54 protein-coding genes, 1 pseudogene and 1 riboswitch (2 of these 56 cut by a window edge) are annotated in these 57,671 nt (G+C 36.6%); of the genes and pseudogenes, 10 read left to right on the top strand and 45 right to left on the bottom strand.

The window, feature by feature from the left end; all coding sequences use genetic code 11:
* The 11 genes from GXK58_RS20380 to GXK58_RS20330 all read right to left on the bottom strand — a co-directional run.
* On the bottom strand, window positions 1-700 hold the 5' portion of the coding sequence (locus GXK58_RS20380) for a hypothetical protein (RefSeq protein ID WP_160725013.1). The gene continues 353 nt to the left of window position 1, outside the view; the window shows 700 of its 1,053 coding nt (coding positions 1-700); it begins with the start codon at window positions 698-700; the stop codon falls past the left edge of the window.
* 569 nt (window positions 701-1,269) lie between these two features.
* Window positions 1,270-2,163, bottom strand: coding sequence for an FRG domain-containing protein (locus tag GXK58_RS20375; RefSeq protein ID WP_160725012.1), 894 nt, complete (start codon window positions 2,161-2,163; stop codon window positions 1,270-1,272).
* Between the two features lie 591 nt (window positions 2,164-2,754).
* The gene (locus GXK58_RS20370; RefSeq protein ID WP_160725011.1) at window positions 2,755-3,675 is read right to left on the bottom strand and encodes a CBASS oligonucleotide cyclase; all 921 of its coding nucleotides are present in this window, start codon (window positions 3,673-3,675) and stop codon (window positions 2,755-2,757) included.
* Window positions 3,676-3,688: 13 nt separating this feature from the next.
* On the bottom strand, window positions 3,689-4,666 hold the full coding sequence (locus GXK58_RS20365; RefSeq protein ID WP_160725010.1) for a hypothetical protein: 978 nt from the start codon (window positions 4,664-4,666) through the stop codon (window positions 3,689-3,691).
* Window positions 4,617-5,225 (bottom strand): 7-cyano-7-deazaguanine synthase, encoded by a 609-nt coding sequence (locus tag GXK58_RS20360; RefSeq protein WP_160725009.1) that lies wholly within the window; start codon window positions 5,223-5,225, stop codon window positions 4,617-4,619. Before GXK58_RS20360 ends, GXK58_RS20365 begins: the two co-directional genes overlap by 50 nt.
* Window positions 5,218-5,835 carry a hypothetical protein gene (locus tag GXK58_RS20355; RefSeq protein ID WP_160725008.1) on the bottom strand — a complete coding sequence of 206 codons (618 nt, stop codon included), beginning with the start codon at window positions 5,833-5,835 and terminating at the stop codon, window positions 5,218-5,220. The genes GXK58_RS20360 and GXK58_RS20355 overlap by 8 nt, the downstream gene beginning before the upstream one ends.
* 259 nt (window positions 5,836-6,094) lie before the next feature.
* A complete protein-coding gene (locus tag GXK58_RS20350) occupies window positions 6,095-7,939 on the bottom strand; it encodes a DUF2075 domain-containing protein (RefSeq protein WP_160725007.1) in 1,845 nt (614 codons plus the stop codon).
* On the bottom strand, window positions 7,936-8,250 hold the full coding sequence (locus GXK58_RS20345; protein WP_160725006.1) for a nucleotide pyrophosphohydrolase: 315 nt from the start codon (window positions 8,248-8,250) through the stop codon (window positions 7,936-7,938). Before GXK58_RS20345 ends, GXK58_RS20350 begins: the two co-directional genes overlap by 4 nt.
* Before the next feature lie 152 nt (window positions 8,251-8,402).
* Window positions 8,403-8,654, bottom strand: coding sequence for a DUF3502 domain-containing protein (locus GXK58_RS20340; RefSeq protein WP_160725005.1), 252 nt, complete (start codon window positions 8,652-8,654; stop codon window positions 8,403-8,405).
* Window positions 8,655-9,121: 467 nt separating this feature from the next.
* Window positions 9,122-9,652 (bottom strand): cell envelope integrity protein TolA, encoded by a 531-nt coding sequence (gene tolA, locus GXK58_RS27575; protein ID WP_160725026.1) that lies wholly within the window; start codon window positions 9,650-9,652, stop codon window positions 9,122-9,124.
* Window positions 9,653-9,762: 110 nt separating this feature from the next.
* The gene (locus GXK58_RS20330) at window positions 9,763-10,074 is read right to left on the bottom strand and encodes a hypothetical protein (RefSeq protein WP_160725004.1); all 312 of its coding nucleotides are present in this window, start codon (window positions 10,072-10,074) and stop codon (window positions 9,763-9,765) included.
* A 218-nt stretch (window positions 10,075-10,292) separates the two neighbouring features.
* Window positions 10,293-10,394, top strand: a riboswitch (purine riboswitch).
* A 154-nt stretch (window positions 10,395-10,548) separates the two neighbouring features.
* Here GXK58_RS20330 and GXK58_RS20325 point away from each other — a divergent pair.
* The 4 genes from GXK58_RS20325 to GXK58_RS20310 all read left to right on the top strand — a co-directional run bounded on the left by GXK58_RS20325 (window position 10,549) and on the right by GXK58_RS20310 (window position 14,096).
* Window positions 10,549-11,412, top strand: a complete 864-nt coding sequence (locus tag GXK58_RS20325; protein WP_160725003.1) for a DUF3100 domain-containing protein — start codon at window positions 10,549-10,551, stop codon at window positions 11,410-11,412.
* Between the two features lies 1 nt (window position 11,413).
* On the top strand, window positions 11,414-11,872 hold the full coding sequence (locus GXK58_RS20320; RefSeq protein ID WP_160725002.1) for a hypothetical protein: 459 nt from the start codon (window positions 11,414-11,416) through the stop codon (window positions 11,870-11,872).
* Between the two features lie 67 nt (window positions 11,873-11,939).
* Window positions 11,940-13,289 carry an amidohydrolase gene (locus tag GXK58_RS20315; protein ID WP_160725001.1) on the top strand — a complete coding sequence of 450 codons (1,350 nt, stop codon included), beginning with the start codon at window positions 11,940-11,942 and terminating at the stop codon, window positions 13,287-13,289.
* Window positions 13,290-13,331: 42 nt separating this feature from the next.
* Window positions 13,332-14,096 (top strand): sulfite exporter TauE/SafE family protein, encoded by a 765-nt coding sequence (locus tag GXK58_RS20310; RefSeq protein ID WP_160725000.1) that lies wholly within the window; start codon window positions 13,332-13,334, stop codon window positions 14,094-14,096.
* 146 nt (window positions 14,097-14,242) lie between these two features.
* On the opposite strand, the gene GXK58_RS20305 is transcribed toward GXK58_RS20310, so the two are convergent.
* The 5 genes from GXK58_RS20305 to GXK58_RS20285 form a co-directional block, all read right to left on the bottom strand.
* Complete coding sequence (locus GXK58_RS20305; protein ID WP_160724999.1) at window positions 14,243-15,730, bottom strand: ABC transporter substrate-binding protein; 1,488 nt, start codon at window positions 15,728-15,730, stop codon at window positions 14,243-14,245.
* A 265-nt stretch (window positions 15,731-15,995) separates the two neighbouring features.
* A complete protein-coding gene (locus GXK58_RS20300) occupies window positions 15,996-16,415 on the bottom strand; it encodes a hypothetical protein (protein ID WP_160724998.1) in 420 nt (139 codons plus the stop codon).
* Window positions 16,416-16,481: 66 nt separating this feature from the next.
* A complete protein-coding gene (locus GXK58_RS20295; protein WP_160724997.1) occupies window positions 16,482-17,744 on the bottom strand; it encodes a replicative DNA helicase in 1,263 nt (420 codons plus the stop codon).
* A complete protein-coding gene (locus tag GXK58_RS20290; protein ID WP_442862493.1) occupies window positions 17,744-18,739 on the bottom strand; it encodes a DnaD domain protein in 996 nt (331 codons plus the stop codon). Before GXK58_RS20290 ends, GXK58_RS20295 begins: the two co-directional genes overlap by 1 nt.
* Window positions 18,740-19,220: 481 nt before the next feature.
* Window positions 19,221-20,018, bottom strand: a complete 798-nt coding sequence (locus tag GXK58_RS20285; protein WP_160724996.1) for a fumarylacetoacetate hydrolase family protein — start codon at window positions 20,016-20,018, stop codon at window positions 19,221-19,223.
* A gap of 420 nt (window positions 20,019-20,438) precedes the next feature.
* Between GXK58_RS20285 and GXK58_RS20280 the strand changes: the two genes are divergently transcribed.
* Window positions 20,439-21,323 carry a LysR family transcriptional regulator gene (locus GXK58_RS20280; RefSeq protein WP_160724995.1) on the top strand — a complete coding sequence of 295 codons (885 nt, stop codon included), beginning with the start codon at window positions 20,439-20,441 and terminating at the stop codon, window positions 21,321-21,323.
* Window positions 21,324-21,601: 278 nt separating this feature from the next.
* On the opposite strand, the gene GXK58_RS20275 is transcribed toward GXK58_RS20280, so the two are convergent.
* Together GXK58_RS20275 and GXK58_RS20270 are read right to left on the bottom strand one after the other, a co-directional pair.
* Complete coding sequence (locus GXK58_RS20275) at window positions 21,602-22,306, bottom strand: response regulator (RefSeq protein WP_160724994.1); 705 nt, start codon at window positions 22,304-22,306, stop codon at window positions 21,602-21,604.
* Window positions 22,307-22,322: 16 nt separating this feature from the next.
* Window positions 22,323-23,915 carry an ATP-binding protein gene (locus GXK58_RS20270; protein WP_237389725.1) on the bottom strand — a complete coding sequence of 531 codons (1,593 nt, stop codon included), beginning with the start codon at window positions 23,913-23,915 and terminating at the stop codon, window positions 22,323-22,325.
* A gap of 347 nt (window positions 23,916-24,262) precedes the next feature.
* Here GXK58_RS20270 and GXK58_RS20265 point away from each other — a divergent pair, with 347 nt between their 5' ends.
* Window positions 24,263-25,564 carry a CitMHS family transporter gene (locus tag GXK58_RS20265; protein ID WP_160724993.1) on the top strand — a complete coding sequence of 434 codons (1,302 nt, stop codon included), beginning with the start codon at window positions 24,263-24,265 and terminating at the stop codon, window positions 25,562-25,564.
* 498 nt (window positions 25,565-26,062) lie between these two features.
* On the opposite strand, the gene GXK58_RS20260 is transcribed toward GXK58_RS20265, so the two are convergent.
* The 8 genes and pseudogenes from GXK58_RS20260 to GXK58_RS20230 all read right to left on the bottom strand — a co-directional run bounded on the left by GXK58_RS20260 (window position 26,063) and on the right by GXK58_RS20230 (window position 32,638).
* Window positions 26,063-26,269 carry a hypothetical protein gene (locus GXK58_RS20260; protein WP_160724992.1) on the bottom strand — a complete coding sequence of 69 codons (207 nt, stop codon included), beginning with the start codon at window positions 26,267-26,269 and terminating at the stop codon, window positions 26,063-26,065.
* A 37-nt stretch (window positions 26,270-26,306) separates the two neighbouring features.
* Window positions 26,307-26,582, bottom strand: coding sequence for a hypothetical protein (locus tag GXK58_RS20255; protein WP_160724991.1), 276 nt, complete (start codon window positions 26,580-26,582; stop codon window positions 26,307-26,309).
* A gap of 203 nt (window positions 26,583-26,785) precedes the next feature.
* Window positions 26,786-26,893: pseudogene (locus tag GXK58_RS20250) on the bottom strand (sulfite oxidase-like oxidoreductase); the annotation flags it as partial.
* A 25-nt stretch (window positions 26,894-26,918) separates the two neighbouring features.
* Window positions 26,919-27,458: a CBO0543 family protein gene (locus tag GXK58_RS27750; protein WP_442862491.1), complete on the bottom strand. Its 540-nt coding sequence runs from the start codon at window positions 27,456-27,458 to the stop codon at window positions 26,919-26,921.
* Window positions 27,459-27,615: 157 nt separating this feature from the next.
* Window positions 27,616-28,728: a lactonase family protein gene (locus tag GXK58_RS20245; RefSeq protein WP_160724990.1), complete on the bottom strand. Its 1,113-nt coding sequence runs from the start codon at window positions 28,726-28,728 to the stop codon at window positions 27,616-27,618.
* Between the two features lie 279 nt (window positions 28,729-29,007).
* A complete protein-coding gene (locus GXK58_RS20240; RefSeq protein WP_160724989.1) occupies window positions 29,008-30,183 on the bottom strand; it encodes a M20 family metallopeptidase in 1,176 nt (391 codons plus the stop codon).
* Window positions 30,180-31,415: a Zn-dependent hydrolase gene (locus GXK58_RS20235; protein ID WP_160724988.1), complete on the bottom strand. Its 1,236-nt coding sequence runs from the start codon at window positions 31,413-31,415 to the stop codon at window positions 30,180-30,182. The genes GXK58_RS20240 and GXK58_RS20235 overlap by 4 nt, the downstream gene beginning before the upstream one ends.
* A gap of 20 nt (window positions 31,416-31,435) precedes the next feature.
* Window positions 31,436-32,638, bottom strand: a complete 1,203-nt coding sequence (locus GXK58_RS20230) for a hypothetical protein (protein ID WP_160724987.1) — start codon at window positions 32,636-32,638, stop codon at window positions 31,436-31,438.
* A 520-nt stretch (window positions 32,639-33,158) separates the two neighbouring features.
* Here GXK58_RS20230 and GXK58_RS20225 point away from each other — a divergent pair.
* Window positions 33,159-33,779, top strand: a complete 621-nt coding sequence (locus GXK58_RS20225) for an NAD(P)-dependent oxidoreductase (RefSeq protein WP_160724986.1) — start codon at window positions 33,159-33,161, stop codon at window positions 33,777-33,779.
* A 234-nt stretch (window positions 33,780-34,013) separates the two neighbouring features.
* Here GXK58_RS20225 and GXK58_RS20220 read toward each other — a convergent pair whose 3' ends face one another.
* From GXK58_RS20220 to GXK58_RS20205, 4 genes are all read right to left on the bottom strand, one after another.
* Window positions 34,014-34,697: a DsbA family protein gene (locus GXK58_RS20220; protein WP_160724985.1), complete on the bottom strand. Its 684-nt coding sequence runs from the start codon at window positions 34,695-34,697 to the stop codon at window positions 34,014-34,016.
* Between the two features lie 24 nt (window positions 34,698-34,721).
* On the bottom strand, window positions 34,722-35,126 hold the full coding sequence (locus GXK58_RS20215) for a DoxX family protein (protein WP_237389724.1): 405 nt from the start codon (window positions 35,124-35,126) through the stop codon (window positions 34,722-34,724).
* Window positions 35,127-35,341: 215 nt separating this feature from the next.
* Window positions 35,342-36,199 (bottom strand): M56 family metallopeptidase, encoded by an 858-nt coding sequence (locus GXK58_RS20210; RefSeq protein WP_160724983.1) that lies wholly within the window; start codon window positions 36,197-36,199, stop codon window positions 35,342-35,344.
* Window positions 36,200-36,616: a BlaI/MecI/CopY family transcriptional regulator gene (locus tag GXK58_RS20205; protein WP_160724982.1), complete on the bottom strand. Its 417-nt coding sequence runs from the start codon at window positions 36,614-36,616 to the stop codon at window positions 36,200-36,202.
* A 286-nt stretch (window positions 36,617-36,902) separates the two neighbouring features.
* Here GXK58_RS20205 and GXK58_RS20200 point away from each other — a divergent pair, with 286 nt between their 5' ends.
* Window positions 36,903-37,397: a DUF1259 domain-containing protein gene (locus tag GXK58_RS20200; RefSeq protein WP_337248202.1), complete on the top strand. Its 495-nt coding sequence runs from the start codon at window positions 36,903-36,905 to the stop codon at window positions 37,395-37,397.
* A 317-nt stretch (window positions 37,398-37,714) separates the two neighbouring features.
* Here the strand turns inward: GXK58_RS20200 and GXK58_RS20195 are convergent, their stop codons facing one another.
* On the bottom strand, window positions 37,715-38,284 hold the full coding sequence (locus tag GXK58_RS20195; protein ID WP_272928170.1) for a glycoside hydrolase family 2 TIM barrel-domain containing protein: 570 nt from the start codon (window positions 38,282-38,284) through the stop codon (window positions 37,715-37,717).
* A gap of 45 nt (window positions 38,285-38,329) precedes the next feature.
* Between GXK58_RS20195 and GXK58_RS20190 the strand changes: the two genes are divergently transcribed.
* Complete coding sequence (locus tag GXK58_RS20190; RefSeq protein WP_160724981.1) at window positions 38,330-38,491, top strand: hypothetical protein; 162 nt, start codon at window positions 38,330-38,332, stop codon at window positions 38,489-38,491.
* Between the two features lie 109 nt (window positions 38,492-38,600).
* Here the strand turns inward: GXK58_RS20190 and GXK58_RS20185 are convergent, their stop codons facing one another.
* The 12 genes from GXK58_RS20185 to GXK58_RS20130 form a co-directional block, all read right to left on the bottom strand.
* Window positions 38,601-40,799 (bottom strand): glycoside hydrolase family 3 protein, encoded by a 2,199-nt coding sequence (locus tag GXK58_RS20185; RefSeq protein ID WP_160724980.1) that lies wholly within the window; start codon window positions 40,797-40,799, stop codon window positions 38,601-38,603.
* Between the two features lie 171 nt (window positions 40,800-40,970).
* Window positions 40,971-41,711 (bottom strand): response regulator transcription factor, encoded by a 741-nt coding sequence (locus GXK58_RS20180; protein WP_160724979.1) that lies wholly within the window; start codon window positions 41,709-41,711, stop codon window positions 40,971-40,973.
* Window positions 41,712-41,905: 194 nt separating this feature from the next.
* Window positions 41,906-44,167 carry a glycoside hydrolase family 2 protein gene (locus tag GXK58_RS20175; RefSeq protein WP_160724978.1) on the bottom strand — a complete coding sequence of 754 codons (2,262 nt, stop codon included), beginning with the start codon at window positions 44,165-44,167 and terminating at the stop codon, window positions 41,906-41,908.
* A 357-nt stretch (window positions 44,168-44,524) separates the two neighbouring features.
* Entirely contained in the window at window positions 44,525-45,919 is a 1,395-nt protein-coding gene (locus tag GXK58_RS20170) for an MFS transporter (RefSeq protein WP_202171409.1), read from the bottom strand.
* A 359-nt stretch (window positions 45,920-46,278) separates the two neighbouring features.
* Complete coding sequence (locus tag GXK58_RS20165) at window positions 46,279-47,340, bottom strand: AraC family transcriptional regulator (protein WP_160724977.1); 1,062 nt, start codon at window positions 47,338-47,340, stop codon at window positions 46,279-46,281.
* Window positions 47,341-47,418: 78 nt separating this feature from the next.
* Window positions 47,419-47,742, bottom strand: a complete 324-nt coding sequence (locus GXK58_RS20160) for a cupin domain-containing protein (protein WP_237389723.1) — start codon at window positions 47,740-47,742, stop codon at window positions 47,419-47,421.
* A 102-nt stretch (window positions 47,743-47,844) separates the two neighbouring features.
* Window positions 47,845-48,594 carry a response regulator transcription factor gene (locus GXK58_RS20155; protein ID WP_160724976.1) on the bottom strand — a complete coding sequence of 250 codons (750 nt, stop codon included), beginning with the start codon at window positions 48,592-48,594 and terminating at the stop codon, window positions 47,845-47,847.
* Between the two features lie 57 nt (window positions 48,595-48,651).
* Entirely contained in the window at window positions 48,652-50,499 is a 1,848-nt protein-coding gene (locus GXK58_RS20150; RefSeq protein ID WP_160724975.1) for a cache domain-containing sensor histidine kinase, read from the bottom strand.
* A 110-nt stretch (window positions 50,500-50,609) separates the two neighbouring features.
* Entirely contained in the window at window positions 50,610-51,647 is a 1,038-nt protein-coding gene (locus GXK58_RS20145) for a TRAP transporter substrate-binding protein (protein ID WP_160724974.1), read from the bottom strand.
* A gap of 57 nt (window positions 51,648-51,704) precedes the next feature.
* Window positions 51,705-53,000 carry a TRAP transporter large permease gene (locus tag GXK58_RS20140; protein WP_160724973.1) on the bottom strand — a complete coding sequence of 432 codons (1,296 nt, stop codon included), beginning with the start codon at window positions 52,998-53,000 and terminating at the stop codon, window positions 51,705-51,707.
* Between the two features lie 2 nt (window positions 53,001-53,002).
* Entirely contained in the window at window positions 53,003-53,500 is a 498-nt protein-coding gene (locus GXK58_RS20135; protein WP_160724972.1) for a TRAP transporter small permease, read from the bottom strand.
* A 190-nt stretch (window positions 53,501-53,690) separates the two neighbouring features.
* Window positions 53,691-53,984, bottom strand: a complete 294-nt coding sequence (locus tag GXK58_RS20130; protein WP_160724971.1) for a hypothetical protein — start codon at window positions 53,982-53,984, stop codon at window positions 53,691-53,693.
* A 451-nt stretch (window positions 53,985-54,435) separates the two neighbouring features.
* Here GXK58_RS20130 and GXK58_RS20125 point away from each other — a divergent pair, with 451 nt between their 5' ends.
* Window positions 54,436-56,232, top strand: a complete 1,797-nt coding sequence (locus tag GXK58_RS20125) for a glycosyl hydrolase family 28 protein (protein WP_160724970.1) — start codon at window positions 54,436-54,438, stop codon at window positions 56,230-56,232.
* 711 nt (window positions 56,233-56,943) lie between these two features.
* Here the strand turns inward: GXK58_RS20125 and GXK58_RS20120 are convergent.
* On the bottom strand, window positions 56,944-57,546 hold the full coding sequence (locus GXK58_RS20120; RefSeq protein ID WP_160724969.1) for an NAD(P)H-dependent oxidoreductase: 603 nt from the start codon (window positions 57,544-57,546) through the stop codon (window positions 56,944-56,946).
* Window positions 57,547-57,649: 103 nt separating this feature from the next.
* Window positions 57,650-57,671: the final stretch of an NAD(P)-dependent oxidoreductase gene (locus GXK58_RS20115; protein ID WP_160724968.1), read on the bottom strand. Its footprint extends 617 nt past the window's final position; the window shows 22 of its 639 coding nt (coding positions 618-639); its start codon lies beyond the right edge, outside the window — the gene reads right to left on this strand; it ends in the stop codon at window positions 57,650-57,652.

Here is a 57,671-nt window from a genome sequence, read left to right as displayed (position 1 = left end):
TATTATAATTTTCATGATCGTTTAATATCAAGTTTCTCCACTGAAGTTCTCTTATTTTTTTATCATCAAAAGTGTCAAATATATTTGTGGAAGTTTGAAAGAAGCTTTCATTATTTAATATAAAGTTTCTTACTTCAGCAAGTTTATCAATTTCCCTATTTTTTGTAGGACTTAAATAAGAATATAAACTATTGAACCCTGTCCATAGTCTATCATAACACTCTCCAGGTTGTTGAGCTGTAACAGCCTTTATCCAATAGGAAATTGCTATAAGAATAGTAAATGATTTCTTACTACCATCAAAAAGAACGTCTAAGGTATCTTTATTAAATAACAATTCTTTTTGAATCTGTTTTGGAACTGGTTGGTTAATGCTTACGTGCTCATAAGAATCTTTAAATATCCCCCTATCATATTTTTTTATTACTATACTTTCAATGGTAGTTATCTCTTCATTTATCGCAGATAGAAACGATATTGCTTTAGACAATTGAATATTTATTGTACTGTTATAGTCTGTAAGTATTTTAGATAATTCTTTTTCACTACTCCGTTCACATATTAATTGAATTTTCTTATTAGTAATTGATATGTCATCGGATTTCCCGTTTTCGTTGAAAGATGTTCCTTCATATAATATTTTTTCTGGTTGTTTTGAATCAATTAAATTTATGTCGATTTGATACTTGAATCTCCCCATATATAACTCCTTTTCACAATTTTTTAAATCTAAATTCTTATTCAGAATTCTTTAAAGAACCATTCCAGAAAATACAGACAAAAAACTTACTGTTTTTGGTATAGTATTATGAAATAAATGGGTCTATATAGTTCTGTATTGAAAATATTTGTTACTAAAGTCTCCCCTCAGTAAGTATTTTTAAAAATTTTCTATATATTAAATATATTAGCATTTTTATGTACATGTTTATAGTAATTTATATCTAGAAATTTAAAAAATCATTTGTGGCAACCAACTTTTACGAACTAAAAAACCCTCAGAAAAGAGGGCTTTCAGTGAATCCTTTTATTATCCTTCCCTTTCTGATAATGTGATGATGCAATTCAAAACGTTTAAAATATACATCTCTTCTCTTCTCATACTCCATGTCGAGCCATTCTAAGCAATCCACCTGCGGTCATGTGTAAGGAATATGATGGGTTACTACTTTTTAACCAACTTTAGTACCTTTCTCTTATTACATTTTGAAAGAATTGCATAAATATTTGGCTTTATTTAAGAAGTATAATACCTAAAAAATATTTTAATCAATTACTCAAATGATATTTATCTTTTATAAATTCTGCAACTTTATATAACTCAGGATGTAATGTTGCTTTAGTTATTCCAAAAATCGACAGTTGATTAATTATTGATTTCTTATATTCTTTTCCAACAATTATTTTGTAAGATTTATGATTATGCTGCGGAGAAAACGGGTCTTTGATTTCTATTTCTCTATCTTTTAACCCGAATATTATAAAAGCTCCGCTTTGCCTAATAATACGTGCATTAACTTTGCGCGGAAGAAAAAAATAATTAGTCAATATGTCCTCCGGATTAATAATATTTTCAAAGGCAGGCTTTTCTTTTTTTATTTCATGCAAAAGCCTTTTTATAATTTTATTCTCATTAAACTTTTTAATGGTTTCATCAGCTGAATTCATTTGACTTTCTAATTGTGCACTTATTGCCAAATCCAATATTGCTTCCTTTTCCTCATATTTAAATCTTGGGAGAGAAGATATTATAGATATCGCATCGCTATCATACTGTTTTATTTTTGAATTATCCGTTTTAATTACAAATACAGCACCATCTTCATCCTCATTTCTCTCACAGGCAAAATATAAAGCCACTAAAGCATTCGTTGTTACATCAAGTAATCGTGTCGGCACACCATAATGTTGCATCTTAGATAATTTTTCATTATGAAGAATACAATCTTCAAATTCATGTGCACATTCCGTCATAATCTGTGTATATATATTTTGCTCCTCCTGCCATAAACCATCTCTAAATACAGAAGGGGTTAAATTATAGGAAACCCTACTTTGCCCCCTATAGAAGATATTGCCTTTTAGCTTTTCATTCAACTCTGGTAGCTGATGTAGATATGTTTCGATACTTGTAACCTTTTCACACTCAAAATTCAATTTCATGTCTCCTTCTCCATTAACATATAATATCTTTAGTAATCAAATACTTATTCTAATGATAAAATATTGTTTACATAACTACTAGCGTTTTAATGGAGGTTTCATTAAAACAACCGTAGGAATTTTTTAATCGTATTTATATTATTATTCTTAAGTACTAATTTATTAAAGTTACAATTACTATAGCAAAATACACTTAACCTTTAAAATCCAAACAATAAAAATACCTATTCAAACGAACAGTCATACAAAAACGGTATAATAGTTCCTTTTATTGAATATTTCTTTATATCTTGCACATACTTGAACAAGAGCATGAATCACGATCTATCTTTAGAATAAAAGTAACTTTTTGTAAATCTATGAGCAACATTATTTCTAATTTATCCTCTTGAGATTGGCTCAAAACTAGGTATAATTAAACAAACATAAGGTATCTTACGACCACTAGAGTAACCAAGAAAGGACGGAACTTTAAGTATGTAGCAATGGCATTGTTAACAGAAAAACCCTCTATCAATCAGAAACTAAGGCTTATTGACAATATGACAATACTTTATAATTTTTGTTATATAAAATATTATTTCTTCTTATTCACTTTCTGCCAAGAATTTCTTTCCATGTATCCAAAGAGTTTGCTTGATTCATTTTTTTTAGTAATTGTTTAAATGTATTACTTGCACGTTGACGTTCAGTGCTGTTTGCTTTACCTAGGTATGTATCTACATGTACAGATTGACCGGTGCTATCAGTAATTGGTTTTAAGACGGCACTTTCAGCATGACGACAAAAATGCTCAATCATTCCTTTAAATGTTCTTGGAGAATTAGCTGGATTATTAAAAGCATCTATTGCAAGAGACTCCAAGTGATATCCGGATAATTGTCTTTGTTTAGGTAAAGTAGCATTAATATTTTTTATTAACTTGATAATTGGCACTACCTTATTTCCATTAGATTTATTAACATTTGTTAATTTCTCGGCAAATTTACTTGGTTTTATTACATTACTCCATTTGTTCTCTCCAGGTAGTGGTATCCTATAGCCTGTTTCAGTTTTGATGCTTGGAAGCAATTGAATTTCATGGCCAGATGCGAACTTAACAGTTACAGCTAGTTTTCCAATTTTTACATCTGTTTTAGGTAATCTCCTATGTAACTGTTCTTTAAATCGCTGTAAAGCCTCAATTGGATTTGCTGTTGCTAAATCACTATTATTAATTTGGACCAACATATCAACATCACTTATTCCTGTTGAATAGGTATTTTTAGTTATTGAACCCCCAAATTTCAGGTCAACAAAACCCTCCATATCTTTTTCGAGAGCACTTTTAATTGTTTCCAAATGGCGATTGATTACTTCAACATCACGATCATTTATCTCTTGAAATAACCCTTTAATAAGCTGATTTATATCTGATTCAAGTTTTTCTTGGTTTATCCTTTCTTGTTTTTCTTTTTCTAATTGACTAAGTGTTTTAGATGGAATAGTATAACCACCACCACTACCTCCCATTTAATTGCCTCCTTTATTCATAGATATATGTAATCCTTGCAAGAATACGTTTAATCTCTTTAATTCCTCTTGATTCTAAATGTAGAACTTCCCAATCAGAGGATTGAGCAAATGCAATTAATTGTTTTTTTAACTGAGATAGCACTTCTAGATTTTCTAAATATCCAATTATCTTTACCTCATTATCTGGCCTATCCCAGAGCCCATAATTTATTGCATGGTGATTTAGATATGTTGGACTACCTTCCTTAAAAGAGAACCGTAACCAAGATAAGCCATCAAAAATATCAGCACCACATAAAAAATATAATACGATTGACAAAGGATCAATACATCCAAAAATATGTATAGGTGTATCTAACCCTGCTTCCGTTAAAGCCTTGCGGATTCTATAAATACTTGACGCACGTTCATATATCGAATTTCCAAGTTCCTTTTCTGTAAACCCAATAACATCAAAATAAGAAAGAAGATTAATATTTAGGATTAAATTATCTACATTTATAAAGAATTCATTATTTGAAGTAGGTTTGCACAAAAAATCAGATGCAAAATCAGGATATTTCTCAAAATGTATTTGTGCCAATTGAACCTGCTCTTTAAGTGGATATGCTTCTTGATAATCATAATTAACCAATAATATATCTGTAACAGGGTGTACCGTACTAACCTGATTATCATACAAATTTACATTCCATTCCTTTGCTAAATATAAAGAATTGTAAATATCAGAAATGTCATGATCTTGATTTCTCTCATACCCCCCACTGTCTACAATTAAAATATCAGATTCATAAATTTGGTCGGGGTCTAAGTAACCATAATACATGTCATATGTACTTATAAGGGATGCCTCAGTTAGTTTTCCTTTTAGGTAACTATGTAACTGTTTAACTTGGGGGAATCCTTTACTTGAAAATGATGGTACGAGAATAGGTGTATTATAATCTATTTTTTTTATGATTCGAATTTTCGCATAACTTTGATTCACATAATAACCTCCTATCAATACATGAAGGACATCGTCCACAGGGGTAGACTTGTCCTGATTCGCAGCTATAAGTTAACTGAAAAGGAACTTGATTTTGAATAGCATACTCATAAACCTGACTTTTAGAATAATCAAGAAATGGAGCTATTAATCTTGTTATTCCCCCAAAATAACCATCAAGAATAGTCTGGGTGTTTCTAATAAAAGACGGAGAAGAATCATAGAAAGGGGAACCTGAATGTATACCAATTGAAATTAGTGATGTAGGTTTTTTTAAAAAACTACATCCAGCTAAAACGAGAAGACCGTTACGACAATAATATTCACCATTGTTATCACAAAGTTTAAACCCTAGTTCTTTATGATGTAGCTTTATATCGTAATAATCACTTATGTTTTTGGCAGATAAAAACTCTTGTTTACAGCTTTTTTGTCCGTAATCAAAAAAGACAGCTTCAACTTTTTCTCCTTGAGAAATGTGATATTGTACTAATGCTGTAGAATCGATTCCTCCACTCAGTAATATTAATACTGAACAATCAGAGTTTTCTTTAGTCATTTTGATTCTCCCTATTTCGATTTTGAGTATCGTCTGATGAAAAAAGTTGTTTTAATTTCATTTTAATAAGGTATAGGCGTATTGACATATGGGGAGTTTGTTCAAGTTTTTTACTGATATCAATTTTTATATATAGACGTTGTTTTTCTCTGAGGAACACTCTTTCCGGAATTATAGGTGCACTTTCATTTATTGAGCTATATTCACCTACTGCCTGATCTAAATCAGTTTGCGAAAGAGTATTATAAGTTTCAAGGTTACTAGCTGTTCGAATAAATGTTGTTAGTTGTTTTCCAATACTTTCGTGAATTGCAGATTTTTGTCCTAATCCAAGATACTCCTCTAAGATGGTGATTGTAAAAATTAAACCAGCAAAAAGACCAATAATTAATTTATAATTTTCATCAGTTAACCACGGGAACCAAGGGATAAAAGTACTGAATTCTGCAAAAGTAAGGATAGCTGTGATTGAAGAACCAATTAAAGCTACGGTATGGAGGGATTTGTGTAGCATATTTGTTGTTTTGCTAATACTGAAATGCATTTGCCGATTTTGTTCAGCTTTTTTTTTTAAGTTTTTTAACTCTTGTTTTATTGTATTTTGTGACATGAAAACACCCCATTTTAATTTCATACAATATATACCATTTTAGTCTAAGAAATTATACCTGTATCAAATGTCATATCCAATTTGTATCATACTTTAATTAATTATTTCAATTGAATAGCATTTTTTTAGTTTAATACGTATAATCTACTCTAAATGGATATGTAAATGATTTGACCTGTAAAGCAGTATATCTACTCACAAGCTACTTTTACTCCCAGACTCCACATGTGTGGAGTCTGGGAACAATTAATTATCTTAATTAAAGATATTCATGCATATATTCTGATAATCCTTTATCACAACAATAAACATAACACCCCTTCATCCCCCTAGTCATCAACGTTTTATACGTGTTTCTTACTAGTTCATCTAAAGGATCCACTTGGCCTTTCTTAGGCTTCGCAGGTCTTGCCCCTTTATCTTTAAACTCCTCTCTTCTTACAATGATCTTTTGGGTTTCATCGTCAAAACCAAGGTCATTTCCTATAATCACACCAACATAATCCATCTCAAGTCCCTGAACTGTATGAATGCAGCCTATTTGATTTGCACATTCCGGATGTATAGCCCAGTCAATTCGATTCGGATCATTCCACGGCAAGGCAAAGTTATGTTTCTCGATTACAACATCGTTCGCAAGCTTTCCATCAACAAGATCTTTTGTCCAATCCCACGCGTACCCGGCTAATAGTCTGCCGCCGCGTTTATCGACGATTTCCTCCTTTAATTCATGGGGACTTGAAACAACTCTAAAATCAAAATCCCCTTCCAGTGGAAAAATTTCTTCTTCATTATGTAATAGGTTATCTAACCATGAAATGTAATTCCCTGAACCTGAGCATCGGTATTGAGACTCTAGCTCAACTGTGTGAACGTTCGAACCAAACCTTGAGGCTTCCTTTTCAACTGCATTTACGCTGCCGATATCTTTTTTGGAGATTTTTTGAAAATCATCAATAAAAAACACGCTTATACGAGAGGATCGAATTATCTGTGTGATTTGATTCTCTCCCTCAATTTTCTTCTTCATATGACCATGTTCTTTTAACCGATGTGCTTCGTCACAAATAAGGACATCAAAATAGTTTTCAGGTGTTTGTACGTAGGAAGCAGAACCTTTAAACAAATCCCTAACTTCAACATGTCCAGATCTACCTATTAACTTCTTGCGAAGCACTTCACGAAATGCCTGATTTGGAGTTATATACTCTACATTCGCCCTCGAATTTAACATATGGCTCATTAAATTTAATCCAATAACCGATTTACCAGTACCTGGACCACCTTTAATAATAATCACATGCTTTTGGTCTGTCTGTGTTTTTATTTGGTTATAAAGGCTTACCACTTTTTCATAAGCAACCTTTTGTTCATCTAGCAACACAAATTCTTCATTACCAGCAATTAGTGATCCAACAGTCTCTACTAATTTTTTTGAAGGACGGATTTTACCGTTCTCAATCGTATCGGCTATTTCTTTACCATTTCCTTTTGACACTAAATGCCGGATATTCTTAGCTAGATCTCGATCATTGAATTGAAAATACAAGGGAGATTCTTCAACGTATTTGTTATATCGTTTGTCAAGCAGCGGCTCTCCAATACTAGCCATAATATAATTATGTAAATAGGCGCATGAGTGAAGTTTTATTGAAGTATCAGTATACAAAGACTCGTTAAAATTTTGAAGGTATCGTTTATACGAAGATGCTTGGTATGCAGGATGAACGGTTTCTCTTTCTCTTCCCCCCAAGAAAGTTCGAACAATTCCGTCCCCATCTGCAGCCTTTGCCTTTTGCCACTGCTTTAATTCAATGATGACCGCATTTTTTGTACCTTTGTCATCCTGTCCGGTAATCAGAAAGTCGATCCTTTTCTCTGTTGAAGGCAGTTTATATTCTAATAAAACATGTGTGTCCTCTTTTAAGTCAGCATCACGCAGCACCTTTGCCATTTGCGGAAGAGATCGCTCCCAAGATTGTAATTCACTACTTGAAACGACTTTATTCATTTTACTTAATACTTTTTCCTTCAATACATAACCAATTTTATTTTCGTAAATATGATTTAAAAAGGCGGACGATGTCTCATTATAAATAATCACTTGACCGTTTCCTCCTGTTTTTTAACTGGGTATTTCTCTGCGTTTTTAATCAACTTTCTTGCGACTTCTTCTTCAAGATTAATTTCCATTTTATCTGCCAACTGGATTAGATAAATGAAGATATCAGCTATTTCATCTTTAATATTCTCTCTTGATTCAGCTAGTGCCTCTTCAGAGGTCTTCCATTGAAAGTTCTCGAGCAGCTCACTTGCTTCAAGAGAGATAGAAATCGCCAAGTCTTTTTCACTGTGATACTTTTTCCAATCTCTTTCATCCCGGAAAGATAGAATCTTTTTTTGAATCTCTTTCATTTAATTTACTCTCCTTGTTCCATTTAAAATAATACCGCGATACTTTTATTACCTTATTTTAACACTTCAGTTTTAATTAAACACTTAATTAAAATATGCTGCCATAAAAAAGAGAACTAGAAAAATTCTCGCTAGCTCTCTTCTCACTTTAGTTATTTATTCTTTTTCCACTCATCAAATTGCTTTTGCTTTTTAGCGATGATTTTGTCAGTGCCCGCTGGTTTTAGTTTTTTATTAAATTCTGGTAAAGCCTTATCAAGATCTAAGGTGCCGGCTTCAAGTGGAGCTTTGTACTGATTGATAACGTTTGTACTTGCAGCAATTTCTGTTTTCACCGGATCAGGATTAAACTGGAAACCAAATGTCGGAGAAATAACCGCTGAATCATTAAATTTCCTTGCCAAATATGTGTCAAACCATTGTTTCCAAGTTCCCTCTGATTAAATACATATTCGATTCTTTTCTACAATACGGTAATTTAATCATTCCATCGGAGGTAGCTTGGTAGTTCTTACCTTCAAAACTATTCGTTAGCTAGTTCATAATATCTTTGTCGGAGTTTTTTTCATTTCCATTAAATCACAAACCACAAAATCACTGTTAAGTTTTAAATAGAAAGATATCTTTTTTTCTATTTAAAAAAAGAGCTGCTACATTATATAGTTGTCAAAAGATTGGAGGATTGTTTGCAAATAAAAATAGCAAATAGCAACTGATATAAAGCTCTATATTTTAAGCCGGGACTTTTAACTTTTGCAAACATTTTCTGTAGGATGCCTTTTCAAATAAATTAGCCCTTCTCATTATTTGAGAGGGGCTAATTTTATTCCTTAAATTAAATACCTGATAAGTATACTAAAAAGATAAAGCATTACCTCTCACAAGCATAATTATCATTATCTCTATCCATTTTAGATTGATAAGCTGGATGATTTGAAGGTACGCCATTTGGATATTTTGTTCTTAACTCAGTGCAATTGGCAAAGATCTCTGCCCCTCCACTTGAAGTAGTTGATGCCTCCGCCTTAGCTTCAACCTCCGCTTGTGCTTGTGCTTTTGCTTCTGCCTCTGCTTTAGCTTCCGCCTCTGCCTTTGCTTTAGCTTCTGCTTCTGCCTTTGCTTTAGCTTCTGCTTCTGCCTTTGCTTTAGCTTCCGCCTCTGCCTTTGCTTTAGCTTCCGCCTCTGCCTTTGCTTTAGCTTCTGCTTCTGCCTTTACTTTAGCTTCTGCTTCTGCCTTTGCTTTAGCTTCTGCTTTTGCTTCTGCCTCTGCCTTTGCCTTAGCTTCTGCTTCCTTTTTAGCCTCAGAAGCTTTTTCATCAGACTTTTCTTTTTTCTCTTCTACTTTAGTTTCCGAGGCAGTTGTTTTTGCATTATCTGGGATTAAAAACCCTCCAATAAGCATCACAACAAAACATCCTGCTGCAAGTGAAAGTCTCTTCTTACCTTTTCCTGTTCTCCTAAATGCACTTACTATAGCCATAATAATAAAAACAATAATACCTAAAAAACCAATTAATACAAGAAATACACCCATGTTTCTCCCCCTCTTTTTATCTCATACTGACAAATAATACGGCTAAAAAATAGAAAAGTTTCAAATTTTAAAAATAGTACTATTTTTTCATGCTTCCTTATATCTGTCACTAAAAAAACTCCCGTCTTTCTAAAGGGAGTCTCAACTAATTCTTTAAGGGTTTTAGAAACAAAACCATATTTTATTACGCTAATCCGTTTATTTTTTAAACACCCGGAACACTCTCTCCAAATATTTTGATCACTACGTTCTTCTACTACCGACATTAGATCGTTAAGATTTTTCGACATCAATCAACGCCTTCAAATTTGAATTTATAAGGCGTTGATTGCAATGTTAGTTGATTTTATAGCTTTTTTGTTTGGGATGTTGATTTGCCTTCCCCTTCTATCCATTCAACCAATCCCACTCTTATATTTCGTAAATAATTATTAAAAACGCTTTGACTTTCTAAAAAAATTGATATAAATTATAAATACACGAACGTTTTTTAAAAATATAAATTTAATATTCGTCTTTTATAATTCTTCGTATAAATTTGGAAATACGGTCCAAAAGTCTCTACCAAACTACCGTAAATAGTTTGACTATGGGGAATGACAGAAAACGATAAGTTTTAGCACTGAACGAATCACTTGCTTTATTCAGTCTATTCCTCGTTTTTTGTTTTTTCCGAATGTCAAACTCTAGTTAAAATAACTAGAGTTCTACCTATTTATACGAAAAAATTTAAAAGAAAAATTCACAAGGAGAGGAAAAAGAGAATGAATAACAACACAGATCAACGTCAGTCGATTGTAGGAAAAATAAAAGAGAATTATCGCTTATATTTAGCTGCTTTCGTCATCGTCCTCATTGCTGAACTGATAGGAATGAAAAAGCTTCAAGCAGGTTCTGCTTTAATTATTGTCTATCCAATGCTCTTCGCGATTGTCATAAGTGTCTTACTGGGACCTGATCTTTTCAAATTTTTCAAAGAAAAGGAAACGAAAAAAGCCTCATCGCTTGTTCTCGTTGCCATTACCCCATTCATGGCAAAAGTTGGCGTGCTGGCTGGTTCGAACCTTCCAAAGCTAGTCGATGTTGGCCCAGCCTTAGCCTTTCAAGAACTTGGCCATGTCGGAACGATTTTGCTTGCCTTACCAGTTGCCTTACTGCTTGGGATCAAAAAAGAAGCGATTGGTGCAACAAGTTCCACATGCCGCGATAAGGATTACGGATTGATTTGTCATCTATACGGGGCCAATTCACCAGAAGCAAGAGGAGCCCTATCCATTTACATCATCGGATTTATTATCGGTACCATTTATATCGGATTTTTGGCAAGTATCGTTGCCGCAACGAATATTTTTCATCCATTAGCACTCGCAATGGCCAGCGGCGTCGGCAGTGGTGTCATGATGGCAGCAGCTTCTAGCACACTCGCAGCCATCTATCCTCATTACGCTGACCAGATTGTCATGCTAGCAGGTGCAAGTGATATGTTGTCCGCCATTATTGGGATTTACTTTACTTTATTTATTTCACTGCCTATAACAAAGAAACTGTATTACTGGTTAGAACCTAGAATCAGCCCAAAACAAACACGAGCAATTAAACAAACAACAACGATGAAGGTGGGCAATTAATATGACAATGAATATGCGTGATTGGACCGTTTCCCTTTTACTAACGTCCGTTGTGACAACCCTTTTGGCAAACCTGGTTGGAAATCATATGTCCATTGCAGAATCCATTCCTGGGGTATTGATTTTATCCGCAATCGCTTTTGTCGGTATCTTTTTAGGAAAAATCATTCCCTTAAAAATCCCTGCCATTGTTTATGTGGTTCTGACAGGAGTACTGGTGGCAAGTCCGATTTCACCCGTATCCCAGCCGATCATTGATTACACAGCGAAAATCTCCTTTATGGCTCCCATCACCATCGTAGGGACCCTTGCTGGAATTGGCCTTAATTTTAAAACCTTTATCAGCCAAAGCTGGAAAATGGTCATCGTTGCCCTGTTGGTTTTTACAGGTACATTCCTTGTGCAAGCCATTTTTGCAGAGATATTTCTGAACTTAACCAATGCGGCAGATTCGTTCTAAAAATCTACAGGATAAAGGGAGGCGGCTGCCCCCCTGTTTCTATGTTAGTCATCTAAGGAGGAACACCATGGAAAATCGAAAGTGTCACGCAGATTTAATGATTAAAAACTGTTCGATCTTAACCTCTGATTTCAGTGTAATCGATGAGCAATCGATTGTGATAAAGAACCAAAACATCATCGATATAGGCAATGCTGCCTTCCTTTCTACTATTTATACAACACAAGAAACATTAGATGGGAAGGGCAAGCTAGTAATGCCCGGCTTGATTGATGCACATACCCATACTTGCCAGCAGCTACTTCGCGGAAGAATCGCGGATGAATACCCGATGATCTGGACACGGATCATGGTACCATTTGAAAGCAACCTCCAGGAAAAAGATGTCTATATAAGCTCACAGTTAAGCTGTCTGGAGATGATTAAATCTGGAACAACCAGCTTCATCGATGCCGGTGGAAGACACATGCATCGGGTTGCAAAGTCCGTTTTGGAATCCGGTCTGCGCGGGGTGATTACTTGTTCCACAATGGATAGCGGTAAGGATATACCTGACACGATGAAATCAAGTACAGAGGAAAATATTAAGCAAAATCTCCAATTGTATAATGATTTTCATCGCGCTGGGAATGGAAGATTAGATGTTTGGTTTTCCCTCCGATCGATTATTACGTGTACACCTGATTTAATTCAGAAAGTTTTTGAAACAGCAAAAGAATGTTCCACGGGTGTACAAACTCATATGAACGAATATCCAAATGAAATTAGTTATTGCTTGGAGAATTTCCAAATGCGCCCCTATGAATATCTCGAATCCATCGGTGTCTTGGATCAAAATTTCTTGGGGGCCCATAGTATTCTGCTTTCTGAAAATGAAATGGATATCATTAAGGAATATAATAGTAAAGTAGTTCACTGTCCGATTAGTAATTCAGGGAAAGGCATTCCGAAAACACCTAGCTTGCTGCAAAAAGGGATCAGTGTTGGTCTAGGGACGGATGGAGCCGGCCACTCAGGATTAAGTTTATTTGATCAGATGAAAGTGTTTAAATCTTTAATGAGAGCCTTTTTGGGAGTGCCTATTTTTGACCCTGTTGTCATGCCTTCTAAGAGCATCTTAGAGATGGCCACAATGGGCGGAGCCAAAGCAATGCTCCGAGAGGATCAATTAGGGACACTGGAGATTGGGAAAAAAGCCGATATGATCTTGGTTAACATCGATCAGCCTCATATTCAGCCGACACATAACTTCATCAACACGCTGATTGAATCGGTGAACAGTAATGACATAACCGATAGTATTGTCGATGGAAAAATCGTAATGAAAAACAGAGAAGTACTTACACTGGATGAAGAAAAGATCATCTATGAAAGTAAGCTTGCCATGAAGGAGCTTTCTATTCGAGCAAATATATAACCCTGCTTCAGCTTATGGGTTAGGAATAATTGAGGTCTATACATGTTCACATTTAGTATTGTCTTGTGTTCCAATTTGATTATTGGTGTTTTATTAGGTATGTCCGGAATTTCCGGGTTTCTTTTACCGTTAATATACGTAGGTTTTTTAGCAATGCCCGTGCATGATTCCCTTGCACTGAGTTTCTTATCCTTTGCAGTCTCAGGTCTGATTGGAGCCTATTCCTATTGGAAATCAAAAAACATGGATTTGAAACTTGCCATTTTTTTGAGTATCGGCAGCCTTCCAGGTGCGTTTTTGGGCGTTCAAATCAATGTGTTAATTTCTGATTTTCTAGCAAGGCTTCTTCTCTATATCTTTGTTCTGCTGGCTGGAATATCCATTCTACTTAAGAAAAACAATGAAAATACAAAAATAAATCGATCACCTCTATTGAATCATTCTGTTATAGTTATGCTACTTGGGTTTATAACAGCAGTCATTTGCGCATTAACAGGAGCAGGCGGTCCGATTTTATTAGTCCCATTACTAGCTAGTCTTGGAATCAATATTCGGACTTCGGTGGGGGTCAGTCTTTTAAATTCAGTCGTCATTGCCATTCCGTCGATTTTCGGATATTTCGCTCATGCCGATATGAGTACCACCTCCATGTTAATTACTGCTAGTTTACTAGGTACGATTATAGGAATTATTACGGGTGCTCGCCTTTCCACAAGGGTTCCTATTCATCGGTTAAAAATAATGATTGCCATAATAACCATTCTATCTTCAGTTTATATGCTGGTTATGCTAAAAGTGGGGGCCTGACCCCCACTCTTTTTTTGTGAAAAGTATTCTATTTGGATTTTTTCGAGTTCTGATTGCGTTTCATTTTTTTGTTTTTCGACTTTTGAGAAAAATATGTAGCCGAAAAAAAGAGAACTAGATTCTCACTAGCTCTCTTCTCTTTCTAGTTAATTATTCTTTTTCCACTCATCAAATTGCTTTTGCTTTTCAGCAATGATTTTATCAAGGCCCGCTGCTTTTAGTTTTTTATTAAATACTTGGAAAGTCTTATCAGGATCTAAGGCGCCAGCTTCTAGTGCCGCTTTGTACTGATTGATAACGTTTGTAGTTGCTGCAATTTCTGTTTTCACCGGATCAGGATTAAACTGGAAACCAAATGCCGGAGAAATGACTGCTGAATCATTAAATTTAACCAATTCATCCCAATAATTCACCAGATTGCCTTGCCAAACATGAGACAAAGTGTTGTTTCCAAGTTCCCACTGATTGAATACATATTTTGATTCTTTTACTCCATCTGGTAATTTTACCGTTCCATCGGAGGTAACTTGGTAGTGCTTACCCTCAATACCATTCGTTAACAGGTTCACAATATCTTTGTCAGTATACAGTAGGTTCAAAAATTGCATTGCTTTTTCCGGATTTTGGCTATTTCTTGTGATTGCCAAGTTAAGTCCGATTGCAGCATCCGTGTAAGAATATGGTTTTGTAAAGGTAACCGCTACCATTTCATGCCCCGTCATTGCAGATTCTTGTAGAGCAAAGCCTGGCTTCATATGCGAGAAGTAACCAAAGCCTTTACCTGATTTAACCATAGATACGGTCGCATCGGTAATGTTTGCTGCATTTTTCAAGGTATATCCTGCTTGATACCATTGCCTTGCAAGGTCCACAGCTTTAACATACTCTGGCTGTTCAAATAAATTGACAACCTTTTTTTCTTTAAAGGATACTGCACCTAAAGAGTCACCAAGATAATCAAAGTTTCCACCGTCGATAACCATTGCAGGTTGGTTAAATGTTCCGGTGTTAGCAATTGGTGCCATGCCAGGTTCGTTTTCTTTTACAGTTTTGAAGACATTGGTTAAATCTTCAAAAGATTTTATTTGGGATAGATCGATATGGTATTTGTCTACAATATCCTTTCGCATAACAAATCCATAATTGGCTGCGAAGTCTCTTATACTTGGAACTCCGTAAATTTTGCCATCGATCTTAGCCCCTTCAAGTACATGCTCTGGAACAGCATCTGTAATGCCCTTTCCATATTTCTTTAGTAAATCATCTAGAGGAAGAAACTGTCCTTTTGTCGCTGGCAAAGAGTAGCCGCTAGTTCCCATTGCCAACATAAGATCCACTTTTTCATTACCTGTTAATAGTAGGGTTGATTGCTGCTGCCAAGCTGCAGCTTCAATTGGCATAAGTTTTACAGTTGCGTTAATTTTCTTCTTGGTGATTTTGTTAATTTCGGCCTGTACTGCAGGAAGGTCATCAATTTTGGTAAAATACATATAGGCCATTGTGATTTCATATGGCTTGTCCTTAGAATCTCCTCCACTAGCCGAGCCGCTGCTTTCCTTCGAGGAACAGCCTGATAAAACTACTGAAACTGCCATGATCACCATCAGAAATAATGTTAACGCTTTCTTTTTCATTCATTTTCCCCCTTTTATTATTAACAGATATGTACAAACGCCTGAACTTGTTTCGTTTTTAGAATTTTCAAACATCTGTATCTCTAGTATAAAAGAAATAGATTCATATAAAATACCATAATTACGACTTTCGATTTTCACTTTTACGACTTTTTGTTTAAATTATACGACTTTTTACTGACAATCCCCATTATCATATACTAATTGATCTATTCTACCTTTTATTTCAAGGTATTTTTTGCTCAAGAATCCACCCCCAATTACCTCATCTCCTAAAATACCCCGCTACAGCCGGAAAACTCTCAAATTCCTTCCTCATCTCCCGAAATGAAACCGAACCATTTCCTCTGGTAAAATCGAAATCTAACAAAGATTCATGACAATTCATGGGTTTTTGCTGAAAGATTTTAATATAGAACTGGATAGCCTCTTGCTCGTTTATAGCAAAAATAAACACGAATTCCTTCGGTCTCATCTTTAATGAGTAAACACGAATCTTATGAAAACCTAAAACATTTTTTTCAATCATTTCTGCTACCTTTTGATGATTGGCTTGACCTAAGTCTAATTGGGATTCGTCGTCATCTAACGAAATCTTCTTCTCTGCTAATAAATGGTATATGTAATGGGCCAATGATGATTCTTCATATTGTAAACTATATAGGTAAAGATCTTTCACCAACATGAAATAACACCTCTAGATTAGATATTTTAGCTAAAGCGGTTATAGTAATAAAAGATTAGTTTAAAGTTATGCAAAAGTAGGACTCGTTTCCATTTGGTCCTCAATTCTTCCTGTATGCTCGTTATAATTCATCATGATGCTTCCAACTGGACCATTTCGGTTTTTCGAGATAATCATTTCAAGGGAATGATTGTCCGTTTCCTTGTCATAATAGGACTCCCGATATAAAAATAAAATGACATCGGCATCTTGTTCCACACTGCCCGATTCCCGAATGTCAGACATCATTGGTCGTTTATCGGCTCTTGATTCCACGGAGCGATTAAGCTGCGCCAAACAAATGACCGGACAATTAAAATCCTTCGCCATTGTTTTCAGGGATTTAGAGATTTCAGTGACTTGTAAGTGGGAATTTCCTCCGTAACTTTGACCTGATTGGATCAATGTTAAATAATCGATAAAAATAATCGGTTTCCTAGATGGAAATTGATTGATCATTTTCCGCGTTTTCGCTCTTATTTCAGCAACCGATTGTCCTGCCCCATCGAAAATTTGAATATGGGTTTCATTGAGAGCACCAATGACATCCGACCATTGATCCTTTTGACTTTGACTGAGCATTCTTTTCGGATCCCGCATTTTTGCTCGGTTAATGCCCCCTGTTGAGGCGATTAATCGGGTGGTAATCAGCCTTTCCGGCATTTCCAGGGAAAATACGAGCGGCAAGTATCCTGCCCAACCAGCCATTTTGGCAAAATGAAGCATCACATCGGTTTTCCCCATCGATGGTCTGGCTGCAAGGATTGTTACTTCCCCATCCTGAAAGCCCCCCGTCACTTCGTCGAGCTTTTTGATTCCCGTGGTGGCACTATGGAGCGTTGCTTGATCTTCCCATGGCGCCTCATAGACTTGGGACAAAGCTAGTTGTAATGACGTGTGGTCCGACATCTTCATTTGGTTGATTTTATCCAATTCGGTAATTACTCTAGTAATCTCCCAATCATTTAAGGCAGCAAGCGTCAAGATATTTTTCTTCTCCCGCTCCTTCCATTGGTCAAGAATCAGCTTCTCCATTCCTTCAAATTTTTCAGGTTCCGCAAACGATAACAGTTCCGACAGGTAAGACATGCCGCCGAATGAATCAAGCTCGGGTAAGGTGGTCAAAGAGATCAAATCAACATTCTTACCCGCACAGTTTAATTCCAACATTCTTCGCATTAATTCTTTATGCCGTGTACTTTCAAGATGTTCAGGCAGGACCACGGTATCCTTGAGTAAATACTCTGCCTTCATCAAACTCCCTAAGAATGCTTTCTCCACTACACTCATCACTCTTCACCCGCTGTTAGATCCAGTTCAAATCCACGTGGAATTTGTCTTCCGATCGGAAAAGAATGAATAGGCTGCTTCTGTTTAGGTAACGACTTTTTGTTATCATGAAACGAATCAATTTCCTCTAACGTCAGTAACGATTCATTTTCCCAGTTTTTTAGAATCCCAACCACATAATTCAGCCTCCGCTTATTATTGGCACAAGCAATATTCATCGCTTTTAAAATCACTTCTTTCGGCTGCATGAAGCTGGAATCATCCAACCAGGCTAATAGCTGCTGTTTCGCATTGATATTTGAAAAGCCAAAACCATTGCAGTCCCAAAACTCTACGATTTCTTTCACATCTTCTGTTTTTTGCTGATTCACTAGGTTTGGATGTTTCTCTATGTATGGAGGAAGATCTTCTTGTTGTTGTTTTTCTTTTTCTATTTCTTCTTCTTCTTTTTCTTTTTGCCCCCTTGTCGTATAACGAGTCGTCAACGTATCGTCTCCGTCTCCATATGTAAGAGCTAGATCTGTTTCATTTTCATTTTGGACGCTAGCTTCACTGCCGAAAGTGATCTCTTCTTGTTCACAAAAAGATTCAAATAGGCTGCGAATTTCCTGTTTTTGAATCGGCTCCAAAACATATTGAATCAGTGAGCGATCTTCTACATCCTTTAATTCTGAAAAAATACAATCCATTACCGGTTTTCCGCCTTTTTGCAGATTATCTTTCCCCCAGTATTTAATCGCGAGTTCTCTTGTTTCGGGATTGTAACGAATTAACTTGTGATGCGTGATAAATCGTTCCATTAACGAATGTACACTTTCAATCGAATAGCCCAAATCAAAGGCCATTTGTTTTTTCGTAATCTTATAGATTCCAATTTGAGTTGTCTCAGGATTCGTCAGAAGATATAGATAAAAATATTTGTCCTCAGCGCTCATCTCTTCCGAAACAAGAGGATTCTTCCAAAAATCTGTACGCACCATTCTAAACCTGGCCATCATCAACCACTGCCTTTCTTTTAATAAAATTGCTTCTGGATATAAAATGTGAAGAAAATGCTCTTAAGGATGTAAATACTTATGATACCTTTTCATTACCATGTGCTATTGGGAGGCTTTATGAAAAAGCCTATATCTTCAGCACCTTTACAATATCGAGATTTGAAAGGTAAAGCGAGTTTCAATTTTTCTAATTTGAGGGCATTTTTGGGGGTCAAAACGTCAAAAAACGCCTTCAAATTAGAAATTTTGAAGGCGTTTTTTAAAATTTAGGTCTGATTTTATAGTTTTTTTAATAATGATCAATTTACTGAGAATACTTCCAAAAAAATAATCATTTAAGAATGACAAAAACTGCTAAGATTTTAGTGGATACTTATAGAATTAAAAAACTGTAGGTAATGTACATTTACTTTCAGTGAATTTAAATTTCCCTTTCCTTGATGAAATATAAATTAGTCACCCATTCATCACTTTTTTACTATTTTACATAATTACTTAGCTTACCTATATTTTCTACTTCCACAGTTACGAAGTCGCCTGATTTCATTGGACAACTGCCAGAAGGGGAACCAGTTGCCAAAACATCACCTGGTTCAAGTGTCATAATTTTTGAAATCCAACTAATTAGAAAAGGTATGGAAAGTGACATCTGATTGGTATTACCCTCTTGAACGACTTTGCCGTTTAACTTGGTAACAATACGTAAATTGGTGGGATCTATACCTGTCACAATCCCCGGACCCAATGGGCCAAAAGTGTCAAAACCTTTACCGCGTGTAAACTGGGGATCCTTTTTTGTAAGATCCCTTGCAGTTACGTCATTAAATATCGTACAGCCAAAAACATAATCCAATGCATCTTCTTCATTTATATTTTTGCCTCGCTTGCCGATAATGAGTGCTACTTCCCCTTCCATCTCCACCTGATTTGTTAAATCACTTGACGGAAGAATAATATCCCCGCCATTTGGAATCAATGAAGTTGTCGGCTTTAAAAACAAAAATGGCTCTTTTAGATTTGCCTTTCCCCCAGTCTCCTTTGCGTGTTCCGCATACGTCCAGCCGAAATTAATCACTTTTGAGGGTGCTACAGGCTCCAAAATTTTCACATCACTAAATTTAACTCTTATTCCATCATAATTTAATTCATTGTTTACAATTTCAGTAAAATTACTGGACAATTGTAAAATTTCATCATCCTCAACAATTCCATAATATATTTTACCACTATGATTCTGATAACGAATTAGTGTCTGTGTTTTTTGTAATAACTGCATTACCAAACCAACCAACTCCATCAACAAATTTAAATGTCATTTACCCGGGACTTAGAGGAATTCAATTAGTTACTAAATCGAAACATGGATCATTAAAGTAAACAATCTGTGTAAGAATCTTATTACCTTGAATACTTTCGAGAAATTTTTTTGCTTCTTTTTCGGTGTTAAACTCATACATTCTTAAATCTTTTCCATTATTAAACACAGTGATATTCCACATTGAAAAATTCCTCACTTTTTCACCTTTTTTATGTTTATAAGTATTATTTCTGTTAATGATCAAACATAGAATGTTTCATCTATAGAATTATAGATTGCTTACAATTAAGGATAGTGCAATAATAGAAATAAATAAAATAGCAAATAATTATATTTACTTATAAGAAATTTTTATATCGCATAAACAGGGTGTGAACAATGGAATACCGTGATTGGGAAATACTGAAAGTTCTTCATAGAGAAAAAAATTTAACAAAAGCTGCTAAGCTTTTGTTTATAACACAACCTGCATTAACCAATCGTTTAAAGCATATGCAAGAGGAATTAGGGACCACAATCGTAACTCGTGAAAGTCGGGGGATTCATTTTACCCCGCAAGGAGAGTACCTTGCCCATTGTGCGGAGGAAGCCCTTGCCCATTATCAAAAAATAAAAGAGAATCTGCTCCATATGGGCAGTACAAAAGATAATGAAGTGGCAGGGATACTTAAATTGGGAGTATCCAATTTTTTCGCGAATTATAAACTTGCTCATATTTTGAAATTATTCAAACAACAGTATCCTCATGTGGAATTTAAGGTGATTACAGGGTGGAGCAAAGATGTTTCTCAACTTGTGCATAACAATGAGGTTCATATTGGTTTTGTTCGGGGAGATTACAGTTGTCGGGGATTATTGAAACATCAATTATTTGAAGAAACAATTTGCGTCACCTCCAAAGAAGAAATTGTCATCGCTGATCTTCCTCATCTTCCAAGGATCGATTACAGAGGGGACTACTTATTAAAATCAGTAGTTGATAATTGGTGGGCCGAAAACTTCACACAACCGGCTTTTGTCAGTATAGAAGTCGACCAAGTGGATACTTGTAAGGAAATGGTTAAAAATGGATTAGGCTATGGTATTCTCTCTAGCAGGACACTTAACGGGATAGAGGATTTATATAAGATTGATTTAATTGATAATAAAGGAAATCCTATATTGCGACGAACGTGGATTTATTATCATGAGAGGTCTCTGGAGTTGAATGTGGTAAGAGCATTCGTACAATTTATAAAAGATTTGGATTGGAAAGACATATAAAATACTAGAATAAGCTTTTTGGCTGAACTGCCTAGGAATTGAACCTAGCAGAAATACGCCCCTCTCAAGTAGTTTTGATGACTCCAGCCCTAAAATTGGAACTTCATTACTGTTTGTTAAATTAGAAAATACCCAGAAATCTACATTTTTTTAGGAAACACTTTAAACTTCTTTGTATTGATGAAATAGAAATACCCGATTAAGGTGTGGGAACAGCCTTAGTCGGGTATTTTCTTTTTAGAATTATAAACTGTTTTGGCAAAGAAAAAATGACCAGATTACTTCTTCCGATATCTCCTTTCAGGGCGTCCTATGGTCCCGTAAATAACTTCTACTTCCATCTCATTGATTGAAACTAAATACTCAAGATATCTCCTGCCAGTAGAATGACTGGCTCCGATCATTTTTGAAAATTCATCTGCATTTATGTTTTCATTTATATCCTTTATTTGCTGTCTCACTTTTTTTAATGTATGTTTGTCAATTCCCTTTGGCAGTATTCCAGGTAACTCCTCCCGTGTTAAAGGATCTTCCCGTGGTTTTTTCACCGTGAAAAAATCATTAACATCTTCCTGTTCGACAATGGTTAATTTGACTAATTTTTCTCTAGTTTCTTTGAATTGTTCCAGTACCTCAAAGAACTTGTTTATCATAACGGGTTTAAGGATATAACTGAATGCACCTCCCCTGATCGCTTCACTTACCGTGCCAACATCATTAGCTGCTGTAATCATAATAACGTCCAAGCTTCTCAGTTTTTTCCTAATCTCCCATAATAAATCGATCCCATTCATATCAGGAAGAAAGACATCAAGTAAAATGAGATCGGGAGTAAACACATTAAGCATGTCTAGTGCCTGTTTCCCCGTATTTGCAATGGCCACTACTTGGAATCCTTCTGTTTTATCTGTAAATTTCTCATAAATTTTAGCCGCTGTTTCATCATCTTCTACAATCATTACTTTGATTAAACTTTTGCTCATCTATCGTAACCCTCTCTTATTTGCCTTTTGGTAAAACAATGGTAAATTGAGCTCCGCCTGAATCACTGGTTGAAATAAAAATCTCGCCTTCCATTCTTTTTAACGCATTTTTAACAATGGCTAGTCCCAAGCCATGATTTTCTCCTTCTTTTGTCGTAAATCCTTGAATAAAAATCTTATCCTGCCATTCTTGGGGAATACCGTTGCCGTTGTCTTCTATATCAAAGATGATATCACTTCCAATATCTGTGAAAGAAACTTTCACATAGGCCCCGTCAGAATTAGCCCGAACCGCTGCCTCCATGGCATTATCTATTAGATTACCAAGTATTGAAACAAATAGTTTCGTATTTAATGTGGAGGGGATACTCTCAAGGTTACTGTCTTTATCGATTTCCAGGTCTACTTTTAATTCCTTTGATCGATTTATTTTCCCAAGAAGACAAGCGGCAATAAAAGGGTCTTTCACTGAAGAAGTTAAGAAAACCACAATATCCTGACGTTCTTTGACTTCTTCTGAAATCAGTTCCCTTGCCTCGTCATATTGTTCCAGGGTAATCAATCCATAAATAGTATTTAATTTATTTAAATACTCATGATTTTGGGCGCGGATATGCTCAGAAACGTTTTGAACTTTAGAAACTTCATCTATAATCTCCTCTATTTCAGAGACAGGCCGTATAGTTAATACGGCTCCTCTTGTTCTATGATTCTCTAGTATGGGAGATCCATCAACCAAATAGAGCAGTTCGCCAAAGATTACTTTTTGATTAATGATATTTTGTTGATTTTCCATTACGAATTTAATCAGCGTGTTTAAACGCCCATGCTCCATTCTCATGCCTTTCTCAATGTGATCGTGTTTCAACAACTCTCTTGCCCGTTTATTGATGGAGGTTACTTTGCCATCTTTATTGACTGCAACGGTGGCATCTCTAATCGATTCTAAGGTCGCTTCTTTTTCTTTAAACAAAAAAGATATTTCTTCGGGCTCGAGATTAAAAATCAATTTTTTTACCCTCTTTGATATAATGATAGCCCCCCCAATCCCAATTAACAAAATGAAAACAGTAAAATGAATTAACTTAATGCGATAGCTATGAACCTTACCCTCCACTTCAGAGGTTAAGAAACCAACGGACGATACACCGATTATTTCTCCGTCCTCATTATATATAGGGGTCTTTGCTTTAATAGCTTTTCCCGAAATACCAGTTCCTTCGTATATGATCGAGGCGTTATTTTCAAATACCGGTTTGTTGCTGGAACCCATAGGCTTTCCAATATATTTTGTTATATGGTGAGAGTAACGAATATTTTCTTTATTGCCAATTACGACATAGCCGGCACCTGTAGCTTTGCGTATTTCTTCTGCAATGGGCTGTATGGTTAGAGACGGATTTGGATCCTTAAAAGCATTGATAATTTGTTCCTTTTGAGACGTCATCTTCGCAACTGTCATAGCCTGGTTTCCCAATGAAGTTTTAATCATATCATCAATCATAGAGGAAAAGAGGGCGCTTACCGATACAATCGTAAGAAGAATAATAATAGAAATAAATACAATCATTTGTGTTAGCAGCCGTGTTTTTTTAATTCTTTTGCCCAATCATTTCCCCTCGCTTATATTCCTTCATAATGTAACTGCTTTTATTATATAACAATTATAGTAATATTCTAATTTTTTCAGTTCAACTTTCATCAATGTTACTGGCTATTTAGTAACATTGATGAATTATAGAATTGTCTGTGAAAAAAATGAAAATAATTATATTTATTAACAATATTAAAAATATTTAATATATATATTCCTTTGACTGTACCAGTGTTATCCTTTTTGAGAAAGCGCTAACAATCAGTAGGTCACACTCTTGTATTTTTTTATGGATTTACTTTACTCCAAGAAAAATAAGATTTTTTGTGGCCCGCTTTTTACAACGAAGGAGGATATAATGTATGCTATCTTTTTTGGGTTTTTCTATGGTTGCAGTTTTTATGTATTTAATTATGTCAAAACGATTAACACCCCTTGTCGCTCTCATGCTCATTCCCATCCTATTTGGCCTAATCGGGGGTTATGTGAATGATTTGGGTACGATGATGTTTGAGGGTGTCAAAGCTATTGCCCCTACCGCCATTATGATCTTTTTCGCCATTTTGTACTTTGGACTTATGATTGATACTGGTTTATTCGAACCGCTTATTGCCAAAATTTTAAAAGTCGTCAAAGGTGATCCTTTAAAAATTGTTGTAGGTACAGCTGTCCTGTCGATGATGGTTGCTTTAGATGGTGATGGAACCACAACCTATATGATTACTGTTTCGTCTTTGCTTCCGCTTTATAAACGTCTAAGAATGAATCCTCTAATTCTTGCAGGAGTAGCCATGTCCTCAATGGGAGTAATGAATATGACTCCTTGGGGAGGAGCTTCTGCAATGGCGATGACTTCATTGAAGCTTGACTCATCTGAGCTGTTTCTGCCACTCATTCCTGTCATGGGTTTTGGGCTTTTATGGGTTCTTGTTATATCCTTTATTTTCGGAAAAATGGAACGCAGGAGACTTGGAGTTATAGATATTGATGCATTTCGGGAGGTGGCCAGTGCGGCTGAAATGGGTGCAAAAATGGAGTTTAACTATCGCCGTCCAAAACTGGTATGGTTTAACTTTGCTTTAACCCTCATTCTCATAGTTTTGTTAATTATGGATGTTATTCCGCTCATGATTTTATTTATGGTTGCGTTTGCTATTGCTTTATTAGTTAATTATCCAAAAATAAAAGAGCAACAAGAACGAATCTCTTCACACGCAAGTAACGCAGTAGCAGTCGTCTCCATTGTTATTGCAGCTGGTATTTTTACAGGTATTATGTCAGGAACAAAAATGATTGATGCGATGGCTACTACCTTAGTGTCATTGATTCCTGAAGCTTTTGGGCAGCATTTACCAGTGATTGTCGCTTTTTTGAGCGCGCCCTTTACTTTTTTTATGTCCAATAATGCATTTTATTTTGGTGTACTTCCCATTATTGCCCAAGCTGCCGAGTCTTATGGCATTAGCGCTGCCGAAATAGGCCGTGCCTCCATACTAGGACAGCCTGTACACGTACTAAGCCCATTAGTGGCAGCAGCACATTTATTAATAGGTATGGTAGGAATTGAATTTAGTGATTTACAGCGTTTCTTAATTAAATGGGCGCTAGGAACCACTACAGTAATGGTAATAGCAGCACTAGTTTTAGGCGTTATTTCTTTATAACAAAAATGTAGAAAAATTCATTTTTTAATCGGGGGTTAATTCCATGTGGATCATTACTGTATACAACGACCACTCCAAGGGAAATAAAATTATAATGTTTGAATTTGAGACGGAAAAGGAAGCCAAAGAAAATTATGAAAGAATTCAAGGCTGCAAAATTCTTTCCCAGGTTATTTATTATCATCCTCCATCTTTTTCTTTATCTTAAGCGAGCGCTCATACACCAGAGCTTCGATAAACATGCGTAAAATCAAGGAAGCATGATAAAAATCACTATAGGGAACACCTCCATAATTATAAATTAACCTGCTTTGCGACATTCTTGTAATTAGCAATATCAATACCTTAATTTGAGCAATCCATTTATTTTGGTTGTATTACATGCTTGTTTGGATTATTATGGTCATTGCGATTGAAGTTTACCTGTACCTCCTTACTTCATTTACAAAAAAACGAGACAGGAGAAATGCATCTCCTGTCTCGTTAAATATGAACTTTCTATTTTTGCGCTATAAGTTTTTTCAGTGCCTTGTATCGGTGCCCATTTGCCCAATCAACGAAAAAAGCACCACGGTTAATAGACATTATATCTGGACTAAAAAGAGGCATTGATTTCATCGGATAATCGGAAGCAGAATCCATAAGCATTTTAATATTTGGGTTTTCATAGTCCACTTTTCCGCCACTTTGTTTTGTGATCCCCATTCTTACCCGCTCTTAATTCCAACATTTCTCGCACCTATTATTCATTTATATCTAATCCAGATAAATCTAATGAAAGTTCATCTATTACTAAAAATACACAACCGAAAACAGTTCTGTAATCGATGTATTCCCCTGTTACTTCAACATTCACCTCAATAATATTCCTTTTATTATGTATGTATTTTTCTTCAATTAGATTAAACTTAATACTTGAAACAGATACACTAATTTCCTCTAAGGATTTTTTTAGTTCTCTTTCAAATATTGAATGATTAAAGTTTTCCCTGAAGTAAATACGAATAGTAAATTTCATCTCAAAACCTCCTTCTTCTTATAATTTGCAAAATCTTCCTTACTCAACCTTTTTTTCAGATATGGCAAAATTATTCTCATAGAAGTTGAACTTGATATCAAACTTACCTCCCCGTTACAAAAAATTCCTTGTTCCTAAATAGAAACAAAGCATCTTAAGTTTAAGTACTTCTCACCATCTTTTTTTTCGTAAATTAATCTGTGTTAACGGTACCGATCTTCTTTAAATGGATTTGCTGTCATCGAATAGCCCAGCTCTTCCCAAAAACCAGCCTCGTCTACATTCATTAACTCCATCCCTGACACCCACTTTGGTATTGCCTTTGAACGTTCTTTATTACCTGAATTTTGTAATCGGAATATGAAAATATATTATTAAAAAAACTGTACACGTAAAACAAAGAAACCATGCCCAAAGTGGTTTGGTATGATGAAGGCGTACACCAATAAACAAGAAAAACCATACGACACATGACCACCAAAAGTTCCATCCATTGTGGTAAGTGATTAACTTTGCAGAAAAAAATATTGATTCTAAAACTACCTCAAATATGACCCAGGCTGATATATAAAGCATCTGCTTGTACCACATTGATTTATATGGGTATCTGGATAGAAAGATTAAGACTAATGGGATAAAAACTGTAAAGGCAACTATAAAGTCAAATATTGTATGATTCGGATTAAAAAATGATTTATTAAAAGTCCATAATGGGAATCGATACATAATAATGGAAATAAAAAAGTCAACACTAATTATAAAAAGCATGGTTGGATAATACTTCTTCCAATGTCTCCAATCCCCAACTTTCCAAGCCGCAAATATATACAAAACAGGAAGAAATAGTCTTAGATATGAAATGATTGTATGTAACATTGTATCCTCCATAATAAAACGTTATCCTTCCTATTATTTACACTAAACATATTCATAAACAATGGGATTAACTTTGCAATCCCATTGTTTACATCTTATTCGAGGAAGAGAGATGTCTTAATTTTCTGCCTCCTTCCACTATTTTATTACTTTCGACTCAAAGAACGGCTAAACCTTGGGACCCAAAGTATGGAACGTTAGTCCAGGCAGCAACCTGCAATCTTAACAGACTACCATCATCTTGGATATTAAATACTGATACTGTACCCTGATTTCCGTTAAGCGTGTAAAAATGACGTCCATCTTTACTCACTCCAACATCTATCGGCAAACCTGGTGCTGTACCAGGCGGTGTACTAGTAATATGTCTTATCACCGACAAAGCTCCATTTGGATCGATTCGGTAGGTTGAAATAGTGCCGCTTAAGGTGTTGGTAGTGTATGCAAATCGTTCATCCTTCGTTGTTACAACCCAACAGGCAGTCATATAACCGTTTTGTACAGATCCACTAATCACATGAAGGATCCCGTTGTTGCTCAATGAATAGGATGATAATGCGTTTGTCATTGCTTCTGTAACTAAGAGGATTCCAGAGGATAGAAAATAAGCGCCCAATGGTCCTTGACCATAAGAATTATTAACGATTGGTCCTGTAACCGTACCATCTTTATTATTTACATGGAAAATACTAAGATGGTTCGAAGTCAGCTCGGTGACAAGGATTTTACTACCATCTGGAGTGAAGAGGACCTGCGCAGGCTGTGCATTGAAGGTACTGAGAGAATGGGTGGAGCCGGGAATTGGAGTAAGGTGACCATAAGCATCTATGTGAAAACCAGTGATATTGGAAGCAAAATTATTTGCAGCATTCCCTACATTGGATACATAGAGAAGGTTACCAAACACCCCTATACTATTGGGCTGAATACCTCCTGATGGTTTCATATCCGCCAAAACAGGCACTCCGCTGTCGGCTATAATAAAGCTACTGATACTATTGCTCCCTGTGTTGACTGCAAGCAGAAAACGTCCATCTCGTGATAAAGTAAGTGAGCCTTGTGATGTAAGGGGATCGACGCCATCGTTAGCTGTTGCACTAGAGACTTCTTTTGTACCAGTACCTTTGCCTTGAGTCGGGTAGGCACCCATAAAGGTAAGCATTCCATTCATGTCTCTGTGAAAGGCAATGATTTGATTCATTATTTCGTTATTTGTCATCATGTAAACCATACTCGTACGTGCACGAAAATAGTTGTTTGTTTTCTGCATTTACACTCTCCTCCTTTCATATTTTTATATGGTTCTTTTGCTGTTTAAATTCCCAAAATGTATGTAATTGGTTAGCGACGAGTGGCTTATATTGCTCGAAAAAAGCCCAAATAAAATAGTTATCAATCAGGTTTAAATAAAATGACTCCGGCCCAAACCCGGAGTCATTACTAACTGCATAAAAAGGTCTTTTTTAAACTGTCGACTTTATGGGTCACAATTCAAGGTAAACAGATTTAATCTGTCGACTGTAACGGAGCATATCAGACCTCATTATGTTTATTGATTTAGATAATACCAAGCATATTGAGCGTAAAGTTCAGCTCCAGTCGTTAATGCATCCTCATCAATATTGAATTTACCATGATGATGGGCCCATTCTGTATCTTTATCCGGATTACCGCTTCCTACCAAAGCAAAGCTGCCGGGAACCTTTTCAAGATATTTACTGAAATCCTCTCCGCCCATGGTTGGCTTTTCAAAATAGAGGGCATTCTCTCCAAATGCCTCTTTTACCACGCTTTGAACCAAATTTGCACTGTACTCATCATTAATGACTGCTTGAGTTCCTCTTGTATAGTCGACATTAGCTGTCGCACCATACATCGCTGCAACATGTTCAGCATACTGCTGAATTTGTTTTTCAATTTGGTCCCTTGAGTTTGGATCGAAACAGCGGACCGTTCCTTCAATCACAGCATTTTCAGCGATAACATTAAAACGTGTCCCGACCACCATTTTTCCTACTGTCACGACAGCTGGCTTTTGGGCATCAATCGTTCTGGAAACAATTGTCTGGATATTCATGACAAAGGAAGAAGCCACAATCGCTGCATCAATACAATCATGCGGCATGGCACCATGACCGCCCCTCCCTTTGAAGGTCACTTTAAAAAAATCTGCCGATGCAAACGAAGGCCCTGCCGGACAAGATACCTTACCCGTTGGCATTTGTGACCAGATATGGATGCCAAACACGTTGTCTACTCCCTCCACAGCGCCTTGTTCCACAAGTGCTTTTGCCCCTTCTGCTACTTCTTCAGCAGGCTGAAATAATAAACGGACATTCCCAGGCAGATCCTCTTTTTGTTTAACTAATGCTTTGGCAGCGATTAATAGCATGGCCGTATGTGCATCGTGGCCGCAAGCATGCATTTTACCCTCCTCTTTTGAGGCATAAGGTAAATCTTTATTTAATTCTTCGACCGATAATGCATCCATGTCCCCTCTTAAAGCGACTGTTTTTCCAGGCTTTCCCCCTTGAATAGTGGCAATGACACCGGTCGGCACGGTTCTTCGGTAAGGAATACCCAGCTCTTCTAGATACCCGCACACAAAAGCGGTTGTGTTTTCTTCCTCCCAGGAAAGTTCTGGCTCACTATGAAGCTTTCTGCGTAAGGCAGTCAATTCTTCACTGTAGTTTTGGATCGCTTCTTTTATTTTTTGATTGATCATTTCTCTTCAGCCTCCGTTAATTTCTTGGCTGTTTCGTAGAATATTTCTACCGCCTTGGCGATATCCCGAGAGTCTGACCATTCTTCAGGGCAGTGGCTAAGTCCCTTTTTACTTGGAATAAAAATCATGCCTACGTCTGTATAATCCGAAAATACCATGGCATCATGTCCTGCACCGCTGTTAATGGAACAATACGGGATGTGTAAACCACTGCTTGATTGTTTCAGGTGTTCGATGATTTCCCGATTCATTTCCTTTGGCTTCATATATAAACGCTGCTCCGCTGAAATATGAATCCCGTTTTCTCTATAGCTATCTATCAATTTATTCATTTTCTCGATTACATTCTCGATATGCTCTTCTTTGCTGGAACGAAGATCTACCGTAAAGACGACTTTATTTGGAATGACATTCGCACCGTTTGGATATACCTGCAATTTCCCCGTGGTCATCACCGTGCCCTCTCCTTCCATAATGGCAAGGTTCGGAAATTGAGCAATTATATTCGCAGCAGCCACTAACGCATCCGAACGGTGATTCATTGGCGTGTTCCCGGCATGACCGGCCTGTCCCTCAACGGTGATTTCAAATTGAGTCAAGCCAACAATGGCTTCAACGACCCCAATCGGGATCTTCTTTTCCTCTAGAATAGGCCCTTGTTCGATATGCAATTCTAAGAATGCTTTCATGGTCTTGGGATCTCTCTTTTTAGGAAGAGATGGGTCTAAACCGATTTTTACCATCGCTTCCTCTGTAGAGATCCCATCTTGATCTCTTAACTGTTTGAACTCCTCGTCACTGAGTAATCCGGTGATTCCTCTTGACCCCATTAATCCCCCGCCAAACCTTGCACCTTCTTCTTCAATAAGCGCAATGACTTCTAAAGGATATTTAGGCGTAAGTTTGTTTTTCGCAAAAAGACCTGCCACTTCTAGTCCAGCGACTACACCTGCAGGACCGTCATAAGAACCGCCATTAGGTACTGAATCAAAATGGGAACCAACTAGCACGCTGGGGGCATCTTTAAGAGTTCCCTCAAGCTTCCCGAAGATGTTGCCGAAACCATCTTCCCGCACCTGTAAGCCGTATTCCTTCATTTTATTTTTTATATAGTCCCGTGCAAGCCTGTCTTCCTCACTATAGGTAAGCCTGGTTGTCCCATTCCCGGGTGTGGCTGTAAATTTACTTAATGTGTCAATATGCTCTTCAATTCTTCTTTGAAGTTCTTCCATTTATAACCCCTCCGACTTTTTTACAAGAATTTCACAAAGATACCTGCTAAAATGACCGAAACAATCGTAACGGTGATAAACCCGCCCACTAGCATTGGAGGAAGCATGTGGCTTGTTAGTACTTCTCTTTCTTTTTCATCGTTTGTTAAGGACTTGATCACTTCATTTGTAATGATGTAATCAGCTGGGAATCCGTATAATGCCGTTAAGGATACGGCAAATGCCATTTCTTTGCTTACTTTTAAAACTTTCCCGATTACAAAAGAGAAGATATACATTCCGACTACACCGATTACAATGGTCCCAATAAGTGGAAAAAGAATTTCAAGCATCATGCTTGGTGTCGCTTGTTTTAAACCATCGAAGATGAACAGCATGAGTGCCATGATCGCTAAGCCGAATCCATTTGCTTTTTGTAAAACCTGCTTTTCTAAGAAGCCGATACTTTTTGCGATAACCCCAAATAATAAACAGAGAACAAATGGACTAATCGAAACGATTGGAGCTAATAGAGTAGAAACTTCATAGGCCAGAAACCCTACAAACGCAAGTCTGAAAAATTTAAAAAATTCAGTGTTATACCTTTCAGGCATCTTTTTAAATAGCTTTAATTCTACTGTTCCTGCTTCAGACGCTGCGGCAACTTCCTTTGCTGCTTGTGATTGATTTACCACTAATTGCCCATTACGATATTGGGTAAGAAGTCTTTTCCCCTCTTTTTTCAACATGACGGATGTCAGTGGATATCCTGCAAATCCCTGCATAACATAGATGACAATCGCGAAAACAGACAGTGATGCGAGACCTGCTTCCTTTGCCCCCTCTGACATAATTAAGGCAGATACTACACCGCCAACTAAAGGAGGGATCGCGACAATAATGGTTTTAAAGCCAAAGATAAAACTGCCAACTCCAAGTAAAAGGGCAATGATCCCAAGTATTCCTGATAGAGCAATGACAACGGTCTTCCATTGGTTCTTTAACTCTTGAAGCGATAATAATGTTCCCATATTTGTGATTAAAAGGTACATAAACATGACAGCTACAACTGGTGGTATCCCTGCGATTGATACGATTTCTTTAGGAAAAAATGTCCAATAACCAATTAGAAACAAAACGGCACAGATAAAAATTGAAGGCACCCATGCTTTCGTACGAACCGCTACAAAATCCCCAATAAATAAAATAAGAATGACAATGACTAATGCTAGCATTTGTGACATAACTATCCCTTCCCCCTCTATGATGATAGATTACTTTTCGATGTACGAAATAGTTTTATTTATTAGAATAATAATATAATTTTATTTTTCAGTCAATTGTAAATATTAGAAAAGTGTTGTAACTAATTACATAAACGTTTTTATAATTGATCGAAAGGTATTTTCTTTTTATAGTCAAACAATTATATTATTCTTTTAATAATTTCAGTGACAGCCAATAGAGCTCTTAACGATATTGGTTGAGACATAGGAGGGAAAAAATCCTTAAGGGGCGGCGTGGAGAATGTACATCATATGGTAAAATACGGAACAGGCATTCACTCTCTATTTAACTATTCCTTCACGATGCCATAATCGTTTGAACTCCTTCATTTACCGTTAACTACAAATCCTAGGGTTATGAAATCCTGCCAATTAGCGAGCATTCGGGAGAAAACCATATTAAGCTGAGGGAGTTGAACAAGACAATAAAATACTTTTATAGTAAGATATTAATATTTACAAAAGGAGCCCCATTCTTATGAATATTTTAGTACTAGGTGCAACTGGACGAGTTGGAAGCCAAATAGTTACCTATACCCTTCATGACAGACATCATGTTACTGTATTAGTTCGCACGCCAGGGAAGATCCAAATAAATAATGAAAATTTAACCATTATTCAAGGGAATGTTTTAAATAAAGATGATATAGTACGTGCAATGCATGGGATTGATGTAGTTATTAGTGCACTAAATACTGATGGCTCCACGACTCTATCAGAAAGTATGCCACTTATTATCGAGGCAATGGAAAATGAAGGTATAAAACGAATAATCACTTTAGGAACTGCGGGAATTCTGCAAAGTAGAACTACCTCAAAATCTCTGCGATATCAATCAAATGAATCAAAGCAGAAGTCAACCCGTGCAGCGAAAGAACATCATAAAGTTTTCGATATGCTCAAACAATCAACTCTCGAATGGACGATTGTCTGTCCCACGTACTTGCCGGATGGAGAAAGGGTAGGCAACTATCGAATAGAGCGAAATTTTTTGCCTGAGGGTGGTGCTAAAATATCCGTACCGGATACAGCAGAATTTACTTTTAGGCAGATAGAAGCAAGCGATTATATAAAATCGCGTGTAGGTATCGCCTACTAATTAGGGGATTTTAAAATTAAAGACTATAGGTGTTCAAAAAAGGAGTAACCTTGGTATTACTCCTTTTTTTCATGGGTACAACACTTAAAAGTAATTTATTAGATTTGTTATGGCTGGTGCTTTACATCAGCTTGAATAGCATAAAAGTACCATATGCGCAATAATTCCTATTTTTCAATTTGCCCCAGGCTATCAAAAGAGCCTTCCAATAGTGGAAAGCTCAAACTATAAATATTATTCCTTAGCCGCTTCTTCGACTCTTTTCTTGAAGTCGTCATACGTATTTCCTTCAAATTTTACCCCGTTGATAAAAATCATTGGGGTACTTGTCACACTTAACTTTTTGGCGGCATTCATATCTTTTTCCCAGGCTGCTTTTGTTTGTTCATTGTTATAAGCATCAGCCACTCTATTCACTTCCGCCTCAGAGGCAATTTCTCCTAAGGTTTCCTTGAGAAAAGGCTCAGTGAAGATATCCATATGCTCCGCTTTCGTATCGTCCGGCTGCTTGTCATACAAGAGATGATGGAACTTCCAGAACTTCTCATTGCCCAGCTCTTTATATACGGCTTCCGCAAACTTGGCTGAACGTGTCGAATCTATATTGATAAAGGAATAATTCATAAAGTAAAAGGATACTTTTCCTGTTTTGATAAAATCCTTTTCAATACTAGGAAAAAGGGTATCATTGAAGTTTTTACAATATGGACATTTGTAATCACCGAATTCGACTATTTTAACCGGTGCGGAATCTTCCCCTAAAAACGGCTGACCTTCATAATTCATCGCTTGTTTTTTAGCATTATTGGATAGAAAAATTAAACCGACAAGACAGATTGCTGCCAAACCAATCACCCAGAATAGGAATTTAGGAGATTGGTTCCTTGGCTTTTTTGTTTTACTATTTGCTGAAGACATCTTTTCACCCTTCTGGTTAAATACTTAATTATGGTTTTTAGAGAACAATTTCGAATCAAGTGAGAGTGTTGTATTTGAATTTAGAACTAAAAATACTGCCATTACAGCAAAAGCAAGATCTAATTCATAACCAGCACCTTGTCCGTTCCCCATAAAACCTGCTGCTAATTTTACCTTTACGATTGCACCCAACATAATAAGAATAAAAAGGGCTGCAATGTACCGTGTGCCAAATCCAACAACCAACAACAGTCCCCCAACTAATTCAATGATGGCTACTATGTAAGCCCCAAAACCTGGCATTCCTAGACTTTCAAACCAGCCTGCCGTATTGCCAATGCCATTTTGAAACTTTGTAACACCGTGGATAAAGAAAGATAGCCCTAAGAATATTCGTACAACTAATGATCCAATTTCTGTTTTTGTCAATTTACATTCTCCTTCCATTTACAATACACTACAAATTGTAGTGTATAAAATGTTAGTATCCCAAATTACGTTTAACTAACGCACTAACATTACACTACTTATTGTAGTGTAATGTTCAGATAATGGTCAATAATTCATAAGACCTATTCCATATTTTTTAACCGATACATTCAAAAAAGGGTTGGATTTGGCCTCCAATCCTTTTTTGAAGTAAATTATGCTATTACTAAAAGAAGTAAAATGAACATTAGCACATTTAACGAAATAATGATGGATTCCATTTCGGCTTTAACCGGAATGGTTTGCTGCGGATTAATTAACTGCTTCAACCTGTAATCGACTGTTCCATCCGCAAAATAAACAACTGCAGGCGTAAGATTTGTATGGGGATTCAATTTCCTCTTAATTAGCTTTAGCAAAGCACTGCCCAAACCGATTTCAGAGCCCATGCGATGGATCGCAAATTCATCGGCAATCAGTTCTACTAGAATTCGATAATTTTGATAAGACCATTTCGTAAGCGGGATATACCATAGCACTTCTGATATGATTTGCAAAATAAAGACCTTAAGTCCATGAAAATATTTTTGATGGGAAGTCTCGTGATAAATGACGGCTTCTAATTCCCCAGAATCTAACATCTGCATTAGCGCAGTAGAAAACACCATTATCGGTTTCCAAAACCCGAATGTGAACGCCAATAGCTCTTCACTCTCAATAACCACAATGTCATCTTTTTTTCTGCAAAAGGTTTGATTTAACTCTATTGATTTCTCCTTGTTCATCATTGCGTGAATTTTGCTTCGAAAAGAACTAGAAAGGACGAATTGATCGAATACCCTTTTACATATAAGAAAAGCTGAATAAAGAATATACGAATTGATGAGAGCCAAAACTGTGTAATACGCAAAAGTGCCTTTTTCAAATAAACTGACACAGAAATTAAATACATTAAATAAATCTATTGGCCCTAAAAAGATATTTAATAGATACATTGCCATTTGGGCAAACAATATAATCGCAATCAAGAAGGCCAATCCTAAAAAGGCAGTTGATTTTTGTTTCATATCCATTTAATTTCTGTCCTTTTTTAATTGTTCTAGCTTTTGTTCCAGTTTTTGCAGTAAAGAATCATCTACATCCGTTAAGGAGTCCAACATATGATTTACTACGAGTCCCCCAAATTCATCTAAGAGGTTTTCGGTTAGTTTCTTTGATTGGTGATGGATAAAATCAGCTTTGGATTTTACGGGTTTAAAGATTGAAGTTCTACCTGCCAATCTCTTGGTAAGGATGTTTTTATCAACGAGACGATTCATTACCGTCATTACCGTATTAAAGTTTATTGGTTTCTCCTTTTCTAATTCAAGCTGGACTTCCTTAATACTCATCTCATGGCCGTTCCAGAGAATGTTCATGATTTTGGCTTCAAGCGGGCCAAAAAAGCGATTTAGTCCTTCTTGGTCAAAACGAAAATTATTAATGGACACTTGCACTACCACCCTTCCATTACAAATTGTAGTGTAAGATACACTATTATTCAATCCCATTTTATTGATTTGTTACGAAGTATATAATCGTTGCGGATGCACAAACAATCCCGTTTACCGTTGGTGGCAACACCTCAGCAGCAGCTTACTTGATTGGATATACCATTGCAACACATTTAATAAGCGAGAATCGCTAAAAATAGGTTTTTGCTGTGATTAATATGTCCATGCTTGTCCACCCTTGTCGAATAAACTAACTAGTAATAAGGACAAGGAGGTGGTTAAAGTGAGCAGAAGAGAATTTGATAATCTGGGAAATCAAAACTTCTATAGTAATAGGGGAGGCGATGAGAGCAGCGAGATGGAATCAAGTTCAGAACATGGGATGAACCGAGGTGGCAATCGTTCATCTTGTCAACAACTGGCTGATATTATTGGCGGTGAGGTTGTGACGCCTTCTCCAGTGTGTGTCATCATGCGTCTTCGTGACATTCGGGCAACGATTCTAGGTCGTCGTACTCAGTCTCCACTAGCTCTTCCATTTATGTTATCCTTCGAGAACAATGGTCTTAATCTTGGAGAAAGTGTACTCCTTCAAAGAGAAGTTAATCCAATGCTTGATGCACTACGAAAAAGAGGGCTTATTGTAACAGCATTTCATAACCATTGGCTGTTTGAAGAGCCGCGCTTAATGTATATGCACTGGGAGAATGTTGGGATGAGTCCGACTGAGTTTGCTAAAAAGAGTTTTGCAGCTGCAAAAGAAGCAGGCCTGTTCTAAATATTTGAGCCATTTGTGATGTTTTCTATTACAAATGGCTCTTTAACTTTATGGCAAAATGGGACTTTAATCTTCCCCAATAGTACGAAGTTTCATTAGAAAACCATACATAAGCAGGAAAATCATAGTTCCCATAGTTTGAAAGGTTGAAACCATAAATTTTATCGAGAAACTCCTCTTGGTTTATCCCTACTGTTCTAATCTCATATATTTTCAACCTTTATCCCAAAATCCAGTATTGTCATTTTTAATCAAATAAACTTTGATTCAATGACAATACTGGATCTTCCTATTGCTATTAAAAGAATTAACAGCCACTATTCATGATAAGAATGGAATATTTCCTTTACTTTATTAAAGGCAAGCTTTTCTCTTCGATAGATATCTACTAATCCCTTATTATTCTGGGATTTAGGCCTTCCATGAAACCATCCACTGTCTACCCTGCAATCTGAATACTGCCAGATAATCACACCACTTAGATCCTCATCATATAAAATAGAAGTTATTTGTTCAGTTAAAGCATACTGCTGGTATTCTTCCGTCCACTTTTCCTGGTTATTACTCCTAAAACCATAGATTGCGCCCGCTCCTATTTCACTAATCAATAATGGTTTGCCTGCTCCACCCGTACTATTAACGAAATTTTTAAGATTGCTTAAAGAATCTTTTACTGTTGTATTATGATACCAGCGCGGATAGATATTAAAAGAGACAATATCAACCAGATCCAGGCACAAATCTGAACCTATAAAAGCTTCAAGACTGGCAAAGGATACAGGGCGGCTGGAATCCAAGCTCTTAATAAGTTCAAACTGCTTCGCATAGCAGGAACGTCCAAACTCCGTGTTGCTCACACATTCATTTAAAATACCCCATAGATAGATGGATGGTTGATATGATTTTCAATCATTTCTAAAACAGATACAACGGTGCCTGTTAATGAGTATGTCGTACCGACTTACAGTCTCCTGGTTGAGGCTGGTGCAAAAGATGTCCAGCTGTCCCTGTTCGATAAAGTGGTCGATACTACAGGCCTTTACAAAAAAGAAGACGGTACACCAAGAAACCATTTATTACATCCTTCCATTTGAATATTGTATAGTTCTTCACAAGGACAAAGCTAATTTACAGCGTAACTATTTATTGAAAAGGTAAAAGGAGCCGCCCCATCTCGTGGGACAGCTCCTCCAATTTACTATTTTATTTCTTTTGTACATGATCCGGTGTTCCAATTTCCCCAGCATGATCAGGTTTTCCAACAGCCTTCCCTTGATTATAAGAAAGGCCAAATCCGTACTCGTATTTGTTACCAGCTTTATTTACATAGGAATAATCAGAATATTCCTCAGGTGCGAAGCTAGGGACATCGCCAACTTCTTTGTCTACTGCATCAGCACTAGCAGGGATGGCCATCGGCAGCTTGCCTATCGGGTTAAATTCCCCACGAATGACATCGATTACTGCTTCTGACTTCGTTCCGTATGTAGCCAGTACAGCAGCCGCATTTGGTTCAATCTGATTAATTAACCATGGGCTGATAAAGTTAATCGCAGTAATCGTTGGAACTGTTTTTTGGATATCAACAATTTTATCAACATTGGCAATTCCTGTTTCAGGACCTACGGTTATTCGTGGATTATTATCCCAGTTCGATTGTGCTGGCTTCACCCAGACAAATGCATGTGTTGCGTCTTCCAGCTTGTCCACGATGGTGATAGAAGCATCGTGTTTTTTAAAGGTCTGTTTTAAATTGGCTGTTGCTGCAGCTGCGTCTCCGCCAGTGAACATTTCAACATAAAGCTTTACTTTTTGCATCTTAGCATCTTTTAACGGCAAGATATTTTTATCATTGCGTAATAAAACAACAGACTTAAGGTGTGCTTCATCTGCTAATTTCTGTGCTTGGGGGTCTGCCACCACGTCTAAGGCATTTTGAGGATTCACATATGGGTCTTCAAATAGACCTAAATTCATCATTTCTGTCAGTAGCAATGAAACAGATTCGTCCACTTCCGCTTCTGATAACAAACCTGAATTTACTGCATCTACTATAAGCTGCGGGTCGGATGAGCCTGAAATAAGATCGGTCCCCGCCTTTATAGCCTTAGCTGCTTTTTCTACTGCAGTTAAGCTTTCGGCACCCCAAGCGTTCCCTCCAACAGCACCTGTATCGGAGTTAACATAGCCTTTGAATCCGAGGTCATTGCGCAAGAAGTCCAAAATCCCTTTATTTAGTGCAAAGCCCACTTCCTCAAATTGCTGAGTAGGAGTGTACCATGGCAGTCCTTGGTCCGCACTCGCATTGCTTGGATAAGCGTAATATGGCATAACAGACGTAACATTAGCTTTAATCGCTGCCTGGAAGGTAGGAATGTGATACTTTAACAAGCTGCCTTCGGTCGGATATGGATTGAATTTACCATTCTCAAAGTGAGGGTCTAATCCATTGTCACGTGCCCCTCCACCAGGAAAATGCTTGACTGTGATAGAAACACTGTCGCTTCCAAGTTTCTCGCCCTGGAAGCCGGTTATCACGTTATAAACCATCTCTGAAGCCAGCTTAGGGTCCTCTCCGAAGGTATCTTCAATCCTTGCCCATAATGGGTCTGTGGCAATATCTGCTGTATATCCGTAAACCTTTCTTATACCGGCAGTTCTCCATTCCTTGGCTGCTATTTGTCCAAATTTCTTAACTGCTTCCGGATCACGTGCAGCAGCAAGTCCCAGCGGTCCAGGCCAGAAGGTATGCATGCCTGCACCATCACTATTATTGGTGTAATCTGTGGAAGCATGGTTGCGGGGGTTAGAAGTCACTACAACCGGAATGCCCAATCTCGAAGATTCAGCTATCTCCTGCAGTTGATTCGTGTATTTAGCAATCACATCGACAGTCGGAGTTTGCCGGAAGATGACATGGCGCATATTTTTTGCAACTATCATTGAGTCATTTGTACTTACGTATTTTCCATCGGCCGGGTTTGCAATCGGAGTGTGAGTGTTAATCAACATCATGCCTGCTTTTTCAGCCAGGGTCATCTTTGATACCAGATCGGCTGCGCGCTGAGTAACTGGTATTCTCCAGTCCTCGTAAGAATCCAAATTTCTGTCACCATCTAAATCCCGAAATTGCTTACCAGCCACTGTGAGAACGCCTTTCTTTGCTGCCTCGATTTCAGGCTGGCCAGTAACTTGATTTGCGGGGATGCGATAAGTTACGGTATCTGCCCCTCCATTTCCGGCATTTTGAGAGGCTGGGTCGACATATCCCAAGTCTTCATTACTCGCTGCACTTACCTGCGGAACCATGATTGGAGCTAATAGAGATAAAGCTAGAGCTCCGGTTAGAAGTGTTTTTCTCAGTCTTGACGTTTTCCTTATTTGCTTTGTTATGGACGCCATTTTCTTCCTCCTATCGATTAGTTTTAGCAAGCGCTTTCACTTTAATTTTAAGAGGATATTATATGAAAGATGTATAGTTTTTCTTTGGGTATATTTGTGTTTTTTTTAGAAAAATGCAACCATTTCCCTAATCTAAATTTCTATCAAAAAAATTTGAGCCATTTAATTGGCTCAAATAACAGATTTTCGATATTCTGATGGGGAGCAGCCGGTAATCCGTTTAAAGTTATTACTGAAATAGGCTATATCGGAGTATCCTGCCCTCTCCGCAATCTCTGAGATCCTTAAGGCAGTATGTTGTAACAGTTTTTTGCTTTCTTCTATTCGGAGCTCAGTAATATATTCAACAAACTTAATATTTAGCTGCTGTTTGAACAAGTGACTCAGGTAACTTGGATTCATATGCACGCACTTTGCAGCATCTTTTAATGTTATTTGATCTAATGGTGTCTTTTCAATATAATACAATACCTGCTCTATTGGGGAGGCTGGGAAAGTATCATCCTTTTCATGTTGATTATTTCTTTTTGATTCCTCAATCGTACGTTTAGTTAACCAATTCTCAAGACATTCTCTTAGTTCAGTTTCTTCAATCGGTTTAAGGAGGTAATCTATCACACCGTTTCTTAATGCCTGTTGAACCAGATGAAATTCATTGTGACCACTAATAACGATGAGGTCCTGTCTTCTATTCAATTGATTCAATTCTTTTGCAAGTGATAGCCCGCACATTATAGGCATACGAACATCTGTAATAATAAGGTCAACCTCATTTCGTTTGATCCAGTCTGATGCATCTAATCCATTTACGCATTCATGGATAATTTGTAAGGGAAGACCCAACTTATTGATTGTCCATTTTAGGGCAGTTCGAACCCATTTTTCATCGTCAACTAATAAGATTGTTTTCATATTCCTCCCCTTCCTTTTCTTACACTGTAATTGAATATGTACATTCCAGGATTGAGCTAGTTTCATAGACTAGATTATTAATCAATCAATGTGCAGTTTGCATCTCCATGTTCTTTTTATAATGCTAATTTAAGTAAAAGCTGGCATGATGAAATTCATCATGCCAACTTTTTCGCTAATGAGTTCCTAGAAGATTATTTAACAACCTTCCAAGTAGTAACAGAATCTGTTACATTTGTTCCATCTGCTTTTTTAGCTGATGCAATTACTAAATTGCCACTATCTTTTAGTTCTACACCATCCCAAACAAATACACCTGGCTGCTGCAATCTTCCCTTACCATAATCCTTTCCATTTACAGTTAAAGTAACTTCCTTCAAGTTTGAATAAACCTTTACCGGTGTAATAGTTTCATCTCTATCGGTATATCTTCTGCTTGTGACATATACAAATTGGTCATCCTTATTCCATTGAGCTTTATAGAAATAGAATGCATCCTTCTTAACTTGTCGGTCATATGATACGAGCCCCTTAGTATTAATACCTGGAGTCGAGGCTTCATTTTTACCAGCAACGCCAAAGTCAAACATATTCCAGACATGAGTTGCCCATAACCAAGGACGTTCACTTATGATACTCCATGCACTTTCATGAAGATAATTTTGATATTCCTCTGGCTGCCATGGACCACGAGAAGCTGCGCTATTCCAGTTATTGATAAAGTCTTCATCAATTACGTCATGCTGATAAGGGTTTGCTCCGCCACCATACTCTGAAATACCTAGTGGAACATTTGGATGCTTTTCATGTAATGTGTCAAGATAGTTAGCTAAATCTCCAGCTTTATTATAATACCAACCAAAATAGGTATTAAAAGAGGCGACATCTATGCTTCCACTTTCATTCCAAGCCAAATGTCTATCCAAAACTTCCTTATAACCTTCAGGATCACGGGAATTATTCCCCTGAATAGCGTGAGTAGTCAGTCTGTTCGGATCTAATTCTTTTGCCTTCGTTGCTAAACGGTTAATCAATTCAGTTGCCTTTGCATATTGCTCATCTGGAGTTAGACTGGTGTTACTCATATAAGAGCCGCTTCCTCCAAATTCGTTCTCGAGACCCCATGTTACGATTGAAGGATGGTTATAGTTTTGCTTAATCAACTCAGTCAATTGTGTTTCAGCGTTGTCTGAAAATTCTTTTGTTGATGTCATTGCATTAACCAATGGCATTTCAGCCCATACCACCAATCCCATTTCATCAGCTTTATCGTAATCATACTGTGAGTGTTCATAGTGAGCTAATCTCAATGTATTTGCTCCAATTTCCTTAATAAGGTCAAAATCCTCTGCTCTGACTGAATATGGTACAGCATTACCGTAACCCTTTCTATCCTGGTGAAGGTCAACACCATGGAGCGGATAACTTTTACCATTCAGGAAAAACCCCTTATTTGGATCAATTGAGTAATAACGGAATCCTACTTTTTCGTTTACCTGGTCAATTACCTCTCCTTTTCTTGCTACCGCAACTTCAACAGTATATTGATAAGGATCCTTTGTACCATTCCAAAGATGTGGATTATTTACGATCATTTTACCAGTATATTGAGCGATATCTCCTGATACATTAGCAGATTTTAACTTTTTCCCATCCGTTTTTAATTCTGTTCTAGCTCTGACTTTGCCCTCTGCATCTTTTATTTCAGCTCTAACTTCTATAGAGTTGAAAATACTTTTAAGATCATCATTATTTACTTTAACTGGTACACTAAGTGTAACTTCAGCGTTTTTCTCAATGGATTTATCATTTGGAATGGTTACATATACACCATTTGAACCATAATCGTCAACATCAATATGAGTTTTATCTGTAACTAATAGATTGACACTTCTGTAGATTCCGCCCCAGAAAGTAAAGTCTCCTCGTAATGGTGCAGAATCTTTAACTTCATTGTTTACTCTTACAGCGACAGTATTTTTTTGTCCATAGTTTACATAGTCTGTAATATCGACAATAAATGCGGAATACCCACCAATATGGGTATGTACAGACTTACCATTTACAAATACTTCTGCTTCTTTGTTTGCAGCTTCAAATTGCAAGTATACCTTTTTACCTTCGTAGGAGGCCGGAATATCCAATTCCTTTCTGTACCATCCATCACCTTTGTAGTTCTCTTCAATCCCACTGCCATCCTCTGCGTTCCAGGTATGAGGAAGGCTTATCTTCTGCCAGCTGCTATCATTAAAATTAATGGCACTATAGTTTTCATCTGTACCTTGTGCACCCTTATGGAATGTCCAATCTTGATTAATATTCATCACAAATCTACCAATATTGTATGCTGCAGCTTTATTCCCTTGCTCCGCATTCGCACTTGGTATAGCAAGTGAAAATAACAGTAAGATCCCCAACATAACTAGTGACGATTTTTTTAAATTAATCCAGAACATCTTTCTCCCCCATTCTATTACTCATTGTTAAAACACTTACAGTACGTTTAAGTTTTTTATATTAATTGAGTTACCTCCTTATCTCTATTTATAAAGCGCTTACTTATTCTGATTTTATAGCTTAATAGAATATTCAGTAATGTCATTTTTTAAGGAGATTATATGTTTTTTTAGGTTAGATTGTTTAATTACTCCTAATTAACTGTGAACAACAATGAACCTATAACATAAAGAAATCCCACCTTTATTTCCGGTAGGATTTTCATGGGTTATAGAATTTCATTCTATCGCTTAGGAATATTAAAACTTTTTCAAAGGGAGTCTACTATTACTACCATGGAGCAACGCAAAGATAAATTAATTTACTTCCAATTCAAGTGAGTTACCACAATTTTCATCTGAAGCATATATTTGTTTATACATAGTCTTATCAATATTATAAAATTTCATTGCTATAATACTTATAATATCTCCTAATATAGGAAAACCTAAATAAATCAACAAGGATGTCCAAAAAAGTTCAGTAGTTGGCTGAGCATTTGCATGATACCCTGCAAGTCCCATTAGTAGCCCTACAATAGAACCTGCAAAGGAACTAATAACTTTATCAATGAAGGAAAATGAAGATGCAACCATTCCAGGAATAAATTTTCCAGTTTTATATGTATGATAGTCCACGACATCTGCTATCATTGGATCAACATTTTGTGCTGTCAATCTTCTACAAAGCGTGTTTAAAGACATTAGAAGTATAAAAACAGGAACTACATCGAAAGGGCGGAAAAGCAGTAATGAGACAGAAAAGATTAAATTTATCCAAGCTCCTAAGACAAAAGCCTTCCTTAGTCCAAATCTAATGGCAATTCCTCCAGCGAAAAAGGCACCAACAAATGCCACTATCGTAGAATAGCCGCTTACCATTGGCTGCAGGCTCACATTTTGAACCGCATACATATAGAAATAAATCAATGCTGCACTATCAACGGTATCCGCTAATTTGTTCGAAGATGCTGAAATCATTAACATTTGTAGAGGTTTGTTACTTTTGATAATATTCCAGTAATCTATTACCTTTACTTTTTCTTTTCTTTGATCTCCTATTCTAAAAATCTCAGGTTTATCTTTTGCAGATATCGCAAACAATGCTAAACCAAGTAAAACTAAATTTAAAATGACAGCAAATGTAGAAACCCACTTCCAGCCCGATTCGGTTCCAAATCCACCATTCATATTAATCACTGGAACTACACTCACCAAAAAAGCCATACTCAATAACGTGCTGTATACTCCTCCAGCTATACCAGAAACAGGTCTTTGTTTAGGATTCCTTGTTATGACTGCAAGCACTGACTTATTAACGGTTGACATCATAGAATAACCTATATCCCATAGTCCATAAAAAAATATAATCCAAAAAATTTGAAAGTTTTCCGGAATAATAAAAGACATTTGGAATAACATGATTAAACTAATATTCATGATGATTGATCCGCTAACTAAAAACGGTCTAAACTTCCCAAATTTTGTTTCAGTCTTATCAATGAAGGTACCTACAATTGGATCTATAAAAGCATTAAAAAGCCTAGATACTGTTAAAATGATTCCGGTTATCACAGGATTCATTTTTAGGGCTTCTGTAGCAAATACCATAAAGAATGAAATAAATAAGAAAAAATGAACATTGGATGAAGCTGAACCTAATGGTGTCATAATAACGCGCCACAATTTTTCACCTGAATTTTTTATAGTCACAGATATTACCCCCTTTTTTTTTTGAGAAAAAAGTTAAACAGTAATTCTATTTTTCTATTTATAACTAAGACAAGTGTAAAGGTTTACAATAACTTGTTCAAATTGTGATATTAATAATTATTTACCACCGGTTTCGATCAGCCTTATCCTCTCCAAATTTAAATTTTTACTAGTCGTTATTTCCACACTATCTATTGCTTTACCGTTGCATTACTTTAATATCTTTACCTTCCTTGAATATATTGTATATTTAATATACATTTTCTGCGAGAGGTTTTTCTGCATTCTAAATTAGGCTAATTATATTTTTTTTAAGATTTCTCTTTTGATATACAAAAAACAAAAAAGACAGAACTTTTTTATTCTGTCTTTGTTTTTCTTTGATTTGTTAATTTTATTTTGTATTGATTCGGAGTCATACCGTACGTTTTCTTAAAAACTTTATAAAAGTAACTTAAGTTTGTATATCCTAATTCATATACAATATTTTCAATTGTCATATCTGTGTTTTTAAGTAATTTGCTAGCCTCTGACATTCGAACATCAGTCAGTAGATCCTTTAAATTTTTGCCAAATTCTTTTTTAACAAGACTGCTTAGATAACTTGGATGAAAATGAAAATACTCAGCCATTTCATTAAGATTTGTATCCTTATATCTATTTCTAATATAAGTTAAAATTCTATCCTTTACCTTATGCTGTTCATCCTTTATAAGTGCTCCTGTGCTATAAGTAATTTCTCTTGATAGTTCTGTAAAAAGAATTAGCAGGTACCCGTTAATAGCAGCTGAAGATTTCATTTCTTTTGAATAATATTCTATCAGGAGGTTCTCTAAAATGATTTTTATGAAAGAATCGTCTTTTACATGGTGTTTTAAGAAATTTTGTTCCTTACTCTTAGAGTAAAGACTATTGATGATAAAATTGGATATATAGTTATCATCCGACAATAAATACATGAAAATGCCATCAAAAAATTCAGGTGTTAAAATAATATTGACAACGACATCTGATTCACTTAAAGGCAAGGAGCTATGTACGACATTTCTATCTAAAATACATAAATCCCCTTTATTCATCTCGAACTGACTACCTTTTATTTCTTGAATATATCTTCCTTCTAAAACATATACAATTTCAATATATTCATGTTTGTGTTTTAAAATAGGTATATTTTTTGTTTTTCTCCTTATTACAAACTTATTTGTTTTTAGCTCTTTATTAGGATAAGATGTTATAATTCCTTCCTCATCTTTATCCATAATAATTTTCCATTCTTTATCCTCTAACTTATTTTTAGAAATAAAAGGTAGTTGTTTAGGATTTTTAGGATCCTTGTCTTGATTACTGATTAAATATTCCTCTATGACAGTTCTTTTATTAATTACCTCCAACAAATTCTTATAACCTTGAAGTCTCATAAAAATGTACTCCTAATCAGACGAAAAAATAAAAGCGATTTCAATTTAATTGTTCTATCAAGTATATCTCATTCACACTCAAACAAAATCTTCCCGCTGAGGTGTAAAAACGTCCAATATAATAGAGTTGTCTTCCAGGGCTTTTACTCCATGCAATGTATTTGAGGGTACGTAAACGCTGTCACCTTTTACCACTCGTTGGACCTTTCCATCCAAATGAAACTCAAAACTTCCCTGAACAATATAACTAACCTGCTCATGAGGGTGAGAGTGAATGGCACCAATTGCTTCCTTTTGAAAACTTACTTCTGCCATCATCAGGGTGCCGCCTCTTCCCAAAAGTTTCCTTTTTACACCTTCTCCTGCATCAACGATTTGCTCATTCTTACCAAAGAAAATCAAGTCATCTACCCCTTTTCAGTTAATTTATCAAATTACTAAATCCACAGAGTTTTTATCTTAAGATAGTTATAAGCACAAACAATTTTCTTTTCTCTTCATTTATTAATTCACGCTTACCCCCTTCCGGTATTCAGATGGAGTTACTCCATTTTTACGCTTAAACATGTTACTAAAATAGGTGATATCGGAATACCCCAGCCTGTCAGCTATTTCGCTAACTCTTAAGGAGGTCGAAACAAGCAGATGCCTTGCTTCATTCATACGGATTTCAAGTACAAAGTCTACAAAGTTTTGTTCTGTTTTGTCTTTAAATAGTTTACTTAGATAACTTGGATTCAAATTGACGTAGTTTGCAGCTTCTGTTAAAGTGACTTCACCCGGAACTTTGCTTTTGACGTAGTTGATAACTCTCTCGACAGTGGATAATTCTAATGGATCTGCCTCTTTTACCAAACTATTTGATGAGCGATCATTTTTTTTCCGGCGATGGTTCACCCAGTTTTCCAGACATTCCTTAAGTTCTTCTAACTCTACAGGCTTAAGCAGGTAATCATATATTCCTGAACGAAGGCCATGCTGTACATACTTAAAATCATCGTAACCGCTGATCATAATACAATCCGACTGATGTGCACCGTTTGAGTGCGTTTTCACAAAGGATAACCCGTCCATCACGGACATCCGTACATCTGTCATTATCAAATCAACAGCTTGTTCCTTTAAAAAATCCAAAGCTTCCAATCCATTGGAGCATTCACCAATTACCTTAAAGTTGAGCCCTGTCTTAATTATCGTGTGTCGTAGTGCAGTTCGGACCCATTTCTCGTCATCTACCAAAAGAATCGTGAACATGCTATCCCTTCCCAATAAAGCAATAATTTTTAGAAAAAACGCGACTATTATCTTTTGTTATGAATCAGCTTCCTTGATGTGCCCGATTAACGGCAGGCGGATAATTATAATGGCTCCACTTCCTTGACTGCTTTGTACACTAATGCCATACTCTTCCCCAAAAAGATGTACAATTCTTCGGTGAACATTCACCATACCGATCCCTGGGCCCCCTTCCATTACATCCTTCTGACTTAAATTTCGTCGAATTTCTTCCAACTTCTCCTGAGAAATTCCAATTCCATTATCCTGAATTTTAATTATATAAGCATCAACTGATATCTGCATCGCCGTTATACTGATTTTAGAAATTCCGCCGCAAGGTTCAATACCATGCTTAAACGAGTTCTCAACAATGGGCTGAATGGAGAATTTTGCAATCGTTTGTTTTTTCGCCCAGTCCGGTATTAAGAATTCATACTCCAATTTTTCATCAAAACGATATTTCTGAATTCGAAGGTATACATTCGTATGATGAATTTCTTCCTCCAGCAAAACGGTTTGAGAGTTATTATTTATATTATAACGTAATAACTTTGCCAATGATGCGGATATATCAGATATGTTGTCTACTCCGTACTCCAATGCCATTCCACGAACTGTTTCGAGGGAATTAAACAAAAAATGCGGATTGATTTGTGCCTGAAGTGCTTTTAGTTCAATTTCTTTTTGACGGAACAGCATTTCCGTTTCCCGAATTCTAGAAAGATAAACTTCATTGACAAGTTCATCTAAACGGATTAGCATTTTATTGAATCCCTGTGTCAACTCACCAATCTCATCTTTGGATAAGACTTTTACTTGTCCGCTAAAATCCCCTTTCTCCACTCGCTTCATCATCCCTTGCAGTCCTCTTATCGGTTTAATGATACTTCTAGATAAACCTACTCCAAGAATAGCTGCAATCAACAATGTAAAGAGAATCGTAATAAAAATAGTGTTTCTTATATAAATTGAACTTTTAATAAGTTCGTCATAAGGAATAGATGTAATGACCGTCCAGCCAAGAAACCCAGAATGGGTATACGTGAGCAAATCTTTGTCCTCTCCGTTTGTCACAAATGATCCGCTTTCCCCATGAAGGATTTTTTCCATATGTTGAAGAGAAGCTTTTTTTCCGAGATGGGAGAAGTCTGGATTATAGACATAATTCCCCTGTGAATCAACGATATACATAAATCCCGAGTGGCCAATATTTACCTGGCTGGCAATTTCCTTAAAACGCTTAAAGTTTACATCCATCACAATATAACCAATTGGCTTCAGAGTTTTCGGGCTAAACAACCTTCTGGCAATGGAAATCACATACTCGTTGTCCTCACCATCTGTAAGCATCCGTGTGAAAATAACAGGTTCAGCGGTGTCCGGCAGGATTTTTTGAAAAAATTCCGGATGAAAAGACTCTTTAGGATGAAATCGATTGTAACGGATATCGCTTGCATCGACCGTGGCTACATTATTGACTGATACAGTAATATTGGTTATATCCGACCTGGAGTAAGCTGCATTTTGCAGCATCCGCTTGACATTAGATGCCATTTCACTTGAATCAAATTCCTCTTGTGTATTCATTTGGAGAAATCGGCTGAGCGTCTGGTTGTTTAAAATTTTTAATATATCAATCTCAAAATCGCCTACATAATACTCGATATGTGTGTTTACCTGCCTTATAATTTGCCAGCTATTTGATCGTGCTTCATTTTCAAGCACTTCAACCGATTTCTTATAGGAAAAAAATCCGATAAAACCAATTGGAATAACAACAAGCAATGTTGCAAAAACAAATAACTTGCGAACCAGTGACTGATCTTTTATTAGTAGTATGCTCGTTAACCGGGCAAAAGCATGTCTTCCAAACCGTTGCATATTTCACCTTGTTCCTATGTAAAATAAAAAGGAAAGCCATGCTATAATAATAACATTCCTAGCATAGCTGTTCCTATTATTTTTCCATATAGTTCTCAAAAGGTAATAGTTTATTGTCTTGCCTGATCGATTGCATCAAGAACATCACCATATTCAGCACGATACTTATCGATTACAGGTGCAACTTTCTTCTGCCAAGGCTTAAGATCATTTACCTCAACAATTTTGACGCCAGCATCTTCAATTTTCTTCTGGGAATCTTCCTCCATTTTTTCCCACTCCGTACGTTCTGTTTCCACAGATTCTTTTGCGGCTTCTTGGATAATCTTTTTATCTGCATCGCTTAACTTATCCCAAATAGTTTTGCTAGCTAATAGAATTTCAGGCACACGCTGGTGACCGTCAAGAATCAAATTCTTCGCTACTTGGTAATGGTTAGCAGAAACATAGCTTGGTGCATTATTTTCAGCTGCATCGATAACACCTGTTTGCAGTGAGCTGAATACTTCTCCATAAGGCATTGGAGTGGCACTGCCGCCAAGTGCGGCAATTAAGTCTATGTTAATCTGGTTTTGTTGTACACGGATTTTTTGGCCTTTCAAATCATTAACGTCCTTAATAGGTTTAGTAGAATAGAAGCTGCGTGCACCAGAATCATAGTAAGCAAGGCCTTCCATTTTAGACGCTTCTAAGCTCTTTAACATTTCCTGTCCTTTTTCACCGTTTAAGAATTTCCACTCGTGTTCAGAGTTGTCAAAGATATATGGAAGACTGAATACACCCAGAGGCTTACTGAATTCACCCAACGGTCCGGCACTAACACGTGTGAACTCAACCGCTCCCAATTGAACCTGTTCAATGACTGATTTCTCGTCGCCTAACTGTCCATTAGGGAAAACGCTAATTTTAATGCGGCCATTAGATTTCTTGTTAACAAGCTCGGCAAATTTCTTATCTCCCAATACAGTTGGGTAATTATCCGGATGGGTATCAGCCAAACGGAAAGTGTATGTTTTACCTTCAGATTTTGAGCCGGAATCTCCACTGGTTTTTGCTGAATTTCCCGCTCCTGAACAGGCGGAAAGAACTAAACTTGCCCCAAGCACTGCAGTTAGCATAACGGATAATCGTTTTGGTGACTTCTTCATAATAAATCCCCTTTCAAATTAATTAATAGTTTTATAGATTAATTGTTGAATCCTTTATTAATGTCCTAGCACCTTAGGCAGCCATAATGAAATATTTGGTACATAGGTCAAAACTATTAATGCTGCCACGAGCACCAATCCAAACGGAGCCATTGCCTTGGCCGCTTTCATAATAGGGACTTCGCCGATTGCGGAGCCTATGAATAAAACCGTTCCAACTGGAGGTGTTAAAAGCCCAATCCCTAAGTTCAACATTAGAATGATACCGAAATGGACCGGATCCATCCCCATTGCAGTAACTACAGGTAGGAGGATTGGTGTCATAATCAGAATAAGCGGTGCCATATCCATGCCACATCCGAGCAGGAGCAGCAATACGTTGATTATCAATAGGATAATAACCGGATTATCAGAGATACTTAATAATCCATTTGTAACCATGTTAGGTACTTGCAGGAACGCCAGGACATAACCTAAAGCATTGGATGCTGCAATTAGGAACAATACCATGGAGACCGTCCTGAAGGTTCTGAGCAGGATGGTCCACATCCGGCTGAACGGAATTTCCTTGAAGACGAAGAAGGTAACAATAATTGCATACAAAACAGCAATTGCACCTGATTCTGAAGCGGTGAACCAGCCTGAGAATATTCCGCCCAGGATAATGACAATCGGCATAACCGAAATGATTCCATCTTTAACGACTTTAGGAACATCTTTTTTCTCAATGACAGTAGTTTGAGTGAAGCCTTGGCGGATAGCCAAAATGCGGCTGACAAACATAAGCACTGCACAAAGCAGGATTCCTGGCACTACACCAGCCATAAATAAGGTTGCAATGGATACACCGCCGGAAGCAAGAGAGTACAAAATTAAGTTATGGCTTGGCGGAACAACTACACCCTGAATAGCAGCGGCAGAAGTTAAGCCAGTTGCAAATTCTTTACTGTATCCCTTTTTCTTCATCATCGGAATCATCACTGAACCGATTGACGAAACGTCCGCGGCAGCAGAACCTGAAATATTGCCGAATAATAAACAGGCAAGAACGTTAACCATTGCTAAACCACCGCGGACACGGCCGACAGCAAGCATGGCAAAGTTAATTAGACGAGCCGCCAAACCACCCTCATTCATTAATTGCCCAGCCAGAATAAAGAACGGAATGGTTAATAATGCAAATGAATTTACTCCCTGAATCATCCGTTGTCCAACAACCTCAAGCGGCATGTTCAAATAAATCATTGTAATGACAGTGGACCCTGCCAATGTCAGCGCCACTGGAAAACGCAGCAGCAGCATGATAACAAAACTTGCTAAAAGAATGATTATGGCAATCGTTGTTTGATCCATCGTTAATGGCCACCACCTTCCATATTATGTCGTCTTGTGTCTACACCAACTAATTGCAAGAAAGCGTAAGTGATCATCATAAATCCTGTAATTGGCATAACAGCATATTCCCATGCATTTGATAATTTAGTTGCCGGTAAAGTTGAATCACCCATTAAAACAGTGAAATCCCAGCCATATTTCAACAAATACCAACCGAAAGCCATGGTAGCAAGTGATACCACTTTATCGATGACATTAATTACTGCTGGTGGTAGGTTTGCTGTAAAGGATTCAATGGCTAAATGCAATTTTTCGCGAACACCAATGGCAATTCCCATAAACGAAAACCAACACAATAATAAAAGAGTAACTTCCTCCGACCAAAACAATACAAAATTAAACAATTTTCGTGTGAAAACTTGCAGCGTTACGATGATAATCATGGCTATCAGTGAGCCTATCGCCACTTTTTCAAAAAGACTATCTATTAACAGACAAAATCGTTTTAAAGCTTTCACTACCAATTCCTCCTCCTTTTTTGATTTTTTTAAGTCCTTTTAATCATGTAAGTGCTTTCTTTTTTAATTGTAAATGCTTTCATCCCTATAGAAAACCATGCTAATTTTAGATTTTTTTATGATTTTTTTAGGTTGGTCTATTAAATCACCAAAAATCTTCATAATTTTAAAAAACGTGGATTATCAGATTTTACTTTGCATCTTTATCATCGGTTTCGCATGATGCGATAATTTCGCAATTGATGAGTGCCACATCAAAAGTTGTCGCAATACCTGTGATTCTTGCTGATCCATAAAATTTGCGGCCAAATTCTCTGGCTATTAATCTTAATTCCTCATTTTTAGGGTCTTTTTCCAATTCCGCTAAAGCGTGATAATATTTGGATTTATTTTTCAAAATGGTGGGTTTTTTATATCGAAAAAAGCCGCCAAATAAGATAAATGCTGTTAGGAATGGTGTAGCATAATAGAGTAAGTGAACCATTTTAATTTCTCCTTTTTTGTTAATGTCTTACAATGCTTTATTTTTTATTGTGGGTACACTTAGACATTTTTTTGTGGTTGATTATATTTAGTATGTTCTTAATAATAACTATCTAACAAGGGTAAAACGCAAGAACTTGTGGGGTATAGCCCTCGCCAACTAAACCTTTCCGCCCTAAATTTGTGGAAACATTTTTCAGCTGGTTTTGACTATAAATGCATGAGTAGGTAAATTTGCATATTTTATTGTATTATTCAGAAAAATGTTGAAAATAGAATAAAAAGTTAGTAGAATGTGAAGGAATAAAAAATGTTAACGTTTACAATATTATTTTTCAAAATGCACACGTTAACATTTTGAAAGGACGGTGTGGGAAAAGGAAGAAACTATGAGAAATATCTTACTCTGATATTGACTTAAATTAAGTAAATCAAAATTTGGAGGGTGTATTATGAAATTAAAGAAAAAAGCTTATTCAACTGTAGCACTATGTCTTGCTCTAGGTTGCTCTACGTTTTTCCCATATGGAACCACATTCGCTACACAAGCTTCTGCACAACAAATCTCGGTTGACAAAGAGGCACCAACAGCTCCTATTAATCTGAATGCCTATGCAACAACATATAAATCTGTAAGCCTTATCTGGGATAGATCCACTGATAACACTGGCATATCAGCCTATGATATCTATGCAGATGGTAAGTTAGTTGGAAGCTCAATACCAAATGAATATGGTATCGCCATGACCAACTTTATTGTAAAGGACTTAAAACCAAATACCATGTATAGTTTTAAAGTTGTGGCGAGAGATGCTGCAGGTAATCATTCCAACAAAAGCGCGCATGTTAATGTGAGAACTGATGTATTAGGTAAAGTATTCAATGTTAAAGATTTTGGAGCAAAAGCTGACGGTGTTACAAAAGATACAGCGGCCATTCAAGCGGCCATTGATGCCGCTTCTGCTAGTCCAAGTCCAAACAGCCTTGTCGTTCTTCCAGCAGGTACATATTATTCTGCTCCTCTAAATTTAAAAAGCAATATGACATTTGAGATTCAAAAGGATGCAACCCTCCTTGGAAGTCGTGACGTTTCTGACTATCCCGTTATTGAAGACCGTTGGGAAGGTACTACATTCCACTCTTATCAAAGCTTGATTGCCTCCCAAGGTGCTAAAAATCTTAAAGTCATCGGTGAAGGAACAGTCGATGGAAATGCAGGCCCAATTAAAGCAATGCCTTCGAACGGAGTCGATGAATTCGGTTATCCTTATAAAAAAGTAAACCTTGCTGGAACATATGACTATAACAATGGAAAATATGACCCGAACACAGATGCTAAAACAACGGTATACTTTAATATGGGATTATGGTGGGATAATCCAAAAGCTACCAATCCAGCAACTCAAACTGCCCGACCAAGATTGGTTCAATTTAAGGATTCCGAAAATGTACTTCTTCAAGGACTAAAAATTACGAATTCACCATCTTGGACCATCCAGCCTTTATACAGCAATAATGTGGTTATAGATAGTGTATATGTTGAAAACCCAGCTGTCCCAGTTGATGCACCAAACACAGATGGTGTCGATCCAGATTCTGTTGATGGGTTAAAGATCTTTGGTTCGACATTTAATGTTGGCGATGATGCAATCGCAATTAAATCCGGTAAAGATGCGGAAGGTCGTCAAATTGGAAGACCAAGCCAAAACATTGAAATCAGAAACAATATTATGAAACATGGACATGGCGGTGTAACCATCGGCAGTGAAATGTCCGGTGACGTTCGAAACGTTGTCGCTAGAGACGACATCTTTGACGGAACTGACATCGGTATTCGGATGAAAACCCTTCGCGGACGTGGTGGTACTATTGAAAATCTTACATTTGACAATATCATCATGAAGAATATTGAAGGCGATGCATTTAATATTAACTCTAACTATACATCTAATGGAGTTCCGCTTCCATACACTGGAATCATTGATGAAACAACACCTTCAATTAAAAATATTACGATTGAAAATATCACCTGTGACGGTGCCAAAGAAGCATCCTTCTTCCAAGGATTAGAAGAAAGCCCTGTTGATGGTTTAGTCATGAAAAACGTTACAGTGCATGCTGATAAAGCTTTGTATTTCCAATATGTAAAGAATATTACGCTAGAAAACGTAAACATAAACGACGGGGATATGTTCCAGCCTGGCAGCATATATGAAAATCTTCAAATTATTAATCCTTCTAATAAATAATCTTTTAATGGAACAAGTCACTGGGTTGCTCTTCCTAGTTTATGTTTAGGATGACTCCCTGTCTCTTTGATATCTCTCCAATACGTACAGATTTTTTTATAATTTTAGCTACTTATTGGAGAGTTTTCATTATTAATTTATCTACTATTATATATTTACTTTTATTCTATCGCTGGCAGTTTGTACCTTCATATTCTTTTTATCTTAATTAATTCCTAGAAGATTATTTAACAACCTTCCAAGTTGTAACAGAATCAGCGACATTTGTTCCATCGACCTTTTTAGCTGAGGCAATTATTACATTACCACTTTCATTTAGATGACACCACCCCAAACAAATCCACCTGGCTGCTGGATTCTCCCCTTACAGTAATCCTTTCCATTTACCGTTAATGTAACTTCCTTTAGGTTTGAATATACCTTTATCAGTGTAGTACTTTCTGTTCTATCGGTAATCTTCTGCTTGTTATATATACAAATTGGTCATCTCTATTCCATTGAGTTTTATAGAAATAGAATGCATCCTTCTTAACTTGTCGGTCATATGATACGATATCCTTGGTATTAATACTTGGTGAGGCTTCATTTTTACCAGCAACGCCAATGACAAATATATTCCAAACATGAGTTGCTCATAAATAAGCAAGTTATCTAATATGTTACTTATAGAAATTAAACAGGCCCCCTAATTAGGTAGGGAGCCTCAAGTAATTATTTAGTAATAGCTTGCTGCGAGAATAAAGAATGAATCTTGTCTTCAACTTCCTTTAACATACCTTTATATGCTTCTTCGTCGAGTGAACCGACACTTCCAAATAATATATGGTCTACCGGTTCAATCCCAACAAATTCAAAAATTCCAGTATCGGATGTGATCTTCAAACCAGTTGTCATTCCGATCTCATCATAATAATCTTTCGGATTGCCATGTGTATTTATGATAAGACCTTTCTTCCCTGACAACATCCTTATGATACCTTCTTCACCATATGCATAAGCGAAGCCATATGAAAAAACTCGGTCAACATATCCTTTAAGGATAGCCGGTAATCCAGCCCACCAAATTGGATATATAAAGGTAATGACATCTGCTTGAGTGATATGTTCTTGTTCCGTTTTAATATCTTTAGGAGTCTCTCCAGCTTTCATTGCCGACGTATCTTCTGGTTTAAGTACGGGTTGAAAATTAAGTGCATACAAATCACGCACAACGACTTCGTGACCATTATTCTTCAATGCATTTACTGTTGTTTCCAAAATAGCGTGATTTAGACTTTCTGGGTGTGAGTGTGCATATATAATAAGATGTTTCATTTAGAACTACCTCCATAGATTAGTTTTAATTATTTCAACTTTTAATAGTGTACAACGCTTTTATAAAGCTATTCGAATACTTTATAGGTACGATCCTTTTAAATTATTCTGCTTCGCCAACGACA

The organism is Bacillus sp. USDA818B3_A, from assembly GCF_009928415.1.
Classification (GTDB): Bacteria; Bacillota; Bacilli; order Bacillales; family Cytobacillaceae; genus Neobacillus.
Note: the sequence above shows the minus strand (reverse complement) of the source record. Positions and strands in the feature narration are given on the sequence as shown.

Coding starts and splice junctions, on each gene's coding strand:
- GXK58_RS20375 (WP_160725012.1), bottom strand. CDS start 2,163: ATGAAATTGAATTTTGAGTGTGAAAAGGTTACAAGTATCGAAACATAT.
- GXK58_RS20370 (WP_160725011.1), bottom strand. CDS start 3,675: ATGGGAGGTAGTGGTGGTGGTTATACTATTCCATCTAAAACACTTAGT.
- GXK58_RS20360 (WP_160725009.1), bottom strand. CDS start 5,225: ATGACTAAAGAAAACTCTGATTGTTCAGTATTAATATTACTGAGTGGA.
- GXK58_RS20355 (WP_160725008.1), bottom strand. CDS start 5,835: ATGTCACAAAATACAATAAAACAAGAGTTAAAAAACTTAAAAAAAAAA.
- GXK58_RS20345 (WP_160725006.1), bottom strand. CDS start 8,250: ATGAAAGAGATTCAAAAAAAGATTCTATCTTTCCGGGATGAAAGAGAT.
- tolA (WP_160725026.1), bottom strand. CDS start 9,652: ATGCTTATTGGAGGGTTTTTAATCCCAGATAATGCAAAAACAACTGCC.
- GXK58_RS20330 (WP_160725004.1), bottom strand. CDS start 10,074: ATGTCGAAAAATCTTAACGATCTAATGTCGGTAGTAGAAGAACGTAGT.
- GXK58_RS20325 (WP_160725003.1), top strand. CDS start 10,549: ATGAATAACAACACAGATCAACGTCAGTCGATTGTAGGAAAAATAAAA.
- GXK58_RS20320 (WP_160725002.1), top strand. CDS start 11,414: ATGACAATGAATATGCGTGATTGGACCGTTTCCCTTTTACTAACGTCC.
- GXK58_RS20315 (WP_160725001.1), top strand. CDS start 11,940: ATGGAAAATCGAAAGTGTCACGCAGATTTAATGATTAAAAACTGTTCG.
- GXK58_RS20310 (WP_160725000.1), top strand. CDS start 13,332: ATGTTCACATTTAGTATTGTCTTGTGTTCCAATTTGATTATTGGTGTT.
- GXK58_RS20305 (WP_160724999.1), bottom strand. CDS start 15,730: ATGAAAAAGAAAGCGTTAACATTATTTCTGATGGTGATCATGGCAGTT.
- GXK58_RS20300 (WP_160724998.1), bottom strand. CDS start 16,415: ATGTTGGTGAAAGATCTTTACCTATATAGTTTACAATATGAAGAATCA.
- GXK58_RS20295 (WP_160724997.1), bottom strand. CDS start 17,744: ATGAGTGTAGTGGAGAAAGCATTCTTAGGGAGTTTGATGAAGGCAGAG.
- GXK58_RS20290 (WP_442862493.1), bottom strand. CDS start 18,739: ATGGCCAGGTTTAGAATGGTGCGTACAGATTTTTGGAAGAATCCTCTT.
- GXK58_RS20285 (WP_160724996.1), bottom strand. CDS start 20,018: ATGCAGTTATTACAAAAAACACAGACACTAATTCGTTATCAGAATCAT.
- GXK58_RS20280 (WP_160724995.1), top strand. CDS start 20,439: ATGGAATACCGTGATTGGGAAATACTGAAAGTTCTTCATAGAGAAAAA.
- GXK58_RS20275 (WP_160724994.1), bottom strand. CDS start 22,306: ATGAGCAAAAGTTTAATCAAAGTAATGATTGTAGAAGATGATGAAACA.
- GXK58_RS20265 (WP_160724993.1), top strand. CDS start 24,263: ATGCTATCTTTTTTGGGTTTTTCTATGGTTGCAGTTTTTATGTATTTA.
- GXK58_RS20260 (WP_160724992.1), bottom strand. CDS start 26,269: ATGGGGATCACAAAACAAAGTGGCGGAAAAGTGGACTATGAAAACCCA.
- GXK58_RS20255 (WP_160724991.1), bottom strand. CDS start 26,582: ATGAAATTTACTATTCGTATTTACTTCAGGGAAAACTTTAATCATTCA.
- GXK58_RS27750 (WP_442862491.1), bottom strand. CDS start 27,458: ATGTTACATACAATCATTTCATATCTAAGACTATTTCTTCCTGTTTTG.
- GXK58_RS20245 (WP_160724990.1), bottom strand. CDS start 28,728: ATGCAGAAAACAAACAACTATTTTCGTGCACGTACGAGTATGGTTTAC.
- GXK58_RS20240 (WP_160724989.1), bottom strand. CDS start 30,183: ATGATCAATCAAAAAATAAAAGAAGCGATCCAAAACTACAGTGAAGAA.
- GXK58_RS20235 (WP_160724988.1), bottom strand. CDS start 31,415: ATGGAAGAACTTCAAAGAAGAATTGAAGAGCATATTGACACATTAAGT.
- GXK58_RS20230 (WP_160724987.1), bottom strand. CDS start 32,638: ATGTCACAAATGCTAGCATTAGTCATTGTCATTCTTATTTTATTTATT.
- GXK58_RS20225 (WP_160724986.1), top strand. CDS start 33,159: ATGAATATTTTAGTACTAGGTGCAACTGGACGAGTTGGAAGCCAAATA.
- GXK58_RS20220 (WP_160724985.1), bottom strand. CDS start 34,697: ATGTCTTCAGCAAATAGTAAAACAAAAAAGCCAAGGAACCAATCTCCT.
- GXK58_RS20210 (WP_160724983.1), bottom strand. CDS start 36,199: ATGGATATGAAACAAAAATCAACTGCCTTTTTAGGATTGGCCTTCTTG.
- GXK58_RS20185 (WP_160724980.1), bottom strand. CDS start 40,799: ATGGCGTCCATAACAAAGCAAATAAGGAAAACGTCAAGACTGAGAAAA.
- GXK58_RS20180 (WP_160724979.1), bottom strand. CDS start 41,711: ATGAAAACAATCTTATTAGTTGACGATGAAAAATGGGTTCGAACTGCC.
- GXK58_RS20175 (WP_160724978.1), bottom strand. CDS start 44,167: ATGTTCTGGATTAATTTAAAAAAATCGTCACTAGTTATGTTGGGGATC.
- GXK58_RS20165 (WP_160724977.1), bottom strand. CDS start 47,340: ATGAGACTTCAAGGTTATAAGAATTTGTTGGAGGTAATTAATAAAAGA.
- GXK58_RS20155 (WP_160724976.1), bottom strand. CDS start 48,594: ATGTTCACGATTCTTTTGGTAGATGACGAGAAATGGGTCCGAACTGCA.
- GXK58_RS20150 (WP_160724975.1), bottom strand. CDS start 50,499: ATGCAACGGTTTGGAAGACATGCTTTTGCCCGGTTAACGAGCATACTA.
- GXK58_RS20145 (WP_160724974.1), bottom strand. CDS start 51,647: ATGAAGAAGTCACCAAAACGATTATCCGTTATGCTAACTGCAGTGCTT.
- GXK58_RS20140 (WP_160724973.1), bottom strand. CDS start 53,000: ATGGATCAAACAACGATTGCCATAATCATTCTTTTAGCAAGTTTTGTT.
- GXK58_RS20130 (WP_160724971.1), bottom strand. CDS start 53,984: ATGGTTCACTTACTCTATTATGCTACACCATTCCTAACAGCATTTATC.
- GXK58_RS20125 (WP_160724970.1), top strand. CDS start 54,436: ATGAAATTAAAGAAAAAAGCTTATTCAACTGTAGCACTATGTCTTGCT.
- GXK58_RS20120 (WP_160724969.1), bottom strand. CDS start 57,546: ATGAAACATCTTATTATATATGCACACTCACACCCAGAAAGTCTAAAT.